Genomic DNA, 56,907 nt, shown 5'->3' with positions numbered 1-56,907 from the left:
GCCTGGGTATACACCGAGAAGACGATCCCCGCCAGCGTCGCCAGACCGGTCGAGAGCATGTAGATGCGGATGGTGGTGCTGCGGGTGGAAATGCCCATCAGGTTGGCCGAGGTGGCGCTACCGCCAATGGCGTAGACCTGATTGCCAAACCGGGTGCGGTGCGCCAGGAAGATCCCAATCACCACCACGCCCAGCATCAGCAGCCCCATCGCGCTCAGGCGACCGCCGCCGGGAATTTTCCACGCCAGGCTTGAGAGCGTGTCGTAGATCGGATGGTTAATCGGAATCGACTCCTCCGACACCAGATAGCTCACGCCGCGCAGGAAAAACATGCCCGCCAGGGTGATGATAAAGGCCGGAATTTTCAGCGCGTCGATCAGTAGCCCCATAAAGGCACCAAACGCGCAGCCCATGACCAGCACCAGCGGGAATGCCACCAGCGGCGAGATGCCCCAGAAGCCAATCGCCTTCGCGAGAAATACGCCCGTAAACGCGATCACCGAGCCAACGGAGAGATCGATTCCGCCGGAGAGGATCACAAAGGTCATCCCGACGGCGATGATGCCCAGAAACGCGTTATCGGTCAGGATGTTGCAAATCACGCGCGTGGAGGCAAAGCCGGGGAACTGCGTAAGGCAATACAGGTAGCCCAGCACGAACACGCCCAGCGTGATCATCAGCGGTAAGTTACGTTTTATCATGGCCACGGATCCCCTTAATGATGCTGACAAAGCGCGGCGACTGAACGATCAGCACGCAGAGCACGACCACCGCTTTCACCACCTGGTTAAGCTCCGGCTGGAAGCCAGAGAGCAGAATGCCGGTGTTCATCCCCTGAATAATCAGCGCCCCCACTACGGAGAGCAGCAGGTTAAAGCGGCCCCCCATCAGCGATGCACCGCCAATGACCACCGCCAGAATGGCATCCAGCTCCAGCCAAAGTCCGGCGTTGTTGGCATCGGCGCCGCGAATATCCGCGGCGACAATAACCCCGGCAATCGCAGCGCAGACGCCGCTCAGCACGTAGGTCAGCATCACCATCAGCCGGGTATTCACCCCGGCGTTGCGCGCGGCGCGAATGTTAATCCCCACCGCTTCAATAAACATGCCGAGCGCCGTTTTGCGGGTAACAAGCCAGAACGCCAGCAGCGTCACCAGCGCAACGATCACCGGCGTCGGGAAGAAGAGAAAATTACCGCTGCCGATCCACGCCAGGCTCGGAGAGTTAAAGGTGACGATCTGCCCGGAGGTAATGAGCTGCGCCACGCCGCGTCCGGCCACCATCAGTATCAGCGTGGCGACAAAGGGCTGAATTTTGAGAACCGCCACCAGAATGCCGTTCCACAGCCCGGCCAGTACGCCTGACCCCAGCGCGGCCAGCAGCACGACAGGCAGGCTATGTCCGGCCACGGTCATCGAAGCGGCGGTAGCGCCAGCAATGGCCATCACCGCGCCAACGGAGAGGTCAATCCCGCCGGTGGCAATCACCAGCGTCATGCCAATCGCCAGCAGCGCCACGGGGGCAGCGCGGTTTAAAATGTCTATCGGGCTGCCGAACAGGCGGCCATCCTGAATGATGATCTGGAAGAAATGCGGCGAGACCAGGCTATCCACCAGCAGCACCAGCAGCAGCGCAGCGATTTGCGGCGTGCCGGTCGGCCAGCTGAAGCGGCGCTTTGACTCGCCGGTTTGCGAAAGGGAACGGGGCATCACGATTAACTCCTTACGCCGCGATGGCATTCATGATTGCCGGAACGGACAGCTTATCCAGCGGGATCTCTGCCACCTGTTTGCGATCGCGCATGATGATGACGCGATCGGCATAGCCCACCAGCTCTTCCAGCTCGGACGAGATCACCAGCAGCGCCAGCCCGTCCGCACAGAGCGTCTCGATCAGTCGAATAATTTCGGCGTGCGCCCCCACGTCAATGCCGCGCGTGGGCTCGTCGAGGATCAGGAACTGCGGTTTGGTCAGCAGCCAGCGCGACAGCAGCACCTTCTGCTGGTTACCGCCTGAGAGAAACTCGATGGGCTGTTCCGCGCTCGGCGTGCGGATGCCCAGCTGGCGGATAAAGCGCTCGGCAATGGCGTTCTGCTCTTTGCGGGGTATCGGGCGCAGCCAGCCGCGCTGCGCCTGCAGCGCCAGAATGATATTTTCCCGCACCGAGGCGGCAGCAATAATGCCGTCGGTTTTCCGGTCTTCCGGGCAGAAGCCGACGCCCAGACAGGACGCCTGATGCGGCGACCGCAGGGTTTGCGGTTTGCCCTTGATCAGCGCGCTGCCGCTGTCGGCAGGCTTGATCCCGAAGATCACCTCGGCGGTTTCGGTGCGACCCGAGCCCAGCAGGCCCGCCAGCCCGACGATCTCACCGGGACGGACCTCCAGGCTGAACGGCGAGATCACGCCTTTTTTGCCGTAATCGCTGAACGCGGCGACCGGTTTATCGCTCAGCAGCGTGCGGCCTGCGCGCTGAAGCGCGTTGGTTTCCAGCTCGCGGCCCAGCATCATTTTGACCAGCTCAATCTGCGGCAGCTCGCGGGTTTCGCGGCAGCCGACAAAGCTGCCGTTGCGGAGCACCGTGATGCGATCGCTCACCTCATACACCTGATCGAGGAAGTGGGTGACAAAGATCAGGCTTACGCCCCGATCGCGCAGATGACGCATCAGGGTAAAGAGCATTTCCACTTCCTGGGTATCGAGGCTGGCGGTGGGTTCGTCGAGGATCAGCACTTTGGCCGAGAGATCGATGGCGCGGCAAATGGCGACGATCTGCTGCATCGCCACGGAAAAGCGGTTCAGCGGCTCGCGGACGTCGAGGGAGAAGCCGTACGATTCCATCAGTTTTGTCGCCCGCGCCTCCATCTCTTTGCGGCGCAGCAGGCCAAAACGGCGTGGCTCACGGCCAATAAACAGGTTGTCCGCCACCGACATGTTCGGCAGCAGGTTCACTTCCTGGTACACCGTCCCGATCCCCAGCAGCTGGGCGTGGGCGGTATTTTTTGGCGAAATAGCGTTGCCTTCCAGCCAGATGGTGCCGCGATCCGCGTGATACACGCCGGTCAGGGCTTTGATCAGCGTCGATTTACCCGCACCGTTCTCGCCCAGCAGCGCCATAATCTCGCCGCGCCGCAGGCTGAAATCAACGTTATCCAGCGCCTTCACGCCGGGGAAGAATTTACTCAAGCCCTCTGTGCGGAGGATTTCCTGGTGTTGTGCTGTAGTCATGGTTCCCCCTCACCCTGACCCTCTCCCCGGAGGGGAGAGGGGAGAGATCGTGCCAATCTTTAATTTTCTGCCCAACCTGCCCTTTTCCCTCTCCCCTCTGGGGAGAGGGAAAAGGGTGAGGGGTGAGGAACTTAGTAGCCCATATTTTTCTTCTTCTCTAACTCTTCTTTCGCCGTATCCGGCAGGTAGAGCGTGGACTTGGTGACCGTCACCTTCTCAGGCATCGTGCCGTCTTTCTTGAATTTTTCCAGCGCGTCGAATGCCGGGCCGGCCATGTTCGGCGTCAACTCGACGCTGGCGTTGGCTTCGCCGTCGATCATCGCTTTGTAGATGTCAGGCACGCCGTCGATAGAGCCGGTGAGGATATCTTTGCCCGGCTTCAGGCCCGCTTCCTTAATGGCCTGAATGGCCCCGATCGCCATGTCGTCGTTGTGGGCGTAAACCATGCAGATGTTCTTGCCGTTGTTTTCAGCCTTGATAAAGCTTTCCATGACCTCTTTGCCCTTGCTGCGCGTAAAATCGCCGGACTGGGAGCGGATAATCTTGATGTTTGGCGCTTTGCCGATAGCCTCAGCGAAGCCTTTCTTACGGTCAATCGCCACGCTCGCGCCGACGGTGCCCTGAAGCTCAACGACGTTACACGGCTTGCCGTCGACCTGTTTTATCAGCCAGTCGCCAATCAGCTTGCCTTCAAGCACGTTGTTGGCGGTGACGGTGGTCATATAGAGAGATTTGTCTTTCACATCGATGGAACGATCGAGCAGGAAGACCGGAATTTCTGCGTCTTTCGCTTCCTTCAGCACCGGTTCCCAGCCCGTTGCCACGACCGGCGCAATGAAGATGGCGTCCACGCCCTGGGCAATAAAGGATCGTACCGCCTTGATTTGGTTCTCTTGTTTTTGCTGACCATCAGCAATTTTCAGCGTGATACCGCGTTTCTCGGCCTCGCTTTTCGCAAAGTTGGTTTCCGCCGCGCGCCAGCCGGATTCAGATCCGACCTGCGAGAATCCTACGGTTAAGGGTGCGGCCATCGCCATAGACGACATGGCTGCCGAAACTGCTGTGACAAGAAGTAAGCGCTTCCACATATGAACGTCCTCGTAGGGGTGTTTATCGTTGGTTAAAAGGTGTTCTGCGAAATGACTATAGCCAATGATATATGTAACGAATTGCGTTACATCACACTTCAGAAAAGTGAATGAAACGTTAATCACAAGTTTGTAATCGCTTTCATTTCAGCATTTAAAATGCAGCTGAGTTTATGGATTTTCCTGCCATGGAAACGGTCTGAAAAGTGAGACAAACGAGGCGAGAGGGCAAAAACAGGCGGAGACATTCAGCGCCAGTTGGCTATAATACCTGCCACTTGTTTACCATCCATTTTAAAGGACACAGACATGAGCTTACTCAACGTCCCTGCGGGTAAAGAACTGCCAGAAGACATCTACGTTGTTATCGAAATCCCGGCTAACGCAGATCCTATCAAATACGAAGTGGACAAAGAGAGCGGCGCCCTGTTCGTAGACCGTTTCATGTCTACCGCGATGTTCTATCCGTGCAACTACGGCTACATCAACCACACCCTGTCTCTGGACGGTGACCCGGTTGACGTGCTGGTCCCAACGCCATACCCGCTGGAGCCAGGCTCCGTCATTCGCTGCCGTCCGGTTGGCGTGCTGAAAATGACCGACGAATCCGGTGAAGATGCGAAGCTGGTTGCGGTACCGCACACCAAGCTGAGCAAAGAGTACGATCACATCAAAGATGTGAACGACCTGCCAGAGCTGCTGAAAGCGCAGATCACTCACTTCTTCGAGCACTACAAAGACCTCGAAAAAGGCAAGTGGGTTAAGGTTGACGGCTGGGACAACGCTGAAGCTGCGAAAGCAGAAATCATCGCGTCCTTCGAGCGCGCGGCTAAGAAGTAATTCTGACTGCCGATCCAAAAAAGCCCCGCGAGTCGGGGCTTTTTTGTGGCTGGAGAGTTTCGCGCAGCGCCAGCCTGCAAGAGGCGCAAAAAAACAACGCCACCTTTCGGTGGCGTTGTTTTTATCAGTACTGGTCTCTGTCTAACCAGTTACCGCTTTCAATCCGCGTTAACCCATCGACCGGACGCTGGTACACGTACATCCACGCACTTCCGTACGGCGTCTGGATCAACTGGCGTGCGTATTCACCGCCCCTGGTGCGCAAGGCATCAAGTTCGGCAAGCGTAGCATTATCAATACGATAAACCTCACCCTGTACCGTTCCTTCCCCCGGAACCGCGCCTGGATAGTGGCCCAGACTGTACAACTGGTAGTTATCGATATTGTAATTCCCCAGCAGCAAGGCATTGGTCATCCAGTGACTGTTGCCCTGCTTGGTTCGTAAACTGCCGTAAACAAATATTCGCATTGCTAAAACTCAAACTGATAGAGCAGATCAAGTGCCTGATCTATGCCAGACACTGCTTCCAGATATAGCTTGGGCATCAGGCGATAGCGTAACGTGAGTGTTGCCAGTGAGTCAAAGATCCCCACGCCATATTTTACCTGCAGACCCGGCAGTACGTAGCCGCTGACCACCACCTGCGAGGAGTCACCCACGCCCTGGGTGTCCAGCGCCAGATTGCTTACGCCGAACGTCTCGCCGATTTTACCCACAACCTGACCACTTTGTGCAACCCCCAGGCCGACTAACATTGACGTCATCGCCGCACTGTCGCTTTGACCGCTCTCCAGGCCTTGTCCACGCAGCAGGTAAGAAAGTGCCTCCTGCTGCGACATCGCCGGGTCGGAGAAGATTTCCGCCTTCGGCTCGTCGGCAGAGCCGGTCACGCGCACGCCGGCAATCACGTCGTCTTCGGTCGCATCCGGGTTACGAATCGCTTCGATGTTCAACAAAGGCTGATCCGGCGGGCCAGAGAACAGCAGCTCACCCTTACGCACAATCAGATCCTGACCATAGGCGTGGAAACGCCCCTCAGGAATATTGATCTGCCCGTTCAGGCCAAGCCCTTGTTTATCCTGGGCCACTTTCAGATCGCCCGTCAGCCTCGCCTTCAGCCCAAACGCATCCAACCGCACGTTATTCCCCACGTGCACGATAAGATTACTATTGATCGGTATGCCCGCGCTCTTCTCCTCGACAGGTTTCAGATTATCACTGAGCATAACTTCATCACTGGAGACGCCAACCGCGCTTTCCGGCACGTCGTGAACCACGATACGCGCCCAGGGAACGTCGACGCGTCCATCCAGGGTGAAGAGGCTTGGCGTCGCGACGAAGACCACATCAGGCGAGACGTCCAGGCGCACCATCGGCGGAACGGTAATACGCACCCGGCTGCCCTTCGCCGCGATACGGGCACGCCAGTTATCAAGCTGGCTCCAGTCGGCGTCACCGCTCAGGTTGATCTGCCCCTGCTGGGTCAGCACCGATCCGCTGAGCGTCGAGCTCATGCCGTTGAAGTTCATTGCAATCTGGCTCGGCTGCATATCAAACGGCATAAAGTTACCGTCGATATCCACGCCGTTTAGCTGCATCTGGCCAAACAGCTGCGGGCTTTGCGCACTGCCGGCCAGGCGCAGGTTTGCATTGAGCATCCCGGCGGCTTTTTCCCCGCGAGAAAAAATTGGGTTTACCATCGCGAGGTTGAAGTTACGGACATTGACGTTGCCGCCCAGATTGCGTCGACCCTGCGGATCGGTAATCTGCACCTGCCCGTCAAACTGGCCGTTGTTGGTCAGGCGGATAAGCCACTCCAGCTGCGCACGGTTATTGTGCAGGTCGGCGCTCAGGTTCAGGGTGTCGAAAGCGACCGGCAGCGGCGCATCATTGACCGTCTGCGTCACCTTCACGTTACGCCCGGAAAGCGTGACGCTCCCCTGAGGCAGCCCCTCTTTGGTGGTGTCCCACGCCACGTCCGCTTTTCCACTGAACACGCCGCTGGCCTGGGTGGTATCCGGCATAAACGGTTTCAGCATCGCCAGATCGAAGCGGTTGAGATTGATCTGCGCGCGCCCTTCCGCGCCCGCATCAATGGTTTGCGGTACGCACAGCTCGGCGTTCGGGTTGGTCCAGCAGTGTGGCCCAATGCTGATCTTCTGCTCGGCGTTGCGGTAGTCCAGCGCGATGGAGCGCGACAGAGCCAGCGGCCCGACCGGTGTATTGAAACGCGTATTATCCAGCGTCCCTTTCCAGCGTTCTTCCTTGCGGTCGAAGCTGCCTGTCAGGTGCAGCTGGCCGGAGACCGGTTCGCCCTGCACGCGCAGCTGGAGATCGTGCTGCTTCTCGTTCCCTTTGGCGTCCAGGGTGACCAGATTAATGTTCACGTCCGGCTGAGAAATGCGCTCCACGCGCAGGTTCAGGTTACCGCCAATCTGATCGGTGGATTTCACATCCCCTTCTACGCGAACGCGGGCCACGCTCAGCTCCTGCCAGCGCAGGTTATTGGCGGTAATGTCCGCCAGCAGCTGCGGCGCCTCCACGGTACCGCGCACCTTCACCAGCCCTTTCGCCGTACCGCCAAGTCCAGGCAGGGCGTTGTCCAGATTCGGCGCGTCGATGGTGGCGTCCAGATCGAGATCCTTCACCCCCAGCTCGCCTTTGATGTCCGCCGTGTTGCGGCCCAGCGCCACGTGCAGACCCGGGATCACCCACTGCAGGTAGCTGTTGCCCTTAACGGAACCTTCAACGTTGACCTTATTCTGCTTCACGTTACCGGTGAGCTTGATTTCCGGCACGTCCATCTGCCACGTGCCGCCGTACAGGCTGCCGCGCGTTTTGATCAGGCCGTCCAGCTTCGACGGCCAGTCCGGCACCTCTTTGGCGGTGTTGATGCCCGTCAACTTCAGCTCGCCGCGCCAGCTGATCGCCTGCTGCCAGTCGAGCAGCGCGGTCAGCTCGGTTTTCCCTTCCAGTGCCGCGACGGTCAGCTTATCAAGGTTAACCTGCTGTTCATTCCCCTTCGCGTCCAGCGTGATGTTCGCGGGCGGCACGCCCTGCCCCTTCACCGCCGTGCGGAACGACAGGGTGTAATCGGTCATCTTGCCGCTCAGCTTCAGCTTCAGGTCATCGGCCTGGAACTGTTTTTCGCCGGTGAACGGCCAGTAAAGCTGCTGGCTGACAATCTCCAGATTGATCGGTAAACCGGCTTCCGCCAGCTGGGTTTGCCCCCGCAGGACCATATCCACCGGGCCGGAGAGATTCACGCCAAACTCGAGCTTATCGCGCAGCGCGCCGCCAACCTTCACCTTCACCTTTTCGCCTTTCAGCGGATCGATGTTGAGCGCGCTGTTGAGCGTAATGTCCACCGGCCAGTTATCCCGCAGCAGGGCATTCCCCGACGCGTTAACCGAGCCCTGATTGGTGTCGATATCCAGCGCGTCGAGCTTCATGTTGCCGTCAATGCTGCTCACCTTAAGCAGCATGTTGAAGACCGTCAGATCGGTATCGCCGGTCAGTCGAAGCTGCTCACCTTTAAACTCTTCAATGTTGAGGTTCAGCGGCAGATGAACGTCGGTCATCTCGGGCAGGACGGGCTTCGAGAAGAGGTCTTTCAGCGTTTCGCCCAGCGGCTTCTCTTCCGGCTGCGGGTTCTGGATCTTCGGCTCGACGATCTCTTCCTGCGCCACGTCGGCCACTTTTGGCAAGGCAATCAGCAGCCCCTGCAGGGAGGTTGGCGTCAGGGTGAGGTTTTTCTCCTGCCAGCGCAGGCCGGAGGTGAAATCCATTACCGATACGGTGGTGTCGTCGATCTTGATATTGACGTTATCCAGCGCCACCCGATAGAGCGCAATCGGGTACGGCGTTGAGAGGTTCAGCGGGCCGCTATCCTCTTCTTCGACAGGCGCCGACTTGGGCATTTTTTTCGAATCTATCGCCACGTTGACATCTTTTAGCGAGAGATCGTTAACGCAGAGCTTGCTGTCTTTGAGGCAGCCGAGCTTCACCGCCAGGTGGAACTCCCCTGCGTTCACCGCCACGCCGGGCTGTTCATAACGAATGTTTTTGAGGCGCAGATCGCGCCAGCCGCCCGTCACCTGACCAATTTCCAGACCCGGTACCCAGCGGTTAGCCGCGTTAAACAGCAAATGCAGACCGGTCGTCGTGCCGACCAGAAACGCCACCGTGCCGAGCAGCAGCACGATGAATATCAACACGCCGAGGCTTATCTTCTTCCATAAACTCATAATTCAGGCCCCAGACCGATGTAAAACTGTAATCCGTGTTCGTCTTTGTCGCCCACCGGGACGGCGAAGTCGAGCTTGATCGGCCCGACGGGCGACTGCCAGCGCACGCCGACGCCCGCGCCGGTTTTGAAATCGCTGCGGCGGATATCATTCACCGCCTCGCCGCCGTCGACAAACATTGCGCCCCACCATTTTCCGCTGACGTTGTACTGATACTCCAGCGAGCCGGTCGCCAGCTTGGACGCACCGGTCAGCTGGCCTTTGCTATTTTCCGGCGAGATGGATTTGTACTTATACCCGCGAATGCTGCGGTCGCCGCCGGCGAAGAAACGCAGGTCCGGCGGAACGCGTTCGAAATCGCCGGTTTCAATCCAGCCGAGGTTGCCGCGCATCACGAAGCGGTGTTTGTCATACAGCGTCCGGATCCAGACGTTTTGCGCCTGAACGACGGAGAAATCCACGTCTGAGCCCCAGGCGGAGTTGGAATAGTCGATGGAGTACCGCTGCGAGTCGCCCCAGACGGGCATCAGCCCTCCGCGCGAGCGGGTACGGCTAATCATCACGCCCGGATAAAGCAGCATGGTGGTGTTGGTGACGTTTGCCTGGGTAAAGTGGTCAAGGCTCCAGCGCAGGTTGATGGCGCGCTGCCAGCCGCTGGAGAGGTCCCAGAATCGCGACACGGCGAGCGTGGTGGAATCCTGCTCGGTGTCGTTCAGGTCGGTGCGCTTAAAGCCCCCCTGCAGCAGGTAATACTGTTCCAGCGGGTTTTTCAGCAGCGGCATTTTGTAGCTGAAGTCGAGCTGCTGTTCCGGCGCGGAGATGCTGGCGCTGGTGGTCAGGCTGTGGCCATAGGAGTTCATCCACGGTTTTTTCCACGTCGCCTTCACGCGCGGGCCTACGTCCGTCGAATAGCCAACCCCGGTCTCAATCGTGTTCTCGGTGCGCGGCGAAACAACGCCGTGCAGCGGCAACACCTTGGTTTTGCGCGCGTGATCGAACTCCGGCGCGACAACAACCGAGTTAAACCAGCCGGTCGCCGACAGGCGGCGGTTCAGCTCGCCCAGATCGCTCGACTGGTAGTAATCGCCTTTTTTGAACGGCACCAGGTTCTGCAGATACTCTTCGCGGATTTGCGAGCCTTCAAAGGTGACATCGCCAAAGCGATAGCGCTCGCCGCTGTCGAAATCGATATCCCAGAACGCCTGACGTCGGCCTAATGCAACGCCAAGCTGGCTTTTGTTGAACTGGCTGTCGAAATAGCCCTTGCGCAGCGACACGCTGGTGAGCGATTTTTTGAAGTGGTCGTAATCACCGTGGTTCAGCACGGTGCCCACCTTCGGGCGCTCGCTGAGCAGATCCAGATAATCCCGGTCGGTGCGCGCGCCGCCGCGCAGCACCACGTTGGTGCCGCCAATCAATACCGGCTCCCCCGGCGAGACGCGGGCAATCAGCACCTGCCGCCCTTTGGCCGGAGGTGGACGTAAATCGAAATCAATGGTGGGTTCGTAATACCCCAGCGCTTTTAGCCCTTCACGGATCGCGTCATCTACGCGCGCGCGAAAACGCCGATCCGGTGTGACTTCATCGCTCTGGATCGTCGACAGCTGCGCGCGCACGTTTTTTTCCAGCGCCCCGGATAACCCCTCAACCTGCAAACGGACATTCGCCGCGCTGGCAATCCCGCTTGTCAGCAATACGCTGACTAGACATAACTGGCGGATTTTTGTCACGTTTTCTCCTGAATATCCCTGTTTCCACCCTGGAAGCAAATGAAGTGCCGCTCCGCGGCTCAATACGGCCTGTTAGCCAAAAACCCAATTCGCGGGTTGAAAAAGGGTGTAACACCCAAATATTTCTTATGATTAAATCTAGTCTCATTCAGCGCATTTATTGTGTTCAATTAAACGCGTCGTGACAACCTTAACCGAAACATCGCTACCCGGGAGGCCCCACCGTGAGTTTATTCGACAAAAAGCATCTGGTTTCGCAAGCCGATGCGTTACCGGGACGCAATACCCCTATGCCAGTGGCAACGTTACACGCCGTAAACAACCATTCAATGACAAACGTTCCTGATGGAATGGAGATTGCCCTGTTCGCGATGGGCTGCTTCTGGGGCGTCGAGCGGCTCTACTGGCAGCTGCCGGGCGTTTACAGTACCGCCGCAGGTTACACCGGTGGCTATACGCCAAACCCAACCTACCGCGAAGTGTGCTCCGGCGAAACCGGCCACGCTGAAGCCGTGCGCGTGGTGTACGATCCTGCCATCATCAGCTACGAACAGCTGCTGCAGGTCTTCTGGGAAAACCACGACCCGGCCCAGGGCATGCGTCAGGGCAACGATCGCGGCACCCAGTATCGCTCTGCAATCTATCCGCTCACGCCTGAGCAGGACAGCGCAGCGCGCGCCAGCCTGGAGCGATTCCAGAAGGCCATGCGTGACGCCGGCGATACGCGTGAGGTAACAACGGAAATCGCCACCGCGAAGCCGTTTTACTATGCCGAAGACGATCACCAGCAGTACCTGCACAAAAACCCGTACGGCTACTGCGGCATCGGGGGCATCGGCGTGTGTCTGCCGCCACAGCTGGCCTGATTACTGGTCTAGCGCCACGCGAGCCGCGTGGCGCGTGGCATTACTCACCGAACCATAATCCATCACTTTCCCCTGCAGCAGCAGGTTATAGACCGGAGCCTGGGGTCGATTGAGCCGCGTTTGCAGCAGTTGAACGGCCTCAATACCCAGATCCCGGCAGGGCACGGTTACGCCCGTCACCGGTTTTTCCAGGCGGTGCTCCAGATTCCACGCAAAATCGGTCGTGATAAGCGAGATATCCTCCGGGACGCGCAGCCCGTGCCGCTGCAATGCCCGAAGCACGCCTTCCGTCATGCTGGTGCTGTTGGGGAAAATCACCTCTGGCCATTGTGAACGGTCATGGCGCATCAGCCACTCATCCAGCGCCCGCTCGGCCTCTTCTGCCGTAAACCACTCCGTCACCAGTAAATCGCGCTGCGGGTCAAAGGCGACGTGGAAATGACGATACGCCTCTTTGATGCCGTCGAGTCTGGCATAGAGCGTATCACGGCGCAGGCAGGTCAGCGTGAGCACCCGCCGGTGCCCCTGCTCGAAAAGATATTGCATGGTGGTAAAGCCAATCGCGCGGTGATCCGGCGAAACGGAATCCAGCACCCGATCCCTGTCGACGGAATTAATTAATACGCAGGGTTTATTAAGCGTACTGGCCAGTTTAAAAATGGTGGAATCATCCGTGCCAATGATAATTATCGCGTTAATATTTTTATGGCTGGCCTTTTCGAGAAATAATTTTACATCGGCGTGTTGTTCTTCCAGCCCGCAATAACTGACCCACACATTGTGCGGCGCGCTGGCTTCGGCGATCCCTTTAGTCACTTCCAGATAAAAAATATCGCCGCGCCCCTGAAAGGTTCTTTCCGGGGCAAAAACAGCGATACCGTTAATCAGCAGCCGCCCGCTCGCCATCGACTCAAGCACGCCGAGCTCGCGCGCGGTGCGGACAATCGCGTCGCGCGCCTTATCGCTGGTGTAAGACTTGCCGCTGAGCACTCTGGAAACCGTACTGACCGAGTACCCCGTCAGGGACGCGATCTCCTCCATTTTTAACCTGCCAGCCATAGTGTGACCTCGCTCCCAATCAGTTTTTGCAAATATTTGCAGAAACAGCGCTTTGATTTTAAAACCAAATTTCAGAAACGTTAGAGTTTACTTATTGACCTTGCGAGTATTCTCACAAAAACACATTGTCGCTACGGTCCGCCTTTCTTATTTTCCGGTCATCACTCTTTTCGACTGAAATTAAGGTGTGACATGGAGAAGGTACGTTTTGGCATTATTGGTATAGGTAATATCGGTACGGTCCACGCGCGCTATTTGCTGGCAGGTACCGTCAGCGACGCCTGCCTGACTGCGGTTTGCGATCATGCTCCGGAAAAACATCCGGCCATTCGCCAGCTGGTGGGCGCCATCCCGCTGTTCAGCGACGCGCAGGAGATGCTCCAGAGCGGGCTTATCGACGCGGTCATCGTCGCGACCCCGCACTACGAGCACCCGCGCCTGTCGATGCTGGCCATGCGCAACGGCATTCATACCCTGTGCGAGAAACCGGCGGGCGTGTATACGGCGCAGGTGCAGGAGATGAATGCCTGCGCGCACGAGTGCGACGTGGTGTTCGGCATCATGTACAACCAGCGCCCTAACCCGCTCTATCAGAAGGTTAAAGATCTGATCGACAGCGGCGAGCTGGGTGAAATCCGCCGTTCAAACTGGATCATCACCAACTGGTATCGCTCGCAGAGCTATTACAACTCCGGCGGCTGGCGCGCCACCTGGAAGGGCGAAGGCGGCGGCGTGCTGCTCAACCAGGACCCGCACCAGCTCGATCTCTGGCAGTGGCTGGTGGGTATGCCGGTACGCCTGCGCGCGTTTTGCCAGTTCGGTAAGCATCGCGATATCGAAGTGGAAGACGAGGTCACCGCCTACGCCGAATATGCCAACGGGGCCACCGGCGTGTTTATCACCACCGTCGCCGAAACGCCGGGGACCAACCGCCTGGAGATCGTGGGCGATCGCGGCAAGGTGGTCGTGGAAGAAGGGAAGCTGCGCTACTGGCGGCTGCGTGAATCCGAAACGGCGTTTAACGCCCGCTGGCAAAACGGTTTCGGCGAGCCGGAATGCTGGGAAGTCACCCTTCCCGTCGCGCCGGAATGCAGCGAGCACTACGTCATCACCGCCAACTTCTGTGCCGCCATCCTGCGCGGCGAGCCGCTGATCGCGCCCGGTCTGGAAGGCATTCGCGGCTTAACGCTTTCCAACGCCATGCACCTTTCCACCTGGACGGACGACTGGGTCGAACTGCCGCTCAACGAGAAACAGTATCTGCGCCTGCTCCAGCAGCGCATTAACACCTCAGTAGACAAAGAGGCCACCAGCGTCACGCTGGACGCCTCGGGCAGCTGGTAACCCGGGAGAATAATTGATGTTAAACGTCGCTATCGTGGGAACAGGGAATATCTCGCATAACCACATTCAGGGCTATTTGCAGTTCGGCCAGCGCTGCCGGATTGTCGCGCTGGTGGATATCTACCCCGAAAAGGCCGAAGAGAAAAAGGCACGCTACGGCCTGACGGAGGCGCGTGTTTATGCAAGCCACCAGCTGATGCTGGAATCAGAACGCAGCCTCGATATTGTCGATGTCTGCACGCCGCCCTACGTACATGCAGAAATCAGCATCGACGCACTTCGCGCCGGTTGCCACGTGCTGTGCGAAAAACCGATGGCCGCGTCGCTTGAGGAGTGCGACGCGATGATTGCCGCACAAAAAGCCAGCGGCAAAACGCTCGCCATCATCGCGCAAAACCGCTTTACCGATGCCTTCTGGCGCTTAAAGGCGGCGCTGGACTCCGGCCTCGCGGGCAAGATCTGCCACGCGCAGGTCGACTCCTTCTGGTGGCGCGGACACTGCTATTACGATCTGTGGTGGCGCGGCACCTGGGAAAAAGAGGGCGGCGGCTGCACGCTGAACCACGCGGTGCACCATATCGACGCTATTCAGTGGATGCTGGGCTTTCCGTCCGAGGTGGTGGCGATGATGACCAACGTGGCGCACGACAACGCCGAAGTAGAGGATCTCAGCGCCGCGATTTTCAAATACCCCAGCGGCGCGCTCACGCAGTTGACCGCCTCGGTTGTCCATCACGGCGAAGATCAGAAAATCATTATTCAGGGCGACAAAGCGCGTATTTCCGCGCCGTGGCAGGCGTTTGCCAGCGTCAGCGCCGATAACGGCTTTCCGCAGGAAACGAACGACCTGACGCGAGAAGCGCAGCTCAACGCCGTCTTCCATGAGACGCCGAAGCTCGCATGGACGCTGCACACGGGCCAGATCGACGACCTGCTCCAGAGCATTGAGCGCGACGCGGCCCCGCTGGTGGACGGCGTGCAGGGCAAGCGCTCGCTGGAGCTGATTACCGCGATTTACAAGTCATCCATCACCCGCAGCGTTGTCACCCTGCCAATTGGCCGTGACGATCCGTTTTACCGTACCGGCGGGACCAACGCCCTCGCCCCCCGTTTTTATGAGAAATCCGCAAGCGTCGCCAACTTCAGCGAAGTGGGCGCTATCCCTTTGGGCAAAGATCTGGATCGAGGAATTTAACCATGAACAAGAATGACGGAATGAACTACGCGCCGGTCGGCAAACCACAGCCCGTTGTGCGCGAGGGAGAGTTTGTCTTTGCCGCCGCCGCGCTCGACCACGGCCATATCTACGGCATGAGTAACGGCCTGATTGAAGCGGGCGCGACGCTCAAGTGGGTTTACGATCCCGACCCGGCGAAAGTGGATAAATTTATCCAGCAGTACCCGCAGGCAAACGTGGCGAAGTCGCTGGAGGTGATACTCAACGACGATGAGGTGCGTCTGGTCGCAGGGGCCGCTATCCCCTCCGAGCGCTGCGCGCTGGGGCTGAAAGCGATGGCCGCAGGCAAAGACTACTTTACCGACAAAGCGCCGCTCACCACGCTAGAACAGCTGGCCGATGCCAGGGCGATGGTCGAGAAAACCGGGAAGAAATACGCGGTCTACTACAGCGAACGCCTGCACGTGGAGAGCGCGGTCTTTGCCGGACAGCTGGTGCAGCAGGGCGCGATTGGTCGCGTAGTCCAAACCCTGGGCACCGGCCCGCACCGGGAAGGAACGGGCCGCCCGGACTGGTTCTACGATCGTCGCTACTTCGGCGGCATTCTGTGCGATATCGGCAGCCACCAGATTGAGCAATTTCTGTTTTACACCGGGAACAGCAACGCCACCGTGGTCGCCGGCCAGGCACGCAATTTCAACCATCCGCAGTATCCGGCATTTGAAGATTTCGGCGACGCAATGATTAAGGGCGAAAACGGTGCCAGCGGCTATTTCCGCTGCGACTGGTTCACGCCGGACGGGCTCTCTACCTGGGGCGATGGCCGCCTGACGCTGCTCGGCACCGAGGGGTATATCGAAATCCGCAAATACGTCGACCTCACCCGCGGCGAGCAGGACGTGGTTTACCTCGTCAACAAAGAGGGCGAGTTCCGCTATCCGGTGGCCGGACAGGTCGGGTTCCCGTTCTTTGGCGAGCTGATCCTCGACTGCCTGCACCGCACCGAAAACGCCATGACGCAGGCGCACGCCTTTAAGGCGGCGGAGCTGTGCGTGAAGGCGCAGATGCTCGCGAACGCGGCTGACTGACGGGAGGCGAAGATGACCATCCTGAACACGGCGATTATCGGCGGCGGGGCTATCCACGGCTGTCATGTGAATGCCCTGCGCCAGATCCCCAACGTCACGCTGCGCGCGCTGGTCGACACCGACAGCGTCAAAGGACTGAAGCTGGCGATGAACTATCAGTGCCGCTTTTATCAGGATTACCGGGAAATGCTGCTGGATGACAGCATCGACGTGGTGCACATCTGCACGCCCCACTTCGAGCACAAAAACATGATCCTGGCGGCGCTTGCCGCCGGAAAGAATGTGTTTTGCGAAAAGCCGGTGGGCATGAACGGGAGCGACATCATTGATATCACCCGTGCTGTTGAAGGTGCTTCGGGATTGCTTGGCGTCTGCTATCAAAACCGGCTCAACCCAACCAGCCTGCGGATCCTGCACGAATTACGCAACGGCGGGCTGGGCAAGATGTTGAGCATCAGGGCGGTGCTGACGTGGTCACGTTCAGGCGCTTACTACACCGACAGCGCCTGGCGCGGACGGCTGGCAACGGAGGGCGGCAGCCTGCTGATCAACCAGGCGATCCACACGCTAGACCTGATGCAGTGGTTCGCCGGTGGCGTCACGCGGCTGAAGGGCGTGGTCGACAGCGGCGAGCTGGCCGACGTCACCGAGGGAGAAGACAGCGCGATGGCGACGCTGCACTTTACTAACGGCGCGCGCGGGATCTTTTATGCCAGCAACTGCTACACCACCGACTCTCCGCTTTTACTGGAGATCCACTGCGAGCACGGCTCGCTGCTGCTTAACGACAATACGCTCTGGCGTGTTACCCCTGGCGAACGTTTTAAGCTGGAAAGCGACGCCGCCCCCGACGGCTCGGCCAAAAGCTACTGGGGGCTGGGACACCAGCAGGCGATCCGCCGCTTTTATCATGCCATCAATAACCCCGGGAACACGGATTACACCGATATCCGTGAAGCCGGAAAATCACTCACGCTTGTGGAGGCTATATATCGGTCATCTCAAATAAGACAGTGGATAGATATCAATAATTAGAACGTAATTTGAATTCCAGCAGTTAATAAAAATACGACCTGAAAGACAGGTTAATCATTACCCTACACTGGATATTATTATGGTCAAACCAACTGAACGTAGAGTTGGTTATGGCGTGGCGCTTGGCTACGGCATAACCGATCTGTTTGGCGGAGGCGCTTTCGCCATTATCGGCACCTGGCTGCTCTTTTTTTACACCACCTATTGCGGGCTTTCCGTTGTCGAAGCGGGGTCTATTTTTGCCATTGCCCGCGTGATTGATGCGTTATTAAGCCCGATAATGGGCTATATCACCGACAATTTCGGGGATACCTGGCTTGGGCGGAAATTTGGCCGTCGGCGCTTCTTTTTATTACTCAGCTCCCCGCTCATGTTCCTTTACGCCCTGCTGTGGATGACGGATATGGGGTACTGGTATTACCTGGGCACCTATCTCTCTATCGAACTGCTATCGGCAATGGTGTTAGTTCCGTGGGAAACCCTGGCGGCGGAAATGACCAACCGCTACGAAGAGCGTAGCCGCCTCTCCGGGGTACGCATGATTTGCTCGCAGCTGGGCGGTTTTCTTGCCGTTTCCGTTCCCGGCGTCATTATGCAGTTCACCGGAAAAGATAATCCGTTTACCTACACCCTGACGGGCCTGATATTTTCCTGCGTCTTTTGTATTGCGGTATTTATTACCTGGTACACCACGTGGGAAGCGAAAGACGTTCATCAGGAATCTGACTTTAAGGTCGATAATCATCGCAGCAGCGGGATAGGAAATCACCTTAAATATCTGGTACTGGATCTGTTTTCATCCTTCCGCATTCGGGCGTTTCGCCTGCATATTTTGATTTATATCTTCTCCTTTACCGCGATGGATGTATTCGGCTCCGTCTTTACCTATTACGTGGTGTATTGCCTGAGCCAGGACGCGGCTGCCGTATCCGGCTGGCTGAGCATCGCGGCGTTCGCATCGGTGCCGGGTACGTACGGATTTATGCTGCTGTTGAACCGGCTCAACATGACGCCATCGGCGGCCCTGCGCCTCGCCTACGGCTGTATCTTCCTGGTGCTGGCGTTCCTGTTTACGGTCTACCTCACCAAAACACAGGTGCCGACGCTGCTGTTCTCGGCGGTCTTTATTCTGCTCGGCGCGGCGCGTTCCGGCCTGTACTACATCCCGTGGAATATCTACAGCTTTATCCCGGATATCGATGAGATGGTCACGCAGCAGCGCCGTGAAGGGATTTTTGCGGGCGTAATGGTGCTGACCCGCAAAAGCACCGTCGCGATTGCCATCATGATTATCGGCCTGGTGCTGCAGGAATCCGGCTTCGTGAAGGGCAGCGGCGCACAGCCCGAAAGCGCGCTGGGCGCCATCATCGGGCTGATGATTTTTGCAACGGCGGCGCTGCTGGCGGTGAGTTTCTTCGCGACGTATAAGTTCAGGCTGACGCGAGAAACGCACAAGGTGCTGCTCAAAGAGATTGCCCGCCGCAAGCTGGGCGGCGACTATCGAGACTGCGACGATGATACGCGCGTGGTCATCAAGCAGCTGACGGGCTATGAATACGACCAGGTGTGGGGCGGGGACGCTACGCGCCGGGCGGTCGGCAAGGTCGATCTCTCCACGGTAAAATAACCTTCAACGCCGGGCGGTATCATGCCGCCCGGCCTGCCTTTACTGCCAAAAATGTGACCTCTGGCAGATTTACACGTCTTTACGCTATACTACCGCTGAAATAATCGGCTCAACGCTACGAGCCGACGTTCAATGTGTATCCACACAAATGGTATCAACTCCCCTTCTGAGGATCTGGCGATAAGCCGGATAAACTATGTTAAACAGTATTTTAGTAATACTTTGCCTTATTGCCGTCAGCGCATTTTTCTCTATATCGGAGATTTCGCTGGCCGCGTCCCGTAAAATCAAACTGAAGCTGCTTGCCGATGAAGGCAACATCAACGCATCACGCATCCTGAAGATGCAGGAAAACCCCGGCATGTTCTTCACCGTGGTGCAGATTGGCCTGAACGCGGTCGCCATTCTCGGCGGTATCGTGGGCGATGCAGCATTTTCTCCGGCGTTCTATAGCCTCTTTGTGAAGTACATGTCCGTAGAGCTTGCCGAACAGCTGAGCTTTATCCTCTCCTTCACCCTGGTGACTGGCCTGTTCATTCTCTTCGCAGACCTGACCCCGAAACGCATCGGTATGATTGCGCCAGAAGCCGTGGCTTTGCGTATCATCAACCCGATGCGCTTCTGCCTGTATGTGTTCCGCCCGCTGGTCTGGTTCTTCAACGGCCTGGCGAATATGATTTTCCGCATATTCAAGCTGCCGATGGTGCGCAAGGATGACATCACGTCCGACGATATTTATGCGGTGGTGGAAGCCGGCGCGCTTGCCGGGGTGCTGCGTAAGCAGGAGCACGAGCTGATTGAGAACGTCTTTGAACTGGAATCCCGTACCGTTCCGTCATCCATGACCGGCCGTGAAAACGTGATTTGGTTCGATCTGCACGAAGACGAGCAGAGCCTGAAGAACAAGGTTGCCGAGCATCCGCACTCTAAGTTCCTGGTCTGTAATGAAGATATCGACCACATCATCGGCTACGTCGACTCGAAAGACCTGCTGAACCGCGTGCTGGCAAACCAGAGCCTGGCGCTGAACAGCGGCGTGCAGATCCGCAACACGCTGATCGTGCCGGACACCCTGACGCTCTCAGAAGCGCTGGAAAGCTTCAAAACCGCCGGTGAAGACTTCGCCGTCATCATGAACGAATACGCGCTGGTGGTGGGCATCATCACCCTGAACGACGTGATGACCACGCTGATGGGCGACCTCGTCGGCCAGGGCATGGAAGAGCAGATTGTTCAGCGTGACGAGAACTCGTGGCTGATCGACGGCGGTACGCCGATTGAAGACGTGATGCGCGTGCTGGACATCGACGAATTCCCGCAGTCCGGCAACTACGAAACTATCGGCGGCTTTATGATGTTTATGCTGCGTAAAATCCCGAAGCGCACCGACTCGGTGAAGTTCTCAGGATTCAAGTTTGAGGTGGTGGATATCGATAACTACCGCATCGACCAGCTGCTGGTGACGCGTATCGATAGCAAACCGACCGTGCTGGTGCCGAGGCTGCCGGACGCGGAAGAGAAGGTGTCGGCGTAAAGGCCCAGATACATCAACGGCTCCCATTGGGAGCCGTCTTTTTAACTACTGCATAGCACGTTGGTTAAGCCATCTCAGTCTGCAGACGCATAACCTGACGGTTGACTTCGGACATCACAGACAGGTGCTGTTTGTCCTTCACTTTTGGGATAAGGATTTTGCCCTTATCGAACTCAAAAGCGCCAACATCCTTGATATACAACCGTCCACGGAATAGGATCTTCACGTACTTCGCCACCTGAAGCGGGTTGTAGCGTTGGAAAATTTTCATTCTTGTATCTCCTGCGAATCATACGCTCTTGCGGTGCCACAATCGGCCCGACTGTCCTGAGCGCAAATTTTGATGCCCCATGACTATAGACCAGAACTACGTTGTTACCCAGTGTGCATAAGTTTATTTACCGTTTGATTACAATTATTCAGAATAATCTTTGCAAACCGTGACTCAGGGCAGTATAAGCCGTCGTTTTTTCATGGATATGTGCGTCCCCCCACAAACTGGCATTGCGCTTGCGGGAAAACCCCATTGATCGCACTTATGATTAAAAGCGTATGACCAAGTGGTCGGATCACCTGCTAACAATAAGGAAACACCATGACCCTACGTAACATCCTTGCAGCAGCCTGTCTGCTGCTGCCCCTGTGGGCTTGCGCTCATAATATTGAAAAAGGACAACGCGTACCGCCAGTCGGCATTGCTGACCGGGGAGAATTGATTCTCGACAATGATAAGTTTAGCTACAAACCCTGGAATAGCGCGCAGCTCGCTGGGAAAGTGAGAGTTGTACAACATATTGCGGGCCGTACATCTGCAAAAGAGAAGAACGCAACCCTGGTAGAAGCGATCAAGACCGGAAAATTCCCGCATGACCGCTACCAGACCACCACGATTGTTAACACCGACGATGCGATCCCCGGCTCCGGCATGTTCGTTCGCTCAAGCCTGGAGAGCAATAAAAAGCTCTATCCGTGGTCGCAGTTCATCGTCGACAGCAACGGCGTGACGCGCAAAGCCTGGCAGCTGGAAGAAGAGAGTTCGGCAATCGTCGTGCTGGATAAAGAGGGCCGCGTGCAGTGGGCGAAAGACGGCGCATTGACCCAGGATGAGGTGCAGCAGGTGGTTGCCCTGCTGCACAAGCTGCTGGATCAGTAAAGCGAGACGCGGAAGCCGGGGTTAAGGAATGACTCGCGCGGGGTATAGTCCAGCGGCTTGCCCTGCCAGTCATGCACATGTGCGCCTGCGGCGGCGGCCACCGCATGGCCTGCCGCAGTATCCCAGACGTTAGTCGGCCCGAAGCGCGGGTAAAGCTGCGCCTGCCCTTCCGCCACCAGGCAGAACTTGAGGGATGAGCCTATCGACGTCGTCTGGTGCTCGCCCAGCTGTTGCAAATACTCCTCCAGCTCGCTGTCGCTGTGGGAACGGCTGATGACCACCAGCGGTGGACGCGCATCGCGGACCTGAATCTGCTTGCGCACGCCGCACTCTTCCTTCCAGGCTTTACCTTCGGCCGCGCTATACATCACCTTCATCACCGGGGCGTAAACCACGCCGAGGATCGCTTTCCCCTTTTCAATCAGGGCGACATTGACGGTGAACTCGCCGTTGCGCTTGATGAACTCTTTGGTGCCGTCCAGCGGGTCAACCAGCCAGTAGCGCTGCCAGTGCTGGCGCTCGTCCCAGCCCTGCGGTGCCTCTTCAGAGAGAACCGGGATGTCCGGCGTTAGCGCCTGCAGCCCTTTCAGGATCACACCGTGCGCTGCGATATCGGCCGCCGTGACCGGAGAGTCGTCGGCTTTACTGACGACGTCCATCGGCTTTGTGCCGTCGTACACTTCCATAATGGCATCACCCGCATCTCGTGCGAGCTGACAAATCTTATCTAACATTCTCCACCTCTTCGTTAACGCAGTGGGCATAACTCGTTGTTTTATTTATATCGTAATGTGAACAATTCCGCTATCTGTGAAGCAATTCCGGTTTCATTGCCCTTTTTTCTGGCAGGATTCACACTTCTGTAAGCAACAAACTATAGATACATATTCTTTTGTGGCTTGGATCGAAAAAAGGACTCCTCAGATGATTAAGTTTAGCGCAACGCTCCTGGCGACGCTGATTGCGGCAAGCGTTCAGGCGGCGACGGTGGATCTTCGTATTCTGGAAACCACCGACCTGCACAGCAACATGATGGACTTCGATTACTACAAAGATACACCTACCGAAAAATTCGGACTGGTACGTACGGCAAGTTTGATTAACGCCGCACGCGGCGAAGTGAAAAATAGCGTGCTGGTCGATAATGGCGATTTGATTCAGGGCAGCCCGCTAGGCGACTACATGGCGGCGAAGGGGCTGAAAAAAGGCGAGATCCACCCGGTGTATAAGGCGATGAATACCCTGGATTATACCGTCGGTAACCTGGGCAACCACGAGTTTAACTACGGCCTGACCTACCTCCATGACGCGCTCGCGGGCGCAAAATTCCCGTACGTTAACGCCAATATCATCGACGTTAAGACCAAAAAGCCGCTGTTTACCCCTTACCTGATTAAAGAGACCGAGGTTGTCGACAGCGACGGTAACAAGCAAACGCTGAAGATTGGCTATATCGGTTTTGTGCCGCCGCAGATCATGACGTGGGATAAAACCAACCTTGACGGGAAAGTGACCGTCAACGACATCACCGAAACCGCGCGCAAATACGTGCCGGAGATGCGTGAGAAAGGGGCCGATCTGGTGGTCGTCGTCGCCCACTCGGGCCTGTCTGCCGATCCGTATCAGGTGATGGCCGAGAACTCGGTCTACTACCTGAGCGAAGTGCCGGGCGTAGACGCGATCCTGTTCGGCCACGCCCACGCGGTCTTCCCGGGCAAAGATTTCGCCAGCATTAAAGGTGCAGACATCGAGAAAGGGACGCTCAACGGCGTGCCGTCGGTGATGCCGGGCATGTGGGGCGACCATCTTGGCGTGGTGGATCTGGTGCTGAATAACGACGGCGGCAGCTGGAAGGTTACCCGGTCGAAGGCGGAAGCGCGTCCGATCTACGACGCTGCGTCCAAAAAATCGCTGGTCGGTGAAGATAAAAAGCTGGTCGACGTGCTGAAGCATGACCACGACGCCACGCGCGCCTTTGTCAGCAAGCCTATCGGCAAGTCAGCCGACAACATGTACAGCTTCCTGGCGCTGGTGCAGGATGACCCCACCGTCCAGGTGGTCAACATGGCGCAGAAAGCCTACGCCGAACACTTTATTCAGGGCGATCCGGACCTGGCAAAACTGCCGGTACTGTCTGCCGCTGCGCCGTTCAAGGTGGGCGGGCGCAAGAACGATCCGGCAAGCTACGTTGAGGTCGAAAAAGGCCAATTGACCTTCCGTAACGCCGCCGATCTCTATCTTTATCCGAATACGCTGGTCGTCGTCAAAGCGACGGGGAAAGAGGTGAAGGAGTGGCTGGAGTGCTCCGCCGGGCAGTTTAACCAGATCGACCCGAACAGCAGCAAACCGCAGTCGCTGATTAACTGGGACGGGTTCCGCACCTATAATTTCGACGTGATCGACGGCGTGAACTATCAGATTGACGTCACCCAGCCTGCAAAATATGACGGCGAGTGCCAGGCGATTAATCCGCAGGCGGAGCGCATTAAAAACCTGACCTTCAACGGCAAGGCGATCGACCCGAACGCCACCTTCCTGGTGGTGACCAATAACTACCGCGCCTACGGCGGCAAGTTTGCCGGAACGGGCGATAGCCACATTGCTTTTGCCTCGCCGGACGAGAACCGCTCGGTGCTGGCGGCGTGGATCAGTGCGGAATCGAAAAAGGCAGGCGAAATTCACCCGGCGGTGGACAACAACTGGCGTCTGGCACCAATCCACAGCGAGACGAAGCTGGATATCCGCTTTGAAACTTCACCGTCCGATAAGGCCGCCGCGTTCATTAAGGACAAGGCGCAGTACCCGATGAAACAGGTCGCAACGGATGATATTGGGTTCGCGATTTATCAGGTGGATTTGAGCAGGTAAAAGCAAAACGGCAACGCACGTTGCCGTTTTTGGTGTTTGTACCCTCTCCCTGTGGGAGAGGGTCAGGGTGAGGGCATCAGGCCGTACATACCCGGCTTTTACGCCGCACGATCGTCCCGGTTCGCCATCACCTTCGGCGTGTTCACCTCAATCCAGTCCGCCAGCGCGGCGACCTTCTCGCTCACCTCAACGCCCAGCGGCGTCAGGCTATACTCTACGTGCGGCGGCACAACCGGATACGACACGCGATCGATAAACCCATCCTGCTCCAGCGCCTGTAAAGACTGAGCGAGCATTTTTTCACTCACGCCGCCCATCTTGCGCCGCAGGTCGCTGAAGCGATGCGTGCCCTGCTGTAACGCCACCAGAATCAGCACGCCCCAGCGGCTGGTCACGTGCTTTAGCACGTCTCTCGAAGGACACTGTTCCGCGAACAGATTGCCGTCGCGCATTTGCTCGCTGAGGGTCGGCGTCGTCGTTTTCATACTTACCTTTTTGTACGTACTTACTAAAAGTTAGTGATGGTGATAGTGTGCCACAACACCAGACAAACACGAAGGAGATTCATCATGATCGCGATTACCGGCGCTACCGGCCAGCTAGGCCAACACGTTATTGAAGAACTGCTGAAAACCGTTCCGGCAAACCAGATTGTCGCCATTGTGCGTAACCCGGCAAAAGCTGAAGCCTTGAGCCAGCAGGGTATTGTGGTTCGCCAGGCGGATTACACCGACCAGGCCGCGTTCACTTCCGCGCTGAACGGCGTGGATAAACTGCTGCTGATCTCCTCCAGCGAAGTGGGCCAGCGCGCCGCGCAGCACCAGAACGTCATTAACGCCGCCAAAGCGGCAGGCGTGAAGTTTATCGCCTACACCAGCCTGCTGCATGCGGACAAATCCCCGCTCGGTCTGCACGTTGAACACGTCCAAACCGAGAAAGCGCTGGCAGAATCCGGCGTGCCTTACGCCCTGCTGCGCAACGGTTGGTATACCGAAAACTATCTGGCGAGCGCGCCGCCTGCGCTGGAGCACGGCGTGTTTATCGGGGCCGCTGGCGAAGGCAAAATTGCCTCAGCGACCCGTGCGGATTACGCGGCGGCGGCGGCCAAAGTGGTTTCTGAAGAAGGCCATGCGGGCAAGGTGTATGAACTGGCGGGCGACAGCGCCTGGACGCTGAGCGAGCTGGCAGCGGAGCTGAGCAAGCAGAGCGGTAAGCCGGTCGCGTATCAGAACCTGAGCGAGGCCGATTTTGCCGCCGCGCTGAAGGGTGTTGGCCTGCCTGCCGGACTGGCGGATATGCTGGCGGATTCCGACACCGGCGCATCCAAAGGCGGTCTGTTTGACGACAGCCGCACGCTGAGCAAGCTGATCGGTCGCCCAACGACGGCGCTAGCGGAGAGCGTCAAAGCCATCCTGTAATTGTTACGGATTGGTTATTTTTTGTGGCATCCCCTCGGGTCATCTCTGATAATAAAGCGATGACCCACGAGGAGGCTCACCGTGCAAGGCGTACCGGAACAGTTCATTGATGAGAGAGACAGCGCGCGCTTTCGCCATCTGGCGCAGCTGCCGGGCCTGGAACTCTATCACGCACATATCTCTGACTACGCCTTTGAGCCTCACACGCACGAAGCCTTCGGCATTGGCACCATTGAAACCGGCGCAGAACGCTTCCGCTATCGCGGTACTCAGCATCTCGCCCCCGAGAAATCCGTTGTCACCATGAACCCGGACGAGATCCACACCGGGGAATCCGCCACTGAAGACGGCTGGCGCTACCGGATGGTCTATATCGAACCCGACTTGCTCGAAGAGGTCACCGGCCTGCGGCACTGGTGGTTTAGCGACGTCACCCGCTACGACCCGCAGCGCTCGCTGCAAATCGGCCAGCTGATTTACGGCCTGTGGCATACGAACGACCCGCTGGCACAAAAAGGCATGCTGCTGGATCTGATTGAGACGTTCCGACCGTTAGCCCATCACGCACCGGTGATTCAGGAAGGCGCACACCGGTTCGAACGTGTTCGCGAGTATCTGCACGATAACTATATGCACCCTCTGACGCTGGACGAGCTGGCAAACGTTGTCTCGCTCAGCCCGTACCATTTCCAGCGCCAGTTCAAGGCCCATTTTCACATCACGCCGCATCAAATGCTGATGGCGATCCGCCTGTGGCGCGCCAAAGCGTTCCTTACCCACGGCATGCCTGCCGCCGAAGTGGCTGCCGCAACCGGGCTGACCGACCAGTCGCATCTGACCCGCGCCTTTACCCGCCGCTACGGCATTACGCCAGTGCGTTATCAAAAGCAGGTCGCGCAGCGCTAATGCGCAATCTCATACAATACGCACGTATTTCGCCCTCCTACACTGAGTGCAAAGTAAATCAATGTGGATGGAAAAATGATTAGCGGAGTGTTGTATGCCCTGCTTGCAGGTTTGATGTGGGGGTTGATTTTTGTCGGCCCGCTGATAGTGCCGGAATACCCGGCGATACTGCAGTCCACGGGACGTTATCTGGCGCTGGGGCTGATTGCCCTCCCTCTGGCCTGGCTGGGGCGGGCACGCTTGCGCCAGCTTAGCCGCCAGGACTGGCTGACCGCGCTGGCGCTGACCATGATGGGCAATCTCATCTATTACGTTTGCCTGGCTAGCGCGATACAGCGCACCGGCGCGCCGGTGTCGACCATGATCATCGGCACGCTACCGGTCGTTATTCCTGTGTTCGCGAATCTGCTCTACAGCCACCGCGACGGCAAGCTGGCCTGGTCAAAGATGGCCCCTGCACTGGTATGCATCGCCGTAGGGCTGGTCTGTGTGAACGTTGCCGAGCTGAGTCACGGGCTGGATGACGTTGACCTGTGGCGTTACGGTTCCGGCATCATGCTGGCCTTTATTTCCGTGGTGTGTTGGGCGTGGTATGCCCTGCGCAACGCGCGCTGGCTGCGGGAGAACCCGGACAAGCACCCGATGATGTGGGCGACAGCGCAGGCGCTGGTGACGTTGCCCGTCTCGCTCGTGGGGTATGTCGGCGCGTGTATCTGGTTAGGCCATCAACAGCCGGAATTTGCCCAGCCCTTCGGTCCAAGACCGTGGCTGTTTGTAGGCCTGATGGTGGCGATTGCGGTGCTGTGCTCGTGGGTTGGCGCGCTGTGCTGGAATATTGCCAGCCAGAAATTGCCGACGGTGATTTTAGGGCCGCTCATTGTCTTCGAAACCCTGGCCGGATTGCTGTACACCTTCCTGATGCGCCAGAGCGTACCGCCGCTGCTAACGGCCTGTGGGATATTATTGCTGGTCGTGGGGGTGGTGATTGCGGTAAGAGCGAAGCCGGAAAAACCGAGGGTCGTTCCGGCGTCCGAGATGTGAGCATTGCCCAGCGGCGCGGCGCATGCAGGGCCTACAAAACCGTAGGCCCGGTAAGGCGTAGCCGCCACCGGGCAAGCCCTTAAAACGTTTCCCAGTTCGCTTCAGACGCGGTCGCTACCGGCTGCGCTTTTGGCACATAGCTCTTCACCGGCGCGGCTTTCACTGCCTGATTGCGGGTTATTTTAAACACCGCCACCGCTTCGTTCAGGCGTGCAGCCTGATCTTCCAGCGCCGCCGCGGCCGCCGCAGACTCCTCCACCAGCGAGGCGTTCTGCTGGGTGACGCGGTCCATCTCCGCCACCGCCTGACCGACCTGATCGATACCGCGGCTCTGCTCGTCAGAGGCCGAGGCAATTTCACCCATGATGTCGGTGACGCGCGTGACCGCATTGACGATCTCGGCCATCGTCGCGCCCGCTTCGTTCACCAGCTGAGAACCCGCATTCACGCGCTCGCCGGAATCATCAATCAGCGCCTTAATCTCTTTCGCCGCCTGGGCGCTGCGCTGGGCAAGGGTACGGACTTCGCCCGCGACGACCGCAAAGCCGCGGCCCTGTTCGCCCGCGCGCGCCGCTTCCACCGCCGCGTTCAGCGCCAGAATGTTGGTCTGGAAGGCAATGCCGTCGATCACGTTGGTAATTTGCGCAATTTTGCTGGAGCTGGTGGCGATTTCGTCCATCGTACGCACCACGCCTTCCACCACGTTGCCGCCCTTCTTCGCGGTTGAGGAGGCATCCAGCGCCAGCCGGGAAGCCTGACGCGCGTTATCGGCGTTCTGCTTCACGGTGGCGGTCAGCTGTTCCATGCTGGCAGCGGTCTCTTCCAGAGACGCGGCCTGCTGCTCGGTACGGGAAGAGAGATCGTTACTGCCCGCAGAGATTTCGCCCGCGCCGGTGTAAATGGTATCTGCGCCTTCACGCACCACGCCCACCGTGTTCGCCAGCGACGTTTGCATTTCCTGAACGTTGCGGGCCAGGATCGCCATTTCGTTTTTACCCTGTGCCTGAATCGGCTGGGTCAAATCCCCTGCAGCGATGGCGCGGATATGGTTGATGACCTCCTCCAGAGGCAGCAGCAGCACGCGACGCATCGCAATCCAGCTGGAGATAATCACCGCAATGACGAGAATCATGACGGCAGAAAGGATCCACAGGATGCGCTTATAGTCGCTTTCGTTATCCTGAATGCCTTTATCCGTGAGCGCGGCCTGCGCCTCGCGCCACTCGCGGTAGACCTTTTGCATCGCCGTCTGCTTCTGCTCGGCGTTCTGTTTAAACATATCTTCCAGATTGCCCTGGCCCAGCAGCACGTTCATTTGAGTCAGCGTGGCAGAATATATGCGGTACTGCTCCTCCAGCCGATCGGCCAGTTTTTCATCCAGACCCGTGGTTTCCGGCAGCGCGTAGTATTTATCGTAATGCGCCTGGGCATCGGCCAGCAGGTTTTTCGCGGTGTTCACCAGCTCGTTCAGCTGACCGCCGTTAATCTGCGACGCCATGCTGCTTTGCAGGCGCAGCATGCCGCGGTTCAGCGTCACGCGCGCCTGGTTCAGGCTGATCCAGGCGTCGGTAAATTCCGCCACGTTCTGGCTGGAGAGCTGAGAAACGGTGAAGTTATCTTTATCGTTATTCAGCGCATTAATGAAAATGCCGGCAGAGATCAGCTGCATGATGCCGAGCACGAGCAGCACCGAGATCAGAAGGGTTATAACTTTTATACGTTTAAACATGCGTTGCCTTTTTTATATGCAGGTATTGTCTGACGTGTATCTATCGGCAGGCACGGCGCGTTGTTTACTGTTTCTACACCTTTAAAAACTTTCGAAAGCCATTTTCTAAATCCATTCAGTGAGTTAAACGAGACATTTTTTTGTGATCGGCATCGCATTTTAACCTTGCCACTAAAGGGTTATAGCATCGCCTTAAAGATGCATTTAAAATGCATCTTATATTATTGATGATGAGGTAACTGCTATGGCCTTCCGCGACCAACCCCTGGGCGAGCTGGCGCTCTCCATCCCTCGCGCTTCTGCGCTGTTCCGTAAATACGATATGGATTACTGCTGCGGCGGTAAGCAAACGCTGGCGCGTGCGGCCTCGCGCAAAGAGCTGGATGTCGAGGTAATTGAAGCAGAGCTGGCGCAGCTGGCCGAGCAGCCCATCGACAAGGACTGGCGCACCGCACCGCTTGCGGAGATCATCGACCATATCATCGTGCGTTACCACGACCGCCACCGCGAGCAGCTGCCGGAGCTGATCCTGCAGGCAACCAAAGTGGAGCGCGTTCACGCCGACAAACCTTCCGTACCGCGCGGCCTGGCGAAGTATCTGTCCATGCTGCACGAAGAGCTTTCCAGCCACATGATGAAAGAAGAGCAGATCCTCTTCCCGATGATCAAGCAGGGCATGGGCAGCCAGGCGATGGGCCCGATCAGCGTAATGGAAAGCGAACATGATGACGCCGGCGAACTGCTGGACGTGATCAAGCACACCACCAACAACGTCACGCCGCCGCCAGAAGCGTGCACCACCTGGAAAGCGATGTACAACGGCATTAACGAGATGATCGACGACCTGATGGAACACATCAGTCTTGAGAATAACGTGCTGTTCCCGCGGGCATTGGCCGGGGAATAAAAAAAAGCCCGGTGGCGCTAGCGCTTACCGGGCCTACATACCTTTCGAACCTACTACCGCATGCCCGCCATACGTTTCTTACCGATGAACATCCAGCCAAGCCCCAGCGCGATAAACCACAGCGGCGTGACGATCAGCGCCTGACGGGTATCCTCTTCCAGCGTCAGCAGCACCAGTACGAAGACGAAGAACGCCATACACACCCAGCACATCAGCTTGCCCAGCGGCATCTTGTAGATCGATTTTTCATGCAGATGTGGACGCTGTTTGCGGTACACCAGGTACGAGCACAGGATGATGGTCCAGACGAACATGAACAGGATCGCTGACACCGTGGTGATCATGGTGAACGCACCGATCACGCTTGGGTTCACGTAGAGCATCACCACGCCGCCCAGCAGGCAGATGCAGGAGAAAGTCAGCCCTTTCGCCGGTACCGCGCGCTTAGAGAGCTTGGCGAACGCGCTCGGGGCCACGCCTTCCTGCGCCAGACCAAACAGCATACGGCTGGTTGAGAACACGCCGCTGTTCGCCGAGGAGGCCGCAGAGGTCAGCACCACGAAGTTGATCAGGCTCGCGGCGGCAGGCAGGCCCACCAGCACGAACAGCTCAACGAACGGGCTCTTGGTTGGTACGACAGAGCTCCACGGGGTTACCGACATAATAATGATCAGCGCAAACACGTAGAACATGATGATACGCACCGGAATGGAGTTGATTGCGCGAGGCAGGGATTTCTCCGGATCTTTGGTTTCCGCCGCGGTGGTGCCCACCAGCTCAATACCCACAAACGCAAACACCGCAATCTGGAAGCCCGCAAAGAAGCCGCTGATGCCTTTCGGGAACCAGCCGCCGTCATTCCACAGATGGGTAAACGACGCCTGAACGCCGGTTGGCGACTGGAAGTGCGTCAGCACCATCACCAGACCGACGACAATCAGCCCCACAATCGCCACGATTTTGATCATCGCGAACCAGAACTCCATCTCACCGAACATCTTAACGGTGGCGAGGTTCAGGCTCAGCAGCAGGATAATGACCGCCAGCGAAGCCACCCAGTCCGACAGGCCGGGGAACCAAAACTGTGCATACGCGGTTATAGCGACAACGTCCGCCATACCGGTCACGACCCAGCAGAACCAGTAGGTCCAGCCGGTGAAATAGCCCGCCCAAGGGCCGAGCAGATCGGAAGCAAAGTCGCTGAAGGATTTGTATTCGAGGTTCGAGAGCAGCAATTCACCCATTGCGCGCATCACGAAGAAGAGCATAAAACCGATGATCATATAAACGAAGATGATCGACGGCCCGGCAAGGCTGATGGTTTTGCCCGACCCCATAAACAGCCCGGTACCGATGGCACCCCCGATAGCGATAAGCTGTATATGACGGTTTGTGAGATTTCGCCGCAGCGACTGTTCAGACGACGCCTCTTCCGCGGCGGCGACTTTGACCTGATCTACCATGTGATATTTTCCTGTTTATGCCTGTCTGTGTTGTTAAGGCTCTTCTGGCCTTTAGATACGTCAAAAAATGACGGTACCCCTGTAAGGGCTAATCGATATTAGGTAAGAATCGGCGGGATGAATACTATGATTTAGATATTATGTTAATAATATGTTGAAAGTGAGTGTCATATCACTCATACAGCGCGAAACAGCTCACAAAAATACACGCAACAGTTTCGTTTGCAAGATAAAATGTTGATTCCGTCGTAACTATGGGTTTTATCACTATTTTCCTCTCCCCGGGCGGAGAGAGGAAATAAAAGTCGATTACAGGATTTCCAGCAGCTCGACTTCAAACACCAGGGTGCTGAACGGCGGGATGGACGCGCCAGCGCCGCGTTCGCCGTACGCCAGGTTCTGAGGAATGGTCAGTTCCCACTTGGAACCGACCGGCATCAGGGTCAGCGCTTCGATCCAGCCCGCTATAACGCCGTTAACCGGGAATTCAGCCGGTTCGCCGCGCGCAACGGAGCTGTCGAACACGGTGCCGTCGATCAGCTTACCGGTGTAGTGCACGCGAACGTGGTCGGTACGCGCCGGGATAGCGCCGTCGCCCTGGTTGATCACGCGGAACTGCAGGCCGGATTCGGTGCTGTTCACGCCTTCGCGCTCGCGGTTCTCTTCCAGATATTTCACGCCTTCTGCTGCCATCTCTTCGAAGCGCGCGCGACGCACGGCGTCAGCACGTTCGTGGATTTCGCGCAGCGCACGGTGCACAACGTCTACCGGTACGGCCGGATGATTGCCTTCCAGCGCGTCAGCGATACCCGCCACCAGCGCTTCCGGTAACAGACCTTCCAGGCCGGATTCGCTCAGCTGCTGTCCTACCTGCAAGCCGATGCCGTAGCTTGCCTGCGCTTCGATAGTGTCAAAAGTCGGGGTGGTCATGGGTTTTCCTTCCATCACATTTAAAGTAGCGGGCAGCATATCAGCCATGCCCCTATGGGTAAAACTTTGTCTTAAGTTAAGGTGACAAACCGCGGCGAAACGGAAACAATAGAGAGAACCAGGATTAATCCCGAACTGATGTCACGGATGTCGGGTTTGCTACGCCGTTCAGGCAGTTAGCGAACTATACTTCGAGCACAGGATATAAAAGACGCGGAGCAGGAGGAGAGCCATGCCCGGGCGATTTGAACTGAAACCTACCCTGGCGAAAATCTGGCATGCGCCGGATAACTTTCGCCTCATGGACCCGCTGCCTCCTCTGCATCGCAGGGGGATTATCATTGGCGCACTGCTGGTGATCGTGGGCTTCCTGCTGCCCTCCGGCGGCGATGACGTCGACAACGCTCCCGTAACCCGTAATGCACAGCTGGATATCCAGTCGCAAACGCGGCCTCAGCCGGACGCGCAGCCCATGCAGACGCAGCTGGTGACGCCATCTAACGATCCGGGCCAGGTCGCCCCGGTTGAACCCGAACCCGTTCAGGAAGATCAGTCCCAGGAGCAGGCTCAGGAGCAGCCTCAACAGCCGACCGGCATCGAGCAGCAGTGGCGCTCATATCGCGTGGAGCCCGGCAAAACGCTGGCGCAACTGTTTCGCGATCATAACCTTCCTGCGACAGACGTCTACGCCATGGCGCAGGTTGAAGGCGCAGGCAAACCGCTGAGCAACCTGCAGAATGGTCAGATGGTGCAGATCCGTCAGAACGCCAGCGGCGTGGTGACCGGGCTGACGATCGATACCGGAAATGGCCAGCAGGTGCTGTTTACCCGTCAGACCGACGGCAGTTTTATTCGCGCACGCTAGTTCTGTAGGCCGGGTAAGGCGTATCCGCCACCCGGCACACTGTTCTCAGGCACTCCGCTTATTCACCCACCAGATCCCCGAACAGACCAATACCAGCGCAATTGCATATTTGATATCCAGAATGTTTTCCCCGAGGAAAATGGCGGACAGGACCGTGCCCGCCACCGGTACAACGAAGTTAAACGGCGCAATCATACTGACGCGGTTTACTTTCAGAAGCACGCTCCACAGCGCAAACGCCACGGATGAAAGCAGCGTCAGATACCCCAGCACGGCCACGGCCTTCACGCTGTGGACTTCCAGCGTTCCGCCTGTCGCATAGCCGCCAACGACCAAAACCAGACCACCGATCGCCAGCTGCCAGCCGGTCATGACCGTGGGGTCAACGGTCTGCGAGATACGTTTTCCATACAGCGTCGCGGCAGAGAGAATAAAAGCCGCCAGCACCACGAATCCGTCACCGTTCCAGACAAAGTGGAATTCGCTCAACCCGCTGTGGAAGTTCACCAGCATGACCCCGGCAAAGCCGAGAATACAGCCCAGCGTTTTGTTATAGCTCAGCTTGTCGTTGTGGTAGATAAAGTGCGCCAGCAGCACGCTGAAGAAGGTTCCGGTGGCGTTCATGATCGACCCGTTGACGCCGGTTGTATACGCCAGCCCGATATAAAAGAAGGTGTACTGGATCGACGTTTGCGTCAGCCCCAGGATCGTCAGCTGGCCAAACTGCGTCGGCGTCAGCCTGGCGATGGGCTTGCGCTGCGCTAAGGCAAACAGCAGCAGTAAAGCACCGGCAAACAGGAAACGGTATCCGGCAAACACAACCTTCGACGGAATATCATCGGTCGCTATCTGGAAGAGTTCATAACCGCTTTTAATGGCCGGGTAGGAGCTACCCCAAAGCAGACAGCAGAGCGTGGCGCAGGCATAGGCCACATTACGACGGGCAAAAACGGGCGTGGGTAGAGGGGTATCCATAGCAAATCTCATAAATAAAATTGCGTTTCAATTATTATCAGAGAATGCGTCAGGAATAGCTACCATACAAGATCAAAAGAGCCTGTCGGGTCGCTTAAAAAGCAAAACGCCGGCACAAGGCCGGCGCTTCGACGTGAGCAGAGTAAAAAATTACTCAGCTACTACGTTAACAACCAGTTTAGCGAACACTTCGCTGTGAACCTGGAAGTCAACTTCGTGCTCACCAGTGGTACGCAGAACGCCGTTCGGCATGCGAACTTCGCTCTTAGCCACTTTAACGCCTGCTGCAGTTACTGCATCAGCGATATCGCGGGTACCGATGGAACCGAACAGTTTACCTTCGTCGCCTGATTTAGACGCGATGGTAACGGTGCCCAGTGCGTTGATTGCTTCAGCGCGAGCGTTAGCAGCCGCCAGAACGTCAGCCAGTTTGGCTTCCAGTTCAGCGCGACGTGCTTCGAAAAACTCAACGTTTTTCTTGGTAGCTGGAACAGCTTTACCCTGTGGTACCAGGAAGTTACGTGCGTAACCCGCTTTAACGTTAACCTGATCACCCAGGCTGCCCAGGTTTGCTACTTTATCAAGCAGAATAACTTGCATTACCTTATCCTCTTAAAGTCGTATTAATGGACCGTGCCCGATTACTGATGACGATCAGTGTACGGCAGCAGGGACAGGTAGCGAGCGCGTTTGATAGCGCGAGCCAGCTGACGCTGGTATTTTGCACGAGTACCGGTGATACGGCTTGGGACAATCTTACCGCTTTCGGTGATGTAGTTTTTCAGCGTTGCGATATCTTTATAGTCGATCTCTTGAACGCCTTCCGCGGTGAAACGGCAGAACTTGCGACGACGGAAATAACGTGCCATATGGCTAGTCTCCAGAATCTATCAAATCAATCTGCTCGGCATGCAGAACCATTTTGCTCAGGCCGTTCTTTGCCTTATGGCAAGAAATGAACCCCTGAACGATTACTGCGCTACCGACCGTTATACTGTGAGTAATGGCCTGGTTTTCGTGTCCGCTAATAATAACGGGCATTTGGCACCACGCCTGCCGGTGAAACCCGGCTTCCTCTTGCACAGAACGATGCTCAAGCACGAACTGGCAATGCGGAATTCCTGATGGACTGACCTTTCGAAGGGGGGTCCTGCACACTGTGCCTGACAACACCAGACGGTTGGTCATCAGAAATTACTCTTCAGAATCCCCAGCATCAGAATCATCTGCGGTTTCGTTTGCGAAATCATCGCGACGCTCACGGCGCTCGTCTTTCGCTTTAACCATCGGAGATGCTTCGGTAACTGCGTTTTTGGTACGCATAACCATGCTGCGGATAACGGCATCGTTGAAGCGGAAGGTAGTTTCCAGCTCATCGATCACTTCCTGCGGCGCTTCAACGTTCATCAGAACGTAGTGTGCTTTGTGCAGTTTGTTGATCGGGTAAGCCAGCTGACGGCGGCCCCAGTCTTCCAGACGGTGGATCGTACCTTCTGCACCAGTGATGGCAGCAGAGTAACGCTCGATCATACCCGGAACCTGTTCGCTCTGGTCAGGATGGACCATAAAAACGATTTCGTAATGACGCATCGAATTGCTCCTTACGGATTATTCAGCCTCCTGTCTGGGTCAGCCGAGGCCCGGGGAGGCAAGGAACGTGTTAAAGGTCGGCTGAAAAATTGACGCGTCATAATACTTGCGCCCCCCAGGAAACTCAAGCTGATTGCACAAATAATTCGCACAAAGCGCGAAGCGGGTCTAAGTGGGTGATTTAAAATTAATCACATCTTGAAGCGCTGTTTTTTTGAACAAGTGCATCAGAAATGGTCATTCATCCCCATACGATAAGCGATTAAACTTTAATCAGAGCACAACCAAAGGCAAAAGGAGAATCATTACCCCTTACACAGAACGCAGTCGTGGAGCGCATATCATGAAAAGAATCGCATTTGCCGTAATGGCAGCGCTATTGCTCAGCGCAAACGCAATGGCCGCCATCAAGATAGATGGCCGACAGGCCAGAAACATGGATGATGTGCAAAGCTTAGGCGTAATCTACATTAATCATAATTTCGCCACCGAAAGTGAAGCAGATCAGGCACTGAATGAAGAAACCGACGCGCAGGGCGCAAAGTATTACCACGTGATGTTAACCCGTGAGCCCGGCAGCAACGGCAATATGCACGCCAGTGCAGATATTTACCGATAACGCTTTAACGCTAGCACCAGGAAAGCCAACAAAGAGAACATAGCCATACTTTGACTTGCCCCCTGCCCGGGGGCTTTTTTTGTGAATGGCTCCGGAATACCACCGGTTACAACTGTTTCGGTATCCCAGAGCACTTATTTACTTCTGCCCGTAGTAGGCATTGGGACCATGCTTGCGCATGAAATGCTTGTTCATCAGGTAGTCATCAATACCCGAAAGCTGCGGATTAATGCCGCGAGCAATCCACGCCATTTTTGCCACCTCTTCCATCACCACCGCATTATGCACGGCATCGTGCGCATCTTTCCCCCAGGCGAATGGACCATGCTGATACACCACAATCCCCGGCGTATGCAGCGGCTCACTTGCACCCAACGTGTCGATGATCACCTTCCCGGTATTGAGTTCGTACTCCCCTTCTACCTCGACCTGCGTTAATGCCCGCGTGCAGGGGATGTCGCCAAAGAAGTAGTCCGCATGGGTTGTCCCAAGCGCCGGAATGGGCAACCCCGCCTGCGCCCAGGCCGTGGCGTGCGTCGAGTGCGTATGCACCACGCCACCAAGCGATGGGTAACGTCGATACAGCGCCAGGTGGGTTGCGGTATCTGATGAAGGCCGCCATTTGCCGTCAACGACATGCCCTTCGAGATCCACCACCACCATATCTTCAGCTTTCATGGTGTCATACGCCACACCGCTCGGCTTGATCACGACCAGCCCCTGCTCGCGATCGATAGCGCTCACGTTGCCCCAGGTGAACGTCACCAGGCCATAGCGCGGCAGATCCATGTTGGCCTCAAAGACCTGCTGTTTAAGCTTAAGCATGTTCAGCCTCCAGCAACCCCGCCCGCGTCATGCTTTCGCGCACCCAATCACGCGCTTTTGCCACTTCCGCAGCCGGATCGGCTGACGTTTCGCTCCACATCTCAATCAGGTAAGGCCCGCAATACCCCGTCTGTTTGAGCGTTTCGAAGCACCGTTCGAAATCCACCACCCCGGCGCCGAACGGAACATTTTTGAATACGCCTGGACGAGTATCTTTGACGTGCACCGCCACGATATGCCCAATCCCCGCCTGCAGCTCCATCTGTACATCGTTATCCCATGCCGACAGGTTGCCGATATCGGGATAAAGCTGGAACCACGGGTTATTGAGATAGTGCGCGTAGCCCAGCGCCTTGCTGATGGAGTTCATCAGCGGGTAGTCCATGATCTCCATCGCCAGCGTCACCTGCGCGCGGCTTGCCATCTCAACGCTCTCTTTCAGGCCGTCACGGAAACGACGGCGCGTTTCATCGTTGGCTTCCTGATAGTAAACGTCATACCCGGCAAGCTGGATCACGCGGATACCGACATCCTGCGCAAAGCGAATGGCTTTACGCATGATTTCCAGCCCCTGCGCACGCACGGCATCATCTTCGCTGCCGAGCGGAAAACGACGGTGAGCGCTCAGGCACATGGACGGCACGCGCACGCCCGTTTCGGCAACGGCGCTCACCAGCGCCAGACGCTGCTCGCGGCTCCAGTCGAGGCGAGAGAGGCGCTCGTCCGTTTCATCCACGGACATTTCGACAAAATCGAAGCCCAGCTGTTTTGCCAGCTGTAGCCGCTCCAGCCAGCACTCCCCCGCAGGGAGTGCCTTTTCATAGATGCCAAGCGGGACCTGTTTAGACAACATACCCGCTCCTTAGCCCCAAAGCTGAGCGATTGAGCGTTTGAACTGACGCGCGGCTTCCACCGGAGACGCGGCATCGCGAATGCTGCGACCGGCAATAAAGACGTGAATTGGAATGCCCTGGAACAGCGGCAGATCTTCCAGCGCCAGGCCGCCGGTGACGGTGACTTTAAAGCCCATATCCGCCAGACGTTTGATAGCGCTGATATCCGCTTCACCCCACGCCACGCCAGCGGCCTGCGCATCACGGCTGCGGTGATACACCACCTGCTGAATGCCCGCATCGCGCCACTCCTGCGCCTGCTCCCAGGTCCAGAAGCCGGTCAGTTCAATCTGCACGTCGCCGTTAAACTCTTTTGCCACGTCCAGCGCGCCTTTGGCGGTGTTGATATCCGCACAGCAGATCACGGTGACCCAGTCAGCGTTCGCTTCAAAGCACATGCGGGAAAGGATTTTGCCTGCGTCGGCGATCTTCGCATCTGCCAGCACGATTTTATGCGGATAGAGCGCCTTCAGGTCGCGAACGGCGCGAACGCCCTCGCCTACGCACAAAATGGTGCCTACTTCGATAATGTCGACTTCTTCCGCAATCAGGCGGGTGGTTTCGTAAGCGTGGGACAGCGTCTGGTTATCCAGCGCAACCTGCAACATTGGTAATGACATGTTCAATTCCTCTTAGACTGCCGCCGCAGTGGCGTGATCGATTAAATCCAGCACGTCCTGCTCGGTACGGCAGGCGCGTAAACGGTCGAAATTGGCCTCATCATCAAACAGATTGACGATCTGCATGATGCCCACCTCCTGATGCGTGTTGGCATCCACGGCGGCCATGGTGATCAGGATATCGACCGGGTCGTTATCTTCGTGGTTAAAAACCAGCGGCGTTTTCAGCGTCACCAGCGCGAAGCCGGTTTTTTTGACGCCCTCTTCCGGGCGGCCATGCGGCATTGCCAGGCCTGGCGCAATGACAAAGTAAGGGCCGTGCTGCGCGACGCCATCGAGGATGGCCTGGTAATAACGCGGCTCGACAACGTCAGCCTTAACAAGCAGATCCACGCTCAGCTTTACCGCTTCCTGCCAGGTGCTGGCCTCGGCCTGTAAAAGGATGGAATTATTCTCCGCCAGCGAATCACGTAGTTTCATGTTTCGTCCTTACTTCACGTCTTGTGGGAAGTGCTCTTTGATCACTTCCAGCAGTTTTGGTCCGAAATCCGCAGGCGACAGCATGTTGCGCACGCCCACCACATATTTATTGCCCGTCACGGTGATTTCACCGGCGATATGGGTAGAGGCGATGATGATGTCCGCGCCGCTCAGTTCACTTTTGTATTCGCCCACTGCGCAACTGTTCACCGTGTGGTCGATGTTTGACTGGGTTAAAAATTGATCCACTTTCATCTTCATGATCATGGAGCTGCCTTGCCCATTGCCACACACAGCCAGGATACGTACGGTCATAATCGAAACTCCTTAATGAGCAGAAACTTCTGCTGTTTGTTTTTCTGCATCTTCTTCGGCGCGCAGAGAACGGCCTGCGAAGAACATATAAGCCAGTGCAATCAGGATAATGACGGCCATAAAGATCAGCCCGACGGAGGCAAAGCCCTGCATCATCGGCGGTGCCAGAATTGACCAGTCCGCCATGCCCATCCAGGCGCTCATGCCGGTAAGCTTGACCGCCCACACGCAACCGAAGATTTCAACCATGCCCATCACCAGGCAGATCTTGAGCGCCGCGCGCCAGCCGCCGAAGTGGTTAGCAAAGACGCCGATGGTGGCGTTGGAGAAGAACATCGGGATAAAGCCTGGAATAATCAGGATTGAGGAGCCGCAGCCCACGAGAATGCCTACCGCAATCAGCTGGCCGATGGTGCCCCACATAAAGCCCCAGACCACGGCGTTTGGCGCAAAGCTATAGATAGCCGCACAGTCAATCGCCAGCACCGCACCGGGGATCAGGCGCTGGGAAATACCGTTGAAGGCTTCCGACAGTTCGGCGACGAACATGCGCACGCCCTGGGTGATGATGAAAATGGCCACCGCGAAGGAGAAGCCGGTCTGCAGGATATAGACCGTCCAGTGGGTCTTGCCCGCCATCGCCTGCACCACGTCAATGCCGAAGGAGAGCAGAATGGCGCCAAAGAAGATGGTCATCACAATCGCGGTGGAGACGATGTTGTCGTGGAAGATATTCAGCCAGCCCGGCAGCTTAAGATCTTCAACGCTCTCTTCTTTTTTGCCCAGGAACGGCGCGACTTTATAGGCAATCCAGGAGGCAAACTGCTGCTGGTGTCCGATGGAAAAGCCGCAGCCGTCGGTCACTTCCTGCGTTGGCTTGTACATCATGTTGGAGGTGATGCCCCAGTAGAGCGAAACCAGCACCGCGGTGCAGATAATCGTGGTCCACATTGGGTAGCCAAAGATGTAGAGAGAAACCGCAATCAGCCCCGCCTGCTGGAACATGATATGGCCCGTCAGCATGATGGTGCGAATGCCGGTAATGCGGCGCAGCAGCACGTAGATAATGTTCAGCGCCAGCGCCAGCAGTACGGCGTATCCCACCCAGCTATAGGCATCTCCCATTCGGTCGATGGTGGCCATCATTGATGCGTAGGTATCTGAGATGGCGCCGTTGATGCCATACACTTCCGACATTTTGGCGACAACCGGCTTAAAGGTGCTGGTCAGAATGCCTGAACCCGCCTGCAGCAGCATGAAGCCGATAATGGTTTTGATGGTGCCTTTGATAATAACGCTGACGCTTTTGCGCAGAAGGATGTAGCCCAGGCACGTCACGATACCCAGCAGCAGCGGGGCGTTAGTCATTACCTGATTAAAGAACACGGTAAAGACGTTGTAGAGGATCTCCATAACTCTCTCCAGAAATTGAGAACACGAAGGGATAATCCCTGCGCGGTGTGTGCCATCACTCTAGTAATCACAAATAATCACCACAAGATTGCATTTGATTATTTGTGACGTATCACGCAAATTATTTCCACGAAGTTAATAATGAATTTCACTACCGATTCAGACAAATGAATTATTGCTTATAATTCATAATGTTGATACTTAATAATGGTTATATTAACAACATAAAAACGGATTTTCCGTGATAGCGCGTAGATAAAATTCCGCAATTTACCCGTTGCAAAGCAATTCAAAGAGTGCCAGAGTTAATCATAACAAATCACTATATGATTACTTTTGATTAAAACCAGGAGTCGAACGATGAGTAAAGTAAACACCATCACCCGTGAATCATGGATTCTGAGCACCTTCCCGGAATGGGGCAGCTGGCTGAACGAAGAGATTGAGCAGGAACAGGTTGCTCCTGGCACGTTTGCAATGTGGTGGCTGGGCTGCACCGGTATCTGGCTGAAATCAGAAGGCGGTGCGAATATTTGTGTCGATTTTTGGTGCGGTACTGGCAAACAGAGCCACGGCAACCCGCTGATGAAAAAAGGCCACCAGATGCAGCGTATGGCAGGTGTGGAAAAGCTCCAGCCAAACCTGCGTACCACGCCGTTTGTCCTCGATCCTTTTGCCATTCGTCAGATCGACGCCGTGCTCTCTACCCACGATCACAACGATCATATTGATGTGAACGTCGCTGCCGCGGTCATGCAAAACTGCGCTGACGACGTTCCGTTCATTGGGCCGCAAACCTGCGTGGATTTGTGGATCGGCTGGGGTGTGCCAAAAGAGCGTTGCATCGTGATGAAACCGGGCGACGTGGTGAAAATCAAAGACGTGGAAATTCACGCCCTGGATGCCTTTGACCGTACTGCACTGATTACTCTGCCAGCCGATCAGAAAGCGGCAGGCGTATTGCCAGATGGTATGGACGAGCGTGCGGTGAACTACCTGTTCAAGACGCCTGGCGGCTCCCTGTATCACAGCGGCGACTCCCACTACTCTAACTACTACGCGAAACACGGTAACGAACATCAGATCGACGTGGCGCTCGGCTCCTACGGTGAAAACCCGCGCGGCATCACCGACAAAATGACCAGCGCCGATATGCTGCGCATGGCGGAAGCGCTGAATACCAAAGTGGTGATCCCGTTCCACCACGATATTTGGTCAAACTTCCAGGCCGATCCGCAGGAAATCCGCGTCCTGTGGGAAATGAAAAAAGACCGTCTCAAGTATGGCTTTAAGCCGTTCATCTGGCAGGTGGGCGGCAAGTTCACCTGGCCACTGGACAAAGACAATCTCGAGTACCACTACCCTCGCGGTTTCGATGACTGCTTCACCATTGAGCCTGACCTGCCGTTCAAGTCCTTCCTCTGATTGTGAAGCCAAATCGCCAGACCGTTGTGTCTGGCGATTTCACATTTCTTTTAGTAATTTCATGCTATTTCAAATATCATCTTTTCAAATCAATTCTTATCGGAATAGCTCATGACGGAAGCGCAACGGCATCAAATTTTACTGGAACTCCTGGCGCAAACAGGGTTTGTCACCGTCGAGAAAGTGATGGATCGTTTAGGCATTTCCCCGGCGACGGCACGACGAGATATCAACAAGCTGGATGAAAGCGGCAAGCTGAAAAAAGTCCGCAACGGTGCGGAAGCCATCAGCCAGCAGCGCCCCCGCTGGACGCCGATGAACATCCATCAGGCGCAGAACCACGATGAAAAAGTGCGAATTGCCAGAGCCGCGTCGCAGCTGGTAAAACCCGGTGAGAGCGTGGTGATCAACTGCGGCTCCACGGCGTTTCTGCTGGGCCAGGAGATGTGTGGGAAGCCAGTGCAAATTATTACTAACTATTTGCCACTTGCTAACTATCTCATCGACCAGGAGCATGAAAGCGTGGTGATTATGGGCGGTCAATATAATAAGAGCCAGTCCATCACGTTAAGCCCCCAGGACAGTGAAAATAGCCTCTATGCCGGACACTGGATGTTCACCAGCGGTAAGGGTCTCACCGCTGATGGGCTGTATAAAACTGATATGCTGACCGCCATGGCAGAACAGAACATGCTTAACGTGGTGGGCAAGCTGGTGGTTCTGGTCGATAGCAGCAAAGTAGGCGAGCGCGCGGGCATGCTGTTCAGCCGCGCAGAACTGATCAGCATGGTTATCACGGGGAAAAATGCCAACCCGGAGATCCTCCAGAAGCTGGAAGATCAGGGCGTCAACGTGCTCCGTGTTTAAAGGTGCTGAAGGAAAAAGTCCACGGTCGCATCCAGCGCCGTCGGCGTAATGCGGTGTCGAACCCCCGCTTCCCACAGGCAGGTCAGATTTCCGTCCAGCCCTTCATGCTGCAGCGCCTGCTGTAACCGGAAGGTTTCGCCAGGGGGGACAACATCGTCCGCATCGCCGTGCCACAGAAGCAGCGGACGGTCTGCCACGCGCGGCAGCGCACGAGCGACCTCCCAATCCGCCAGCAGGGCTTCAATCTCCGCTGACTCATGCGGTGGAAAGAGCGTTTTAGACAAGGAAGTGAAGTACCCAGACCCCATCAGGCACGCTACGGACTTCACCTCAGGATGGCGCGTCATGATCCCAAGCGCGGTCATCCCTCCCATTGAGGCCCCGGCCACCGCCAGACGTTCGTCCGCCACCAGCCCCGCCTGATAAAGCGTATCGCGCAGCCCGGTAAATTCGGTCAGGCTACCATGCAGGATTTGCCAGAACTGCCCAAGACGGGCCTGTTCGTCGCCTGTAAACCGCGCACCGTGATCGGGCGCATCAGGCATCACAACGCGAAAACCAGCCTGCGCCAGCGCGACGGCAAAATAGCTGTAGACCAGCTTTGATGAGGTAAATCCATGATAAAAGACCACTACAGGCAACGCCTTCTCACCTTTTCCTGAAGGGAAGGCGTGTACTATTTCACGATCGCCGAGGCGGCGTATCTCAAGTTCAATCATTGTCATACCCGTGCGAATTAATGATTCATAATGTTGAGAGCTGGGTTACGGTTTCATGCTATTTTCATTCGAAAATTACGCCCCAGATAACACTTCGGGAACATTCCCCCAAAACTAAATTTAGAGATCACTACACTAAGGCTATCAGGAAACGAGATATGGTTATGCGCAGGTTTGCTGCTTTATTGCTGGTGCTTCTGCTCAGCAGCTGTAGCGTACTTCAGGGAACGCCGCAGCCCGCACCTCCGGTTGCCGATCATCCGCAGGAAATTCGTCGTAATCAGACAGAAGGATTACAGCGAATGGGAACGGTCTCCGCGCTGGTTCGCGGTTCCCCGGATGATGCGGAAGACGCTATAAAGGCACAGGCCATCGCCGCCAAAGCAGATTATTACGTCATCATTATGGTCGACGAAACCATTATTACGGGACAGTGGTATTCACAGGCCATTTTGTACCGTAAGTAAAGGTCATCATTTGAACGACATTTACACTGCTTTGCGTCCATAGACATTTTCCTGTCCACAATAAACTCCATGCCCGCCCCAATGGAAGTGAGTTTATTCGCGAAGGATTGCCCGGCGGATACCGGAGACATGTGAAATGGAGCTGACGATGAAACGAACTCTTGCCTTGACCACACTGTTGCTCTCAGCTGGCCTTGTGAGCACAACCGCGCAGTCAGCTGAATTCGCCAGCGCGGATTGCGTAACCGGCCTGAATGAAATTGGCCTCATCTCCGTAAACAATATTACGGGGAGCCCGCAAGACGTTGAACGTGTCGTTGCCTTAAAAGCCGATGAGCAGGGTGCTTCCTGGTACCGCATCATTCAAATGCAGGAAGATAACCATGTCGATCACTGGCGGGTACAGGCCATTCTTTATGCATAATCCTTCCCAATAAAAGCCACTTATTTTTAGTGGCTTTACGTTTTTGCAAACTCTTTATCGTTTAAGAAACCCAACAAAAACAACTGAATAACATCTTGTTACATTATTTGAATAAATGTTAGCTCTTCTTTGCCGTTGAAGAGCCATACCTTTTTAATAATGAGCAATTTATGATCAGTTTTTTCCGCCGTGCAGGTCTGGGCACTAAGCTATCGCTGCTAACCGGTGTGAGTGTCGCCACGTTATTTCTGCTTTTCACTTTTCTGCTCAGCCATAAAGCCAGCCAGCAGCTTGAAGAACTTGCGGTAGAAGACCTGCATAATCAGTCCACCGGCATGGTCGATATGGTGCAGATGTTTGATACCAGCCTGAGCGAAGAGGTCGAGAGCTACACCCGGCTGTTTACCACCTTTATACCTCAGCCACTGAATATTAATGACAGCCAGACCCAGACCATTAACGGGTTAAACGTCCCCCTTCTGAAAGGAGGCGACACCGGGCTACATGAAAATAATGCCTTTTCTGACGATTTTCTGAACCGTACGGGAGCCATCTCTACCCTGTTTGTGCGCAGCGGCAACGATTTTGTTCGCGTAGCCACTTCCCTGCGCAAAGAGAACGGCGAGCGCGCCATGGGTACCGTTCTGGACACCGCCAGCCCGGCCTTTGCCGCAGTGAACAAAGGTGAGGTCTACCGCGGCCTGGCGCTGCTGTTTGGCAAACGCTACATCACCCAGTACCAGCCGGTAAAAAACAGTGAAGGTCAGGTCATCGGGATCATCTTCGTCGGGGTAGATATCACTCACTCCTGGAACGTCATGCGCGAGAAAATCCTGAATCGCCGTCTGGGCGAGAGCGGGCACTTCTTTGTACTGGATCGCAGCAACGGTAAAACGCGCGGACAATACCTGTTCCACGCCAGCGAAGAGGGGCAGTTGCCAAAATGGGATGCCGCGACGCAGCATCAGCTTTTGAGCGATAAATCCGGCACGCTGGAGCGCGTAAGCGATGACAGCCGCACGCTGAAAATGGTCTATACGCCGCTGCCCGGCTGGAACTGGACCATCGTGGGTGAAGTGGATAAATCGGTCCTGCTCTCAAGCGTTAACACGATGCGCGACCGTTTCCTGCTGGCAGGCGTGGTGTTGTCAGTTCTCTTTGCCGGGCTGTTTGTCGTTATTATTCGCCGGATGCTCACCCACCCGCTGCGGAACGTGATCGAACTGGCCCGCCAGTATGCGGCAGGCGATCTGCGTTCCAGCCTTCCCGTGACCCGCCAGGATGAGGTCGGCCAGCTGATTGACGCCATCAACGGCATCGGCGCTGGACTGCAAAAAATGGTCCTGCAGGTTCGCGAAGCCGCCGGTGAAATCCACATGGGCACTAACGCCCTGGCAGCCGATACCGGCGAAATTTCCGAGCAGATCAACAAGCAGGCCAGCAGCGTGGAAGAGACGTCAGCCAGCATGGAACAGCTGGCCGCTACCGTGCAGCAAAACGCCGCCAATATGGAGCAGACGCAGCTGCTGGTGAGCGAAACCTCGCGTGCGGTGCATCAGGGCGGCGAGACGGTGACCAACGCGGTCACCACCATGGATGATATTCGCGACGCATCGAAACGTATTGAAGACATTACCCGCGTGATTGAGTCCATCGCGTTCCAGACCAATATTCTGGCGCTTAACGCGGCGGTCGAAGCGGCACGCGCGGGCGAGCATGGCAAAGGCTTCGCCGTGGTCGCACAGGAGGTTCGCGCCCTGGCGGCGCGCAGCGCTAACGCGGTGAAGGAAATTGAGCAGCTGATTGGCGACACGCTGAATAAAGTAAGCGAAGGCCACGCCTTGTCCGAGCAGACGCGGCTGGCGATGGATTCCATCATCGTGCATATCGATAACATCAGTCAGCTGGTCTCCGAAATCAACCACGCTTCCCGCGAGCAATCCGCCGGGATCGGTCAGGTAAATATCGCCATGACGCACATTGGCGAAGCGTCGCACATCAACGCCGATCGCGTCTCGCGCAGCGAGCAGACCGCCCAAACGCTGCGCGAGAAGGGTTCGCACCTCACCCGACTGGTGAGCCTGTTCCAGCTCAAAGGCTAACCGACTCTGCCCGTGGCGCGCAGCAGCAGGTCCGTTTTGACCTGCTCGCTCATCAGCGTTCCGCCCCGGGTATCCAGCATCATGCGGCACCACGCCTGCGCTACGGGCGGCGACGCGTGCCGCAGCATCTGGCTTCCCGCCCCCAGCAAAAAGAGCTGCTGAGCGATCTCCCTGCCCTGCGCCTCCTGGGGTTTACGCAGCTTTTGCTGAAGCTGCAGCCAGCTGCGATCGAAGTGCCTGTCCTGCCCTTTTACCTGAGCAAAATCATCGGCAAGCAGGTCGAGCATACCGGGCTGCTTCGCCAGCACGCGCAGAACGTCCAGGCACATGATATTGCCGGAGCCCTCCCAGATGCTGTTGACCGGCATCTCACGGTACAAACGCGGAAGCTCGCTCTCTTCGCAATACCCCATACCGCCCAAAACCTCCATCGCCTCCGCGACAAAGGGGATACCGGCTTTGCACACGCTAAATTTGGCCGCCGGGGTAAACAGCCGCGCCCAGGCCGCCTCGAGCGGATCGGCGCGCTTATCCCACGCGCGCGCCAGGCGGAACAGCAGCGACGTCTGCCCCTCCAGCACAAGCGCCATACGGCTTAAGACCTCGCGCATTAACGGCTGATCGATAAGGTTTTTGCCGAAGGTCTGCCGCTGATGGGCATGGTACAGCGCCACCGACAGCGCCCGACGCATCAGTCCGTGGCTGCCCAGCGCGCAGTCGAAGCGCGTCAGGCCGCCCATCTTGAGGATTTGTCGAACGCCTTCCCCCTCTTCCCCCAGCAGCCAGCCGGAGGCATCGAGAAACTCCGCCTCGCTGCTGGCGTTTGAGCGATTCCCGAGCTTGTCCTTCAGGCGCTCCAGCCGCACGGCATTGCGTTGCCCGTCAGGCAGAAAGCGCGGCACAAAAAAGCAGGATAGCCCGCCCTTAGCCTGCGCCAGTACCAGATGCGCATCGCTTTGCGGCACGGAGAAAAACCATTTATGCCCCACCAGCCGATAGCTGCCGTCACTGCATCTTTCCGCTTTGGTGGTGTTGCTGAGCACGTCCGAGCCGCCCTGCTTTTCCGTCATCCCCATACCGATCAGCAGGCCGCGCTTTTGCGCGCCCGGCGCGAGGTGCGGATCGTAGCGATCGCTGAGCAGGGGCGTAAGCCAGTCATGGAACGTTTTCGGGAGTGCCTGCTGCAGCAGCGGTGTCGCGGCAAACGTCATGGTGACGGGACACAGCGTGCCGGCTTCAACCTGCGCATGCAGGACAAAGCGCGCGGCCCGAGCGACAAACGATCCTTTACGCGCCTCCTCTTCCCACGCCAGATTATGCACGCGGTTCGCACAGAGCCCCTGCATCAGCAGATGCCATGCCGGATGGAAACGCACGTCGTCCAGCCGTTCGCCCGCGGCGTCATACCGCAGCAGCTCCGGCGGATTCACGTTCGCCAGCCTGCCCAGCTCCAGCGACTCCGCCGTGCCTAACTGCTGCCCAATGCTCGCAAGGAGCTCGATATCCCACTCGGCCCCTTCGCGGGCAACTGCATCACGCAGGGCGCAGTCAGAGAGGAAAAGGTTGCTGTTAGAAAGCGGTGCAGGTTGATTGAAAACGGTATGGGTCTGCCAGTGCATGCTGTCTCCCTCCTTCGTTGGCAATGAACCTAAGTATGGACAGACCGCGTTTACGCTGCATGGGAGTGGGGTCACATGCTGGCAATCTCACTGATATCATTCGTGAAATAGCTCACAGAACATAAGAATAAACTATTTTGTGACTCCGATTTTGTTGAATAATTTATTCTTACCCCCTTCACGTGAGGATCGTTATGCAACAGGATGCGCACAAGCGTGCATTAATTGCAGGCTCCATTGGTAACTTTATCGAGTGGTATGAGTTTGCGGTCTACGGTTTTCTGGCGACCGTCATTGCGAAAAACTTCTTCCAGCTTGAAGGGGAGACGGGGCTGACCAGCCTGATCCTCACCTACGCCTCGTTTGCCATCGCCTTCTTCTTCCGCCCCCTGGGAGCGGTGGTATTTGGCCGCATTGGCGACCGGATAGGCCGTAAGCCGACGCTCATTATCGTACTGGTGCTGATGACGCTGGCCACCGCCGCCATCGGCCTTGTGCCGGTCTACGCCAGCATCGGCATTGCCGCACCGCTGATCGTGACGCTGCTGCGCATCCTGCAGGGGCTTTTCGCGGGCGGCGAGTACGGAGGTGCGGTCTCATTGATGACGGAATTCGCCCCGCGCGGCAAGCGTGGCCTCTACGGCGCGTGGCAGTCCTTCACCGTGGCGCTGGGGTTGCTGGCGGGCGCAGGCATCGTCGCGCTGCTCTCCGCTCTACTTACGCCTGAAGCCCTGCACGACTGGGGCTGGCGCATTCCGTTCTTCCTGGCGCTGCCGATGGGCGTCGTTGCGCTGTGGCTTCGGGTCAGCATGGAGGAGACCCCCAGCTTTGTGCAGCAGCAGGATAAACCGGCTGTCGCTCAGGCGGATACTGCCGCTACGCTCAGAGCCATCGTGATGGGGATTGGTCGCGTGATGGTGTGGTCTGCGGCGGGGTACACCTATCTGGTGATTATGCCGACCTATCTGCAGTCGGCGCTGCACACCGGGTTTAACCAGGCGCTGCTGATAGCGGTGATTTCCAATATTGGGTTTGCTCTGACGATTATTCCGTCGGGGATCCTGAGCGACAGGATCGGGCGCCGCACGGTGATGATTATCGCTACCGCACTGCTGCTCATCCTCGCCCTGCCGCTGCTGAAAATCCTGCAGGCGGAGTCCAGCACGCTGGCAGTGAAGGCTGTTGTGGTGCTGATTGCGGGGGGACTGGTGGGAATGCTGGCAGGACCAGGCCCGGCGATGCTCTCAGAGATGTTCCCGACGCGCGTGCGCTATACCGGGCTAGGGCTGGCCTATTCACTGTCGAACGCGATTTTCTCGGGATGTGCTGGGCTGATTATCACCGGGCTGATTAAGCAGACGGGCAACCTGGATATTCCGGCGTATTACGTGATGGCGACGGCGGTGGTGAGTATCTTTGCGCTGATGACGCTGAGGAAGGATGACCATTTGCGGTCTTTGGAGGAGTGAGTTTGTCACCGTCTGGTGCCCTCACCCCGGCCCTCTCCCACGGGGAGAGGGAGAAAACACTAAAGGCCGTCCTTTGGACGGCCTTGCTGTTTATTCTCCTCGCTGACGCACCGCTTCAAACAGGCAGATACCCGTCGCAACGGAAACGTTCAGGGACGACACGCTGCCCGCCATCGGGATGCTGATCAGCTCGTCGCAGTGCTCGCGGGTCAGACGACGCATGCCTTCGCCTTCCGCCCCCATCACCAGCGCCAGGCGGCCGGTCATTTTGCTCTGATAAAGAGTATGGTCCGCTTCACCGGCGGTACCGACGATCCAGACGTTCTCTTCCTGTAGCAGACGCATGGTGCGCGCCAGGTTGGTCACGCGGATCAGCGGAACGTTTTCCGCCGCGCCGCAGGCCACTTTCTTGGCCGTCGCGTTCAGCTGGGCAGAACGATCTTTCGGCACGATCACCGCATGCACGCCCGCCGCATCTGCGCTACGCAGGCAGGCACCGAGGTTGTGCGGATCGGTAACGCCGTCCAGGATCAGGAAGAACGGGTTTTCCAGTTCGGCAATCAGATCCGGCAGATCGTTTTCCTGGTACTGACGGCCCGGCTTCACGCGCGCGATAATGCCCTGGTGAACCGCGCCTTCGCTTTTCTCATCCAGGAACTGGCGGTTCGCCAGCTGGATCACCACGCCCTGCGCTTCCAGCGCGTGGATCAGCGGCATCAGACGTTTGTCTTCGCGCCCTTTCAGAATAAAGACTTCCTGAAAACGCTCCGGGGCGCGCTCCAGCAGGGCCTGCACCGCGTGGATGCCGTAAATCATTTCACTCATTGATGGTTCTCGTAATAAATAATCCCCTCTCCCCTTTGGGGAGAGGGTCAGGGTGAGGGGAAATTACTCCGCCTGCTGTTTCTTCGCCGCACGCTTCGCTTTGGTCGCGGCGGCTATTTTCTGGGTTTTAGCAGACGGCTTTTTCGCCGAGCGAGCGTCTTTCTTCGCCGCCTTAGGCTTCTGCTTCTTCTCGCCGCGGAAGGCGCTGTCCGGCTCGAAGTTCACCTTCTTGCCCGCCTGACGACGCTTGCCGCCGCCCGGTTTGCCGTTACCGCCCTTTTTCGCTTTCTCACGCTCGGTTTTGCCGATGTTACGCGGCGCGCGCTCGCTGGAGATCAGGCTGAAGTCGATTTTACGGTCGTCCATGTTCACGGCTTCAACCTTCACTTCAACGCGATCGCCCAGACGGTAGGTCTGGCCGCCCGATTCGCCAATCAGGCGCTGACCGACTTGGTCGAAGCGGTAGTAGTCGTTATCCAGGCTGGAGACATGCACCAGGCCGTCAATAAACAGCTCGTCCAGACGAACGAAGAAACCAAAGCCGGTCACGCTGGCAATCACGCCTTTAAAGACGTTGCCCACCTGATCCAGCATAAAGTCACACTTCAGCCAGTCCGCCACGTCGCGGGTGGCTTCATCAGCACGACGTTCCGCCATAGAACAATGCTGGCCCAGCTGGAGAACTTCATCCATGGAGTAGTGGTAGCCGCCGGTTTCGGTGGTGTTCCCTTTGTGACCCTGCTCCTGCGCCAGCAGATACTTGATCGCACGGTGCAGAGAAAGGTCAGGATAACGACGGATCGGCGACGTAAAGTGCGCGTAGGACTGCAGCGCCAGGCCGAAGTGACCCCGGTTTTCCGGATCGTAGATCGCCTGCTTCATGGAGCGCAGCAGCATGGTTTGCAGCATTTCTGCATCAGGACGATCGCCGATGGATTCCAGCAGCTCGGCGTAGTCGCGCGGTTCAGGCTTGTTGCCGCCCGGCAGCTCCAGACCGAGTTCGGCCAGCACGGAGCGGAACGACGTAATGGCTTCCGTGGTCGGCTTATCGTGAATACGGAACAGCGCAGGCTCTTTGGCTTTCTCAACAAAACGTGCCGCCGAGATATTCGCCAGGATCATACACTCTTCGATCAGCTTGTGCGCGTCGTTACGCTGGGTCTGCTCGATACGCTCAATGCGGCGTTCGGCGTTGAAGATGAACTTCGCCTCTTCGCTCTCAAACGAGATCCCGCCGCGCTCTTCGCGCGCCTGTTCCAGCGTTTTGTAGAGGTTATGCAGCTCTTCAATGTGTTTGACCAGCGGCGCGTACTGCTCGCGCAGATCCTGGTCGCCCTGCAGCATATGCCAGACCTTGGTATAGGTCAGACGCGCGTGCGAGCTCATCACCGCTTCGTAGAACTTAAAGCCGGTTAAGCGCCCTTTGGTTGAGATGGTCATCTCGCAGACCATGCAGAGACGGTCAACCTGCGGGTTCAGGGAGCACAGGCCGTTAGAGAGCACTTCCGGCAGCATTGGTACAACCTGAGACGGGAAGTAGACCGACGTACCGCGGCTGCGCGCTTCGTTGTCCAGCGGCGTATTCGGACGGACGTAATAGCTCACGTCCGCAATCGCCACCCACAGCCGCCAGCCGCCGCCGCGTTTTTTCTCGCAGTATACGGCGTCATCGAAGTCGCGGGCGTCTTCGCCATCAATGGTCACCAGCGGCAGATCGCGCAGATCGACGCGGCCCACTTTGGACTCTTCAGGCACCTGTTCTTTTAGATCTTTGATCTGATCTTCAACGGCTTTCGGCCAGACGTAAGGGATCTCGTGGGTGCGCAGCGCCATATCAACGGCCATGCTGGTGCCCATGTTATCGCCAAGCACCTCAACGATTTTGCCGACGGCTTTGGTACGACGGGTTGGACGCTGGGTGAGTTCAACCACCACCACAAAGCCCATGCGCGCGCCCATTACCTCTTCCGGTGGGATGAGGATGTCGAAGCTCAGACGGCTGTCGTCCGGCACCACAAAGCCCACGCCCGCGTCGGTAAAGTAGCGGCCAACGATCTGGCTGGTTTTCGGCACCAGCACGCGCACGACGCGCGCTTCGCGGCGGCCTTTACGATCGGCGCCCAGCGGCTGCGCCAGGATCTGATCGCCGTGGATGCACATCTTCATCTGTTCGGATGAGAGATACAGGTCGTCCTTGCGGCCTTCCACACGCAGGAAGCCAAAACCGTCGCGGTGGCCAATCACCACGCCCTTCAGCAGGTCGAGACGTTCTGGCAGCGCGTAGCACTGGCGGCGGGTAAAGACCAGCTGCCCGTCGCGCTCCATAGCGCGCAGGCGGCGGCGAAGGGCTTCAATTTGCTCTTCACCTTCAATATTTAATTCAACGGCAAGTTCTTCACGATTGGCGGGTTTTTCGCGTTTTGTTAAGTGTTCAATGATGAACTCGCGGCTGGGGATAGGATTCGCGTATTTTTCGGCTTCGCGTTCCTGGAAAGGATCATGTGACATGTCGGTTCCTCCGTTGTCAGCTCCGGTGGAAATTTTCTTCATTCCACCAGCAATAATTTATAAAGCGGTTGATTCTCTTCAACCAAATCGGCCAGCGTGTAGTTATCCAGTTCCTTGAGAAAACTTTGCACGGCCTTTGAAAGCGCCTGCTTCAGGCGGCAAGCGGGCGTGATGTGGCAGAACTCGCTGCTGCAGTTCACCAGAGACAATGGCTCCAGTTCACGTACCACATCCCCAACACGAATACTCTGTGCCGGTTTACCAAGACGAATCCCCCCATTCTTCCCACGGACGGCAGCAACGTATCCGGCACGGCTAAGTTGATTGATTATTTTGACCATATGATTACGGGACACACCGTAGACCTCTGTCACCTCAGAGATACTGGTCATCTTCCCATCGGGTAACGACGCCATATAAATCAGCGCGCGTAGGCCGTAATCGGTGAAACTTGTTAACTGCACATCAACCTCAGGAAAAAGGGAAAACGCGGTCAAACCGCAGAGATATTCATTAATGATGATAAACCAGCCAGATAGTTGGCGGCTAATTTATTTGACAGACGGGGCGAAAAAGCGGAGATCCAGGAGCGGTCGCCGGATGGCGCTACGCTTATCCGGCCTACGGGTTTCCCCGCAGGCCAGCAGTCACGAAGATTATGCGTCGAACGGGTCGCGCAGGATCATCGTTTCAGTACGATCCGGGCCGGTAGAAATAATATCGATCGGCACTTCGGTCAGTTCTTCAATGCGCTTGATGTAATCCAGCGCCGCCTGCGGCAAGCCGCTACGTTCTTTCACACCGAAGGTAGTCTCAGACCAGCCCGGCAAGGTTTCGTAGATTGGCTCAATGCCTTCCCAGTCGTCAGCAGCCAGCGGAGTGGTGGTCACTTCGCGGCCATCTGGCATACGGTAGCCAACGCAGATTTTCACTTCTTTCAGGCCGTCCAGCACGTCCAGCTTGGTCAGGCAGAAGCCAGACAGGGAGTTGATCTGCACTGCACGACGCACCGCAACCGCATCCAGCCAGCCGGTACGACGACGACGACCGGTGGTCGCGCCAAACTCGTTACCCTGCTTGCACAGGAACTCGCCGGTTTCATCAAACAGCTCGGTCGGGAATGGACCTGCACCCACGCGAGTGGAGTACGCTTTGATGATGCCCAGAACGTAATCCACATAACGCGGACCCAGGCCAGAGCCGGTCGCCACGCCACCCGCGGTGGTGTTAGAAGAGGTGACGTACGGATAGGTACCGTGGTCGATGTCCAGCAGCGTACCCTGCGCGCCTTCGAACATGACGAAATCGCCACGCTTGCGCGCCTGGTCCAGCAGATCGGACACATCAACAACCATACTGGTCAGAATGTCGGCAATCGCCATGACGTCATCCAGCACTTTCTGGTAGTCAACAGCGTCAGCTTTGTAAAAGTTCACCAGCTGGAAGTTGTGATATTCCATCACTTCTTTCAGTTTTTCAGCGAAGGTCGCTTTGTCGAAGAGATCGCCCACGCGCAGACCGCGACGTGCAACTTTATCTTCGTAAGCCGGGCCGATGCCACGGCCGGTGGTGCCGATAGCTTTCGCGCCGCGCGCTTTTTCACGCGCTACGTCCAGCGCCACGTGATAGTCAAGGATAAGCGGACAGGCTTCGGAGAGCAGCAGACGCTCGCGAACCGGGATACCACGGTCTTCCAGGCCTTTCATCTCTTTCATCAGCGCAGCAGGAGACAGCACTACGCCGTTACCGATGATGCTGGTGACGTTATCACGAAGAATGCCTGATGGAATAAGATGGAGGACGGTTTTTTCACCGTTGATTACGAGAGTATGGCCTGCGTTATGACCACCCTGATAGCGCACAACATATTTAGCACGTTCAGTCAGAAGATCGACGATCTTCCCTTTACCTTCGTCACCCCATTGGGTGCCCAGTACGACAACGTTGTTACCCATTTTTCAAAATCACCGATTGCTTAAAAATGGATTCTACCATCGCTTTTTCAGATATACAGCACTTTTTGACCCCAAAATATGCCATATCCGACCACTTTTTGATCAGCCAATCGTTTTCCTCAACATGTAGTAGATCACGATACCGGCAACCACAAGACCGCCGCCAAAACGACGCAAAATATTATCCGGCAGCTGACTCATCGTCGCGATCATTCGACGCCAGGCTTTCGGATAGAGCATTGGCCCAAGTCCTTCCAGCACCAAAACCAGGGCCAGCGCGAGCCAGATCGTTGAATTCATTTTTATTCCTTATAAAAGAAAACCACCGCTCCGTTGGGAGCGGTGGTTTGAATACTCAAACGAGCCTGAGTTTATCGCGTTGCGTTGGCTGGCGTCTTCATATAACGGAAGAAATCGCTGTCCGGGCTGAGCACCATCACATCCTGGTTGCTCTGGAAGCTATTCTCGTACGCACGCAGGCTACGGATAAAGGCGTAGAAGTCCGGGTCCTGGCTGAAGGCATCCGCAAACAGCTTCGCCGCTTCGGCATCCCCTTCACCGCGCAGGATACGGCCCTGACGTTCAGACTCTGCAAGCGTCTTGGTCACTTCGTAGTCCGCAGCGGCACGCAGCTTCTCGGCCTCTTCCTGACCCT

The 56,907-nt window shown here is 56.7% G+C and carries 55 protein-coding genes (2 of these 55 cut by a window edge); 22 read left to right on the top strand and 33 right to left on the bottom strand.

Annotated features, from left to right (window positions below):
- The 4 genes from yjfF to ytfQ form a co-directional block, all read right to left on the bottom strand.
- Window positions 1-701, bottom strand: the 5' portion of a protein-coding gene (yjfF, locus tag VPX56_RS02785) for a galactofuranose ABC transporter, permease protein YjfF (RefSeq protein WP_326469724.1). 301 nt of this gene lie to the left of the window's left edge; 701 of the gene's 1,002 nt are visible here — the first part of the coding sequence; its start codon is at window positions 699-701; its stop codon lies off the left edge, out of view.
- Window positions 688-1,713 (bottom strand): galactofuranose ABC transporter, ATP-binding protein YtfT, encoded by a 1,026-nt coding sequence (gene ytfT / locus VPX56_RS02780; protein ID WP_165500711.1) that lies wholly within the window; start codon window positions 1,711-1,713, stop codon window positions 688-690. The genes yjfF and ytfT overlap by 14 nt, the downstream gene beginning before the upstream one ends.
- 10 nt (window positions 1,714-1,723) lie before the next feature.
- Window positions 1,724-3,226: a galactofuranose ABC transporter, ATP-binding protein YtfR gene (ytfR, locus tag VPX56_RS02775; protein ID WP_326469721.1), complete on the bottom strand. Its 1,503-nt coding sequence runs from the start codon at window positions 3,224-3,226 to the stop codon at window positions 1,724-1,726.
- 131 nt (window positions 3,227-3,357) lie between these two features.
- Complete coding sequence (gene ytfQ, locus VPX56_RS02770; protein WP_326469719.1) at window positions 3,358-4,314, bottom strand: galactofuranose ABC transporter substrate-binding protein YtfQ; 957 nt, start codon at window positions 4,312-4,314, stop codon at window positions 3,358-3,360.
- 309 nt (window positions 4,315-4,623) lie between these two features.
- Between ytfQ and ppa the strand changes: the two genes are divergently transcribed.
- A complete protein-coding gene (gene ppa / locus VPX56_RS02765; protein ID WP_010427397.1) occupies window positions 4,624-5,154 on the top strand; it encodes an inorganic diphosphatase in 531 nt (176 codons plus the stop codon).
- Window positions 5,155-5,278: 124 nt separating this feature from the next.
- Here ppa and VPX56_RS02760 read toward each other — a convergent pair whose 3' ends face one another.
- The 3 genes from VPX56_RS02760 to tamA are packed head-to-tail and all read right to left on the bottom strand — an operon-like array spanning window position 5,279 to window position 11,132.
- Entirely contained in the window at window positions 5,279-5,623 is a 345-nt protein-coding gene (locus VPX56_RS02760; protein ID WP_131634158.1) for a gamma-glutamylcyclotransferase family protein, read from the bottom strand.
- A gap of 2 nt (window positions 5,624-5,625) precedes the next feature.
- Window positions 5,626-9,402, bottom strand: a complete 3,777-nt coding sequence (gene tamB, locus VPX56_RS02755; protein WP_131634159.1) for an autotransporter assembly complex protein TamB — start codon at window positions 9,400-9,402, stop codon at window positions 5,626-5,628.
- The gene (gene tamA / locus VPX56_RS02750; protein WP_131634160.1) at window positions 9,399-11,132 is read right to left on the bottom strand and encodes an autotransporter assembly complex protein TamA; all 1,734 of its coding nucleotides are present in this window, start codon (window positions 11,130-11,132) and stop codon (window positions 9,399-9,401) included. Before tamA ends, tamB begins: the two co-directional genes overlap by 4 nt.
- A gap of 224 nt (window positions 11,133-11,356) precedes the next feature.
- On the opposite strand from tamA, the gene msrA reads away from it, so the two are divergent.
- Window positions 11,357-11,998, top strand: a complete 642-nt coding sequence (msrA, locus tag VPX56_RS02745; RefSeq protein ID WP_131634161.1) for a peptide-methionine (S)-S-oxide reductase MsrA — start codon at window positions 11,357-11,359, stop codon at window positions 11,996-11,998.
- On the opposite strand, the gene VPX56_RS02740 is transcribed toward msrA, so the two are convergent.
- Complete coding sequence (locus VPX56_RS02740; protein ID WP_131634162.1) at window positions 11,999-13,057, bottom strand: LacI family DNA-binding transcriptional regulator; 1,059 nt, start codon at window positions 13,055-13,057, stop codon at window positions 11,999-12,001.
- Window positions 13,058-13,249: 192 nt separating this feature from the next.
- On the opposite strand from VPX56_RS02740, the gene VPX56_RS02735 reads away from it, so the two are divergent.
- The 6 genes from VPX56_RS02735 to VPX56_RS02710 all read left to right on the top strand — a co-directional run bounded on the left by VPX56_RS02735 (window position 13,250) and on the right by VPX56_RS02710 (window position 20,862).
- Window positions 13,250-14,401, top strand: coding sequence for a Gfo/Idh/MocA family protein (locus tag VPX56_RS02735; RefSeq protein ID WP_326469713.1), 1,152 nt, complete (start codon window positions 13,250-13,252; stop codon window positions 14,399-14,401).
- 16 nt (window positions 14,402-14,417) lie between these two features.
- Window positions 14,418-15,596 (top strand): Gfo/Idh/MocA family protein, encoded by a 1,179-nt coding sequence (locus VPX56_RS02730; RefSeq protein ID WP_131634164.1) that lies wholly within the window; start codon window positions 14,418-14,420, stop codon window positions 15,594-15,596.
- A gap of 2 nt (window positions 15,597-15,598) precedes the next feature.
- On the top strand, window positions 15,599-16,666 hold the full coding sequence (locus tag VPX56_RS02725) for a Gfo/Idh/MocA family protein (RefSeq protein ID WP_131634165.1): 1,068 nt from the start codon (window positions 15,599-15,601) through the stop codon (window positions 16,664-16,666).
- Window positions 16,667-16,678: 12 nt separating this feature from the next.
- Window positions 16,679-17,701 carry a Gfo/Idh/MocA family protein gene (locus tag VPX56_RS02720; protein WP_326469710.1) on the top strand — a complete coding sequence of 341 codons (1,023 nt, stop codon included), beginning with the start codon at window positions 16,679-16,681 and terminating at the stop codon, window positions 17,699-17,701.
- A gap of 79 nt (window positions 17,702-17,780) precedes the next feature.
- Window positions 17,781-19,328: an MFS transporter gene (locus VPX56_RS02715; protein WP_326469708.1), complete on the top strand. Its 1,548-nt coding sequence runs from the start codon at window positions 17,781-17,783 to the stop codon at window positions 19,326-19,328.
- 196 nt (window positions 19,329-19,524) lie between these two features.
- Window positions 19,525-20,862 (top strand): polyamine export protein PaeA, encoded by a 1,338-nt coding sequence (locus tag VPX56_RS02710; RefSeq protein WP_263611420.1) that lies wholly within the window; start codon window positions 19,525-19,527, stop codon window positions 20,860-20,862.
- Between the two features lie 64 nt (window positions 20,863-20,926).
- Here VPX56_RS02710 and VPX56_RS02705 read toward each other — a convergent pair whose 3' ends face one another.
- Window positions 20,927-21,133 carry a DUF1107 domain-containing protein gene (locus VPX56_RS02705; protein WP_003856054.1) on the bottom strand — a complete coding sequence of 69 codons (207 nt, stop codon included), beginning with the start codon at window positions 21,131-21,133 and terminating at the stop codon, window positions 20,927-20,929.
- Window positions 21,134-21,457: 324 nt separating this feature from the next.
- On the opposite strand from VPX56_RS02705, the gene VPX56_RS02700 reads away from it, so the two are divergent.
- Window positions 21,458-22,015, top strand: coding sequence for a YtfJ family protein (locus tag VPX56_RS02700; RefSeq protein ID WP_131634169.1), 558 nt, complete (start codon window positions 21,458-21,460; stop codon window positions 22,013-22,015).
- On the opposite strand, the gene cysQ is transcribed toward VPX56_RS02700, so the two are convergent.
- On the bottom strand, window positions 22,009-22,749 hold the full coding sequence (cysQ, locus tag VPX56_RS02695; RefSeq protein WP_326469704.1) for a 3'(2'),5'-bisphosphate nucleotidase CysQ: 741 nt from the start codon (window positions 22,747-22,749) through the stop codon (window positions 22,009-22,011). The two genes, VPX56_RS02700 and cysQ, sit on opposite strands and share 7 nt — an antisense overlap.
- A gap of 190 nt (window positions 22,750-22,939) precedes the next feature.
- Between cysQ and VPX56_RS02690 the strand changes: the two genes are divergently transcribed.
- Window positions 22,940-24,883, top strand: a complete 1,944-nt coding sequence (locus VPX56_RS02690) for a bifunctional 2',3'-cyclic-nucleotide 2'-phosphodiesterase/3'-nucleotidase (protein ID WP_326469702.1) — start codon at window positions 22,940-22,942, stop codon at window positions 24,881-24,883.
- 98 nt (window positions 24,884-24,981) lie between these two features.
- Here the strand turns inward: VPX56_RS02690 and VPX56_RS02685 are convergent, their stop codons facing one another.
- Window positions 24,982-25,368 carry a winged helix-turn-helix transcriptional regulator gene (locus tag VPX56_RS02685; protein ID WP_263611422.1) on the bottom strand — a complete coding sequence of 129 codons (387 nt, stop codon included), beginning with the start codon at window positions 25,366-25,368 and terminating at the stop codon, window positions 24,982-24,984.
- An 84-nt stretch (window positions 25,369-25,452) separates the two neighbouring features.
- On the opposite strand from VPX56_RS02685, the gene VPX56_RS02680 reads away from it, so the two are divergent.
- From VPX56_RS02680 to VPX56_RS02670, 3 genes are all read left to right on the top strand, one after another.
- Window positions 25,453-26,301 carry an SDR family oxidoreductase gene (locus VPX56_RS02680; protein ID WP_326469700.1) on the top strand — a complete coding sequence of 283 codons (849 nt, stop codon included), beginning with the start codon at window positions 25,453-25,455 and terminating at the stop codon, window positions 26,299-26,301.
- Window positions 26,302-26,382: 81 nt separating this feature from the next.
- Window positions 26,383-27,207, top strand: a complete 825-nt coding sequence (locus VPX56_RS02675; RefSeq protein ID WP_238459658.1) for an AraC family transcriptional regulator — start codon at window positions 26,383-26,385, stop codon at window positions 27,205-27,207.
- Window positions 27,208-27,282: 75 nt separating this feature from the next.
- Window positions 27,283-28,248 carry a DMT family transporter gene (locus VPX56_RS02670; protein ID WP_326469697.1) on the top strand — a complete coding sequence of 322 codons (966 nt, stop codon included), beginning with the start codon at window positions 27,283-27,285 and terminating at the stop codon, window positions 28,246-28,248.
- A 79-nt stretch (window positions 28,249-28,327) separates the two neighbouring features.
- Here the strand turns inward: VPX56_RS02670 and VPX56_RS02665 are convergent, their stop codons facing one another.
- Window positions 28,328-29,977 carry a methyl-accepting chemotaxis protein gene (locus tag VPX56_RS02665; RefSeq protein ID WP_326469695.1) on the bottom strand — a complete coding sequence of 550 codons (1,650 nt, stop codon included), beginning with the start codon at window positions 29,975-29,977 and terminating at the stop codon, window positions 28,328-28,330.
- Between the two features lie 244 nt (window positions 29,978-30,221).
- Here VPX56_RS02665 and ytfE point away from each other — a divergent pair, with 244 nt between their 5' ends.
- Complete coding sequence (ytfE, locus tag VPX56_RS02660) at window positions 30,222-30,884, top strand: iron-sulfur cluster repair protein YtfE (RefSeq protein ID WP_326469693.1); 663 nt, start codon at window positions 30,222-30,224, stop codon at window positions 30,882-30,884.
- A gap of 53 nt (window positions 30,885-30,937) precedes the next feature.
- Here the strand turns inward: ytfE and cycA are convergent, their stop codons facing one another.
- Window positions 30,938-32,347, bottom strand: coding sequence for a D-serine/D-alanine/glycine transporter (gene cycA / locus VPX56_RS02655; RefSeq protein WP_326469691.1), 1,410 nt, complete (start codon window positions 32,345-32,347; stop codon window positions 30,938-30,940).
- A 309-nt stretch (window positions 32,348-32,656) separates the two neighbouring features.
- Entirely contained in the window at window positions 32,657-33,277 is a 621-nt protein-coding gene (gene fklB, locus VPX56_RS02650; RefSeq protein WP_172411118.1) for a BamJ family beta-barrel-assembly machinery protein, read from the bottom strand.
- Window positions 33,278-33,509: 232 nt separating this feature from the next.
- Between fklB and VPX56_RS02645 the strand changes: the two genes are divergently transcribed.
- The gene (locus VPX56_RS02645) at window positions 33,510-34,142 is read left to right on the top strand and encodes an OapA family protein (protein ID WP_326469689.1); all 633 of its coding nucleotides are present in this window, start codon (window positions 33,510-33,512) and stop codon (window positions 34,140-34,142) included.
- Between the two features lie 45 nt (window positions 34,143-34,187).
- Here VPX56_RS02645 and VPX56_RS02640 read toward each other — a convergent pair whose 3' ends face one another.
- The 5 genes from VPX56_RS02640 to rpsF all read right to left on the bottom strand — a co-directional run bounded on the left by VPX56_RS02640 (window position 34,188) and on the right by rpsF (window position 36,707).
- Complete coding sequence (locus VPX56_RS02640; RefSeq protein ID WP_131634179.1) at window positions 34,188-35,117, bottom strand: DMT family transporter; 930 nt, start codon at window positions 35,115-35,117, stop codon at window positions 34,188-34,190.
- A 150-nt stretch (window positions 35,118-35,267) separates the two neighbouring features.
- A complete protein-coding gene (gene rplI / locus VPX56_RS02635; RefSeq protein WP_131634180.1) occupies window positions 35,268-35,717 on the bottom strand; it encodes a 50S ribosomal protein L9 in 450 nt (149 codons plus the stop codon).
- 41 nt (window positions 35,718-35,758) lie between these two features.
- Complete coding sequence (gene rpsR, locus VPX56_RS02630) at window positions 35,759-35,986, bottom strand: 30S ribosomal protein S18 (RefSeq protein WP_000135199.1); 228 nt, start codon at window positions 35,984-35,986, stop codon at window positions 35,759-35,761.
- Between the two features lie 4 nt (window positions 35,987-35,990).
- Window positions 35,991-36,305 carry a primosomal replication protein N gene (gene priB / locus VPX56_RS02625; protein WP_014068638.1) on the bottom strand — a complete coding sequence of 105 codons (315 nt, stop codon included), beginning with the start codon at window positions 36,303-36,305 and terminating at the stop codon, window positions 35,991-35,993.
- A 6-nt stretch (window positions 36,306-36,311) separates the two neighbouring features.
- Window positions 36,312-36,707 carry a 30S ribosomal protein S6 gene (gene rpsF / locus VPX56_RS02620; RefSeq protein ID WP_014068637.1) on the bottom strand — a complete coding sequence of 132 codons (396 nt, stop codon included), beginning with the start codon at window positions 36,705-36,707 and terminating at the stop codon, window positions 36,312-36,314.
- A 343-nt stretch (window positions 36,708-37,050) separates the two neighbouring features.
- Here rpsF and yjfY point away from each other — a divergent pair, with 343 nt between their 5' ends.
- Complete coding sequence (yjfY, locus tag VPX56_RS02615) at window positions 37,051-37,326, top strand: DUF1471 family protein YjfY (protein WP_326469684.1); 276 nt, start codon at window positions 37,051-37,053, stop codon at window positions 37,324-37,326.
- 138 nt (window positions 37,327-37,464) lie between these two features.
- Here the strand turns inward: yjfY and VPX56_RS02610 are convergent, their stop codons facing one another.
- Genes VPX56_RS02610 through ulaA form a run of 6 tightly spaced genes read right to left on the bottom strand, consistent with a single transcriptional unit; the run spans window position 37,465 to window position 41,872 of the window.
- Entirely contained in the window at window positions 37,465-38,151 is a 687-nt protein-coding gene (locus VPX56_RS02610; RefSeq protein ID WP_326469682.1) for an L-ribulose-5-phosphate 4-epimerase, read from the bottom strand.
- Window positions 38,144-39,004 (bottom strand): L-ribulose-5-phosphate 3-epimerase, encoded by an 861-nt coding sequence (locus VPX56_RS02605; protein WP_326469680.1) that lies wholly within the window; start codon window positions 39,002-39,004, stop codon window positions 38,144-38,146. The genes VPX56_RS02610 and VPX56_RS02605 overlap by 8 nt, the downstream gene beginning before the upstream one ends.
- A gap of 9 nt (window positions 39,005-39,013) precedes the next feature.
- Window positions 39,014-39,664, bottom strand: a complete 651-nt coding sequence (ulaD, locus tag VPX56_RS02600) for a 3-keto-L-gulonate-6-phosphate decarboxylase UlaD (RefSeq protein WP_023334265.1) — start codon at window positions 39,662-39,664, stop codon at window positions 39,014-39,016.
- A 12-nt stretch (window positions 39,665-39,676) separates the two neighbouring features.
- A complete protein-coding gene (gene ulaC, locus VPX56_RS02595) occupies window positions 39,677-40,144 on the bottom strand; it encodes a PTS ascorbate transporter subunit IIA (RefSeq protein ID WP_032643822.1) in 468 nt (155 codons plus the stop codon).
- Window positions 40,145-40,153: 9 nt separating this feature from the next.
- A complete protein-coding gene (gene ulaB / locus VPX56_RS02590) occupies window positions 40,154-40,459 on the bottom strand; it encodes a PTS ascorbate transporter subunit IIB (protein ID WP_000218362.1) in 306 nt (101 codons plus the stop codon).
- Between the two features lie 12 nt (window positions 40,460-40,471).
- Complete coding sequence (gene ulaA, locus VPX56_RS02585; RefSeq protein ID WP_131634184.1) at window positions 40,472-41,872, bottom strand: PTS ascorbate transporter subunit IIC; 1,401 nt, start codon at window positions 41,870-41,872, stop codon at window positions 40,472-40,474.
- Between the two features lie 360 nt (window positions 41,873-42,232).
- Here ulaA and ulaG point away from each other — a divergent pair, with 360 nt between their 5' ends.
- Both ulaG and ulaR read left to right on the top strand, forming a co-directional pair.
- Window positions 42,233-43,297 (top strand): L-ascorbate 6-phosphate lactonase, encoded by a 1,065-nt coding sequence (gene ulaG / locus VPX56_RS02580; RefSeq protein ID WP_131634185.1) that lies wholly within the window; start codon window positions 42,233-42,235, stop codon window positions 43,295-43,297.
- 111 nt (window positions 43,298-43,408) lie between these two features.
- On the top strand, window positions 43,409-44,164 hold the full coding sequence (gene ulaR, locus VPX56_RS02575) for an HTH-type transcriptional regulator UlaR (RefSeq protein WP_263611431.1): 756 nt from the start codon (window positions 43,409-43,411) through the stop codon (window positions 44,162-44,164).
- Here ulaR and yjfP read toward each other — a convergent pair.
- Complete coding sequence (gene yjfP, locus VPX56_RS02570; protein WP_326469674.1) at window positions 44,161-44,883, bottom strand: esterase; 723 nt, start codon at window positions 44,881-44,883, stop codon at window positions 44,161-44,163. The genes ulaR and yjfP overlap by 4 nt on opposite strands.
- Window positions 44,884-45,041: 158 nt before the next feature.
- Here yjfP and bsmA point away from each other — a divergent pair, with 158 nt between their 5' ends.
- From bsmA to VPX56_RS02555, 3 genes are all read left to right on the top strand, one after another.
- Window positions 45,042-45,350, top strand: a complete 309-nt coding sequence (bsmA, locus tag VPX56_RS02565; RefSeq protein ID WP_326469672.1) for a biofilm peroxide resistance protein BsmA — start codon at window positions 45,042-45,044, stop codon at window positions 45,348-45,350.
- 148 nt (window positions 45,351-45,498) lie between these two features.
- A complete protein-coding gene (gene yjfN, locus VPX56_RS02560; RefSeq protein WP_165500712.1) occupies window positions 45,499-45,774 on the top strand; it encodes a DUF1471 family protease activator YjfN in 276 nt (91 codons plus the stop codon).
- Window positions 45,775-45,944: 170 nt separating this feature from the next.
- Entirely contained in the window at window positions 45,945-47,876 is a 1,932-nt protein-coding gene (locus VPX56_RS02555) for a methyl-accepting chemotaxis protein (RefSeq protein ID WP_326469670.1), read from the top strand.
- Here the strand turns inward: VPX56_RS02555 and VPX56_RS02550 are convergent.
- A complete protein-coding gene (locus VPX56_RS02550) occupies window positions 47,873-49,495 on the bottom strand; it encodes an isovaleryl-CoA dehydrogenase (RefSeq protein ID WP_326469668.1) in 1,623 nt (540 codons plus the stop codon). The two genes, VPX56_RS02555 and VPX56_RS02550, sit on opposite strands and share 4 nt — an antisense overlap.
- A gap of 194 nt (window positions 49,496-49,689) precedes the next feature.
- Here VPX56_RS02550 and VPX56_RS02545 point away from each other — a divergent pair, with 194 nt between their 5' ends.
- Window positions 49,690-50,964 carry an MFS transporter gene (locus VPX56_RS02545; RefSeq protein WP_326469666.1) on the top strand — a complete coding sequence of 425 codons (1,275 nt, stop codon included), beginning with the start codon at window positions 49,690-49,692 and terminating at the stop codon, window positions 50,962-50,964.
- Between the two features lie 90 nt (window positions 50,965-51,054).
- On the opposite strand, the gene rlmB is transcribed toward VPX56_RS02545, so the two are convergent.
- From rlmB to hflC, 6 genes are all read right to left on the bottom strand, one after another.
- Window positions 51,055-51,789, bottom strand: a complete 735-nt coding sequence (rlmB, locus tag VPX56_RS02540) for a 23S rRNA (guanosine(2251)-2'-O)-methyltransferase RlmB (protein WP_194401582.1) — start codon at window positions 51,787-51,789, stop codon at window positions 51,055-51,057.
- Between the two features lie 63 nt (window positions 51,790-51,852).
- Window positions 51,853-54,297 (bottom strand): ribonuclease R, encoded by a 2,445-nt coding sequence (gene rnr, locus VPX56_RS02535; RefSeq protein WP_326469664.1) that lies wholly within the window; start codon window positions 54,295-54,297, stop codon window positions 51,853-51,855.
- Between the two features lie 38 nt (window positions 54,298-54,335).
- Window positions 54,336-54,761: a nitric oxide-sensing transcriptional repressor NsrR gene (gene nsrR, locus VPX56_RS02530; RefSeq protein ID WP_014068620.1), complete on the bottom strand. Its 426-nt coding sequence runs from the start codon at window positions 54,759-54,761 to the stop codon at window positions 54,336-54,338.
- A 192-nt stretch (window positions 54,762-54,953) separates the two neighbouring features.
- Complete coding sequence (locus tag VPX56_RS02525; RefSeq protein WP_326469663.1) at window positions 54,954-56,252, bottom strand: adenylosuccinate synthase; 1,299 nt, start codon at window positions 56,250-56,252, stop codon at window positions 54,954-54,956.
- 102 nt (window positions 56,253-56,354) lie between these two features.
- The gene (locus VPX56_RS02520; RefSeq protein ID WP_131634195.1) at window positions 56,355-56,552 is read right to left on the bottom strand and encodes a DUF2065 domain-containing protein; all 198 of its coding nucleotides are present in this window, start codon (window positions 56,550-56,552) and stop codon (window positions 56,355-56,357) included.
- Between the two features lie 71 nt (window positions 56,553-56,623).
- Window positions 56,624-56,907: the end of a protease modulator HflC gene (hflC, locus tag VPX56_RS02515; RefSeq protein WP_131634196.1), read on the bottom strand. 721 nt of this gene lie beyond the right edge of the window; the window shows 284 of its 1,005 coding nt (coding positions 722-1,005); the start codon falls outside the window, past its right edge — the gene reads right to left on this strand; the stop codon is at window positions 56,624-56,626.

Source organism: Enterobacter wuhouensis (assembly GCF_035835995.1).
Classification (GTDB): domain Bacteria; phylum Pseudomonadota; class Gammaproteobacteria; order Enterobacterales; family Enterobacteriaceae; genus Enterobacter; species Enterobacter wuhouensis.
Note: the sequence above shows the minus strand (reverse complement) of the source record. Positions and strands in the feature narration are given on the sequence as shown.

Coding starts and splice junctions, on each gene's coding strand:
- ytfR (WP_326469721.1), bottom strand. CDS start 3,226: ATGACTACAGCACAACACCAGGAAATCCTCCGCACAGAGGGCTTGAGT.
- ytfQ (WP_326469719.1), bottom strand. CDS start 4,314: ATGTGGAAGCGCTTACTTCTTGTCACAGCAGTTTCGGCAGCCATGTCG.
- ppa (WP_010427397.1), top strand. CDS start 4,624: ATGAGCTTACTCAACGTCCCTGCGGGTAAAGAACTGCCAGAAGACATC.
- VPX56_RS02760 (WP_131634158.1), bottom strand. CDS start 5,623: ATGCGAATATTTGTTTACGGCAGTTTACGAACCAAGCAGGGCAACAGT.
- tamB (WP_131634159.1), bottom strand. CDS start 9,402: ATGAGTTTATGGAAGAAGATAAGCCTCGGCGTGTTGATATTCATCGTG.
- VPX56_RS02740 (WP_131634162.1), bottom strand. CDS start 13,057: ATGGCTGGCAGGTTAAAAATGGAGGAGATCGCGTCCCTGACGGGGTAC.
- VPX56_RS02735 (WP_326469713.1), top strand. CDS start 13,250: ATGGAGAAGGTACGTTTTGGCATTATTGGTATAGGTAATATCGGTACG.
- VPX56_RS02730 (WP_131634164.1), top strand. CDS start 14,418: ATGTTAAACGTCGCTATCGTGGGAACAGGGAATATCTCGCATAACCAC.
- VPX56_RS02725 (WP_131634165.1), top strand. CDS start 15,599: ATGAACAAGAATGACGGAATGAACTACGCGCCGGTCGGCAAACCACAG.
- VPX56_RS02720 (WP_326469710.1), top strand. CDS start 16,679: ATGACCATCCTGAACACGGCGATTATCGGCGGCGGGGCTATCCACGGC.
- VPX56_RS02715 (WP_326469708.1), top strand. CDS start 17,781: ATGGTCAAACCAACTGAACGTAGAGTTGGTTATGGCGTGGCGCTTGGC.
- VPX56_RS02710 (WP_263611420.1), top strand. CDS start 19,525: ATGTTAAACAGTATTTTAGTAATACTTTGCCTTATTGCCGTCAGCGCA.
- VPX56_RS02705 (WP_003856054.1), bottom strand. CDS start 21,133: ATGAAAATTTTCCAACGCTACAACCCGCTTCAGGTGGCGAAGTACGTG.
- VPX56_RS02700 (WP_131634169.1), top strand. CDS start 21,458: ATGACCCTACGTAACATCCTTGCAGCAGCCTGTCTGCTGCTGCCCCTG.
- cysQ (WP_326469704.1), bottom strand. CDS start 22,749: ATGTTAGATAAGATTTGTCAGCTCGCACGAGATGCGGGTGATGCCATT.
- VPX56_RS02690 (WP_326469702.1), top strand. CDS start 22,940: ATGATTAAGTTTAGCGCAACGCTCCTGGCGACGCTGATTGCGGCAAGC.
- VPX56_RS02685 (WP_263611422.1), bottom strand. CDS start 25,368: ATGAAAACGACGACGCCGACCCTCAGCGAGCAAATGCGCGACGGCAAT.
- VPX56_RS02680 (WP_326469700.1), top strand. CDS start 25,453: ATGATCGCGATTACCGGCGCTACCGGCCAGCTAGGCCAACACGTTATT.
- VPX56_RS02670 (WP_326469697.1), top strand. CDS start 27,283: ATGATTAGCGGAGTGTTGTATGCCCTGCTTGCAGGTTTGATGTGGGGG.
- VPX56_RS02665 (WP_326469695.1), bottom strand. CDS start 29,977: ATGTTTAAACGTATAAAAGTTATAACCCTTCTGATCTCGGTGCTGCTC.
- ytfE (WP_326469693.1), top strand. CDS start 30,222: ATGGCCTTCCGCGACCAACCCCTGGGCGAGCTGGCGCTCTCCATCCCT.
- cycA (WP_326469691.1), bottom strand. CDS start 32,347: ATGGTAGATCAGGTCAAAGTCGCCGCCGCGGAAGAGGCGTCGTCTGAA.
- fklB (WP_172411118.1), bottom strand. CDS start 33,277: ATGACCACCCCGACTTTTGACACTATCGAAGCGCAGGCAAGCTACGGC.
- VPX56_RS02645 (WP_326469689.1), top strand. CDS start 33,510: ATGCCCGGGCGATTTGAACTGAAACCTACCCTGGCGAAAATCTGGCAT.
- VPX56_RS02640 (WP_131634179.1), bottom strand. CDS start 35,117: ATGGATACCCCTCTACCCACGCCCGTTTTTGCCCGTCGTAATGTGGCC.
- rplI (WP_131634180.1), bottom strand. CDS start 35,717: ATGCAAGTTATTCTGCTTGATAAAGTAGCAAACCTGGGCAGCCTGGGT.
- rpsR (WP_000135199.1), bottom strand. CDS start 35,986: ATGGCACGTTATTTCCGTCGTCGCAAGTTCTGCCGTTTCACCGCGGAA.
- priB (WP_014068638.1), bottom strand. CDS start 36,305: ATGACCAACCGTCTGGTGTTGTCAGGCACAGTGTGCAGGACCCCCCTT.
- rpsF (WP_014068637.1), bottom strand. CDS start 36,707: ATGCGTCATTACGAAATCGTTTTTATGGTCCATCCTGACCAGAGCGAA.
- yjfY (WP_326469684.1), top strand. CDS start 37,051: ATGAAAAGAATCGCATTTGCCGTAATGGCAGCGCTATTGCTCAGCGCA.
- VPX56_RS02610 (WP_326469682.1), bottom strand. CDS start 38,151: ATGCTTAAGCTTAAACAGCAGGTCTTTGAGGCCAACATGGATCTGCCG.
- VPX56_RS02605 (WP_326469680.1), bottom strand. CDS start 39,004: ATGTTGTCTAAACAGGTCCCGCTTGGCATCTATGAAAAGGCACTCCCT.
- ulaD (WP_023334265.1), bottom strand. CDS start 39,664: ATGTCATTACCAATGTTGCAGGTTGCGCTGGATAACCAGACGCTGTCC.
- ulaC (WP_032643822.1), bottom strand. CDS start 40,144: ATGAAACTACGTGATTCGCTGGCGGAGAATAATTCCATCCTTTTACAG.
- ulaB (WP_000218362.1), bottom strand. CDS start 40,459: ATGACCGTACGTATCCTGGCTGTGTGTGGCAATGGGCAAGGCAGCTCC.
- ulaA (WP_131634184.1), bottom strand. CDS start 41,872: ATGGAGATCCTCTACAACGTCTTTACCGTGTTCTTTAATCAGGTAATG.
- ulaG (WP_131634185.1), top strand. CDS start 42,233: ATGAGTAAAGTAAACACCATCACCCGTGAATCATGGATTCTGAGCACC.
- ulaR (WP_263611431.1), top strand. CDS start 43,409: ATGACGGAAGCGCAACGGCATCAAATTTTACTGGAACTCCTGGCGCAA.
- yjfP (WP_326469674.1), bottom strand. CDS start 44,883: ATGATTGAACTTGAGATACGCCGCCTCGGCGATCGTGAAATAGTACAC.
- bsmA (WP_326469672.1), top strand. CDS start 45,042: ATGGTTATGCGCAGGTTTGCTGCTTTATTGCTGGTGCTTCTGCTCAGC.
- yjfN (WP_165500712.1), top strand. CDS start 45,499: ATGAAACGAACTCTTGCCTTGACCACACTGTTGCTCTCAGCTGGCCTT.
- VPX56_RS02555 (WP_326469670.1), top strand. CDS start 45,945: ATGATCAGTTTTTTCCGCCGTGCAGGTCTGGGCACTAAGCTATCGCTG.
- VPX56_RS02550 (WP_326469668.1), bottom strand. CDS start 49,495: ATGCACTGGCAGACCCATACCGTTTTCAATCAACCTGCACCGCTTTCT.
- VPX56_RS02545 (WP_326469666.1), top strand. CDS start 49,690: ATGCAACAGGATGCGCACAAGCGTGCATTAATTGCAGGCTCCATTGGT.
- rlmB (WP_194401582.1), bottom strand. CDS start 51,789: ATGAGTGAAATGATTTACGGCATCCACGCGGTGCAGGCCCTGCTGGAG.
- rnr (WP_326469664.1), bottom strand. CDS start 54,297: ATGTCACATGATCCTTTCCAGGAACGCGAAGCCGAAAAATACGCGAAT.
- VPX56_RS02525 (WP_326469663.1), bottom strand. CDS start 56,252: ATGGGTAACAACGTTGTCGTACTGGGCACCCAATGGGGTGACGAAGGT.
- VPX56_RS02520 (WP_131634195.1), bottom strand. CDS start 56,552: ATGAATTCAACGATCTGGCTCGCGCTGGCCCTGGTTTTGGTGCTGGAA.